The organism is Rhizobium moroccans, assembly GCF_057559155.1.
The window spans coordinates 32,133-86,091 of the sequence record NZ_JBHFJG010000048.1 but is presented as its reverse complement, the minus strand read 5'-3'; the positions used below and the strand labels follow the sequence as shown (position 1 = coordinate 86,091).

The window sequence follows — 53,959 nt, the reverse complement described above, 5'->3', positions numbered from 1 at the left end:
TCCTGTCATCGCCGATGGTGAACTCGGCTTCGCCTTTCCTGACGACCCAGGTCTCCGAATAGGGATGCACATGTAGCGCCGCCCCCCGGCCGGGTTCCGCATCCACCAGGAAAAACGACACCTGAGCGCCGAAATCATGTCCTTCGAAACGAACCGTGCGGCTCTGGCCGGGCTGCGGTTCCTTGTGTCGTAGCACCTTGAACATCGGCTTGCCTCCCTCTCTCGAACGGTGATTTATCTTCACGAGAAGATATATGCCATCGAACTATCTTCACGTCAAGATATTTATCTTCCTATCAAGATATATTGGCCCCGAATGAATCAGCGTGTATGTTTCACCCCAATGAATATCTGTGAGGCAGGCATGATGGAGCGAAAAGAGGATCGGGCGGGGCTGGACCATGTCGACCGTCGGCGCCGGCAATGGGCGCGGGAACTGCCCGATCTCGACACCGAGCCGATGGCAATCCTGGGACGCGCGTTCCGGCTGGGAAACATGGTGCGGCCAAGCATCGAGGCGACATTCGCCGGTTTCGACCTCGACCGGGGAGAATTCGATGTGATCGCGACGCTCCGCCGCTCCGGCCCGCCCTATCGGCTGACCCCGACGGAGATATATTCCTCGCTGATGATCTCGTCCGGCGGCCTCACCCACAGGCTCGACCGGCTGGAAAAGGCCGGCCTGATCCGACGCGAGAAATCGCCGCGCGACGGCCGTAGCCTGCTGGTGGCGCTGACGGAAGCCGGCGCGGCCCGCGCCGAGGAGGCTTTCCGCGCGGACATGGCGAGCGAGGCCGGGTTCCTTCGGTCCCTGGACGCCAGGGAGCGAGAGCAGCTCGCGAGCCTGCTGCGAAAGCTCATCCTGGGCATAGAGAGCGATATGGCCGAAAAAGAAAAAGCAGAAGAAGACGGGCGGCCTACCCGGTCCGGAACGTAACCGGAAATCCCCTCATCACGGAATTCGCTACAGTGCAGACGCTCCGGGCCTGTTCGATCAGCGCTGCCGTATCGATGCCATCCGCAGCCTTGCAGTTCACCGCGAGATCGGCGCCCACCGCCACCAGCGGGAAGCCGTCGAGCTGCAGCGTCACCTCCACCGCGATCTCCTCGATCGCGATCCCCATTTCATGTCCGGCATATCTCAGATCGTTGCAGAAGCAGCCGCCGATAGCGAGCGCCAGCAATTGCGCTCCGTTGAAGCCGAGGCCCTGGCCGCCGGCCTTCCCCTCCGGCCTGTCGACGACCAGCGTGTGGCTTCCCGCCCAGCCCAGGGCCGCCTCGGTGCCGGCGACATTGCGAAGCTCGACCGTGGACGAGATCATCGCCACCTCCTCTCCTCATGGCGCTCGATGATCCCACCATTCGGCAAGGCGCGCAATCCGAGGGCATCGAGCGCTGACATCACGTTGTAACAATCTTCTCCGATAGAGGCGCCAGAACCGCCGGAACCGAGTGAGTCGTGGCCGGCAAATCACGGGCTGGCCGTTCCATGACGAAGATCACCATCGTGACGGATGCTTGGTATCCCCAGGTGAACGGCGTGGTGCGCTCGATCGAGAGCACCAATCGCGAGCTCGCCCGCATGGGCGTCGATGTCGCCATGGTGACGCCGCAGAAATTCGCGAGCATCCCCTGCCCGACCTATCCCGAAATCCGGCTTTCACTCGCGACCTTCCGTCAGGTGGCGAACGCGATCGAGGAATCCCGGCCCACCGCCGTGCATATCGCGACGGAAGGCCCGCTCGGCCTGCTCGCCCGCCGCTGGTGCCTGAAGAACCAGGTGCCCTTCTCCACCAGCTACCACACCCGCTTCCCCGAATACGTGGCAGCGCGCTTCCCGATCCCGCTCCGCTTCCTGCACGCCTTCGTCCGCTGGTTCCACAATGCCGGCAACGGCTGCATGGTGGCGACCGCGAGCCTTGAGCGCGAGCTTTCGAAATTGGGATTGAAGAACCTGCTGCGCTGGAGCCGCGGCATAGATCAGGCGCAGTTCCGCCCGATGGAGCGCGAGGAGCGGCCCTTCGGCCTGCCGCGTCCCGTCTTCATGACGGTCGGCCGCGTCGCGGTCGAGAAGAACCTGCCGGCATTTCTCGGTCTCGACCTCCCCGGCTCGAAAGTGGTGGTCGGCGACGGTCCTGCCCGCGCCGAGCTTCAAAACCGCTATCCGAACGTGCTCTTCACCGGCATGAAGACCGGCGAGGATCTCGCCCGCGCCTACGCCCAGGCCGACGTCTTCGTCTTCCCGTCGAAGACCGATACATTCGGCAACACCATCCTGGAAGCATTGGCGAGCGGCGTGCCCGTGGCAGCCTACCCCGTCACCGGGCCGATCGATATCATCGAGGACGATTCCGGCGCCGGCGCGCTCCACGACGACTTGGGCAAGGCCTGCCTCGCCGCGCTCGACTGTTCGCCGGAGGATGCCCGCAGGCTCGCCCACAAGTTCTCCTGGGAAGCAGCGTCACGGCAATTCCTCGCCAATATCATGATTGCGCGTGATCGCCGTCCCGCCCTGACGCCGCCGGCTCCGGGCGCGCGTCCCTCCGCGGCGTGAAGCCCCGGCCTGATCAAGGCTGAACGGGAAGAACCACCGAATAGATCAGTCGCTGCGGCTCAACCGCTCCGGCTGTCGCGCCAGGCGAAAAATGCAATGCCGCCAGCGGCAAGACAGACGGATGCCAGAAGACCGACAGTGATCATGAATATTCCTCCCAAGGATCAAGTCGTGGGACGCCCTCCTGCGACCCGCGAACTATTGTCGCACTCGATCATGAACGAGGGAGGAATGCAAGCCTTGGTGGCGAACAACTCACCTTCCGCAACAAGCAATCATCGATTGCAAAATATTTGTTGAACATCCTAGAGCTTTGGACGAGGATACGGGCGCGGAGGCTCCAAACCCGCTGCCTGCGCTTCACGGCGAGGGCGCTGCGAACCGAATGGGCAACTTTACCTCCGGCAACAATCAGGCGTCGATGCATCCAAGTTTAATCGAGCGATCTGGAGATGAATATCGTGGCTCAGGATTTGATTGGAAACGGTAATTTCGAAGATGGCAATTTTGGCTGGAATTTCACCAGCGGAGGATCGAGCGTCGTCGGTGAAGAGGAAGTTATAATCAGGAACAAGTACTGCAAGATATACCAGACTGAAGCCATATATCAGCCCGTCCCGCTCTCATCCGGTAAAACCTATACCCTCAGCTTCAACACGCGCAGCTCGCTTGGCGGAACGCTATCGGTGATGAAGCAGAACACCAATGATACCTATTGGAGCATCAAAATCTATCCGGCGCCGGGCACGGAATGGCAGAGCGAAACGCATCCGTTCAGGGTAGAGACCAACTGGGAAGGGCCGCTCGTCATTCATTTCAGGGCCGCGCCGGGCAGCCCTGACCGCTTCCTTGAAATCGACAACGTCTCTCTTTTGGAAGGCACCAATCCTCGTAGTATCGCGGCTGCTCCTCCCGCCACCACTACAACGACGACAATCACAACAACTGTTACGATCACGACGACTTAAATCGTCCGTCCCCTATCCCACTCGCCTTTGAGGGAGGAGGCAGCTACCGCCGCTTCTTCCGTCCCTCGAAGGGGTTCTCGCTTGCCTTGAAATGGATGCGGATCGGCACGCCCGGCATCTGGAAATCGGCGCGAAGGCCGTTCGTCAGGTAGCGCACATAGGATTCCGGCAGCGCCTCGGGGCGCGTGCAGGAGATCATGAAGGCCGGCGGCCGCGCCTTTACCTGGGTCATGTATTTCAGCCTCAGGCGGCGGCCGGAAACCGCCGGCGGCGGATGCTGCACCTGCACGCCCTCCAGCCAGCGGTTGAGCTTGGCGGTGGAGATGCGCTTGTTCCACACCCGGTCGGTCTCGATGATGTTCTGCATCAGCTTGTCGAGCCCGTAGCCGGTCTGGCCGGAGATCGGCACGGCGCGGATGCCGCGCGCCTGCGGCAACAGCCGCTCGGTCTTTTCGCGCAGGTCGGCGAGCACCGCCTGCGGGTCTTCCACCAGGTCCCACTTGTTGAAGGCGAGCACGGCGGCGCGGCCCTCGCGCAAGACCAGGTCGACGATCTGCAGATCCTGCTTCTCGAAGGGAATGGTCGCGTCGAAAATGATCACCACGGTTTCCGCAAAGCGGATGGCGCGCAGCGCATCGGCGACCGAAAGCTTTTCGAGCTTCTCGACCACGCGCGCCTTGCGGCGCATGCCGGCCGTGTCGAACATCTTGATCGTGCGGCCGCGCCAGTCCCATTCCACCGAAATGCTGTCGCGCGTGATCCCCGCCTCCGGCCCGGTCAGCAGCCGGTCCTCGCCGAGGAAGCGGTTGATGAGGGTCGATTTGCCGGCATTCGGACGCCCGACGATGGCGACGCGCAACGGCTTCGTCTCATCATAGGCGGGTTCGGCTTCTTCCTCTTCCTCGCCGCTGATGTCGGAGGCCGGAACGTCCACGTTCGTCTCGGCCTCTTCCTCGGGCTCGGGAAACGCCTTCTCCTCGCCGATCGCTGCGACGATCGCGTCGCGCAGGTCGATCATGCCTTCGCCATGCTCCGCCGAAATCGGCACCGGCTCGCCGAGGCCCAGCGTGAAAGCGTCGTAGAAGCCGGCGTCCGAGCCCCGCGCCTCGGACTTGTTGGCGACCAGCACCACCGGCTTGCCGCTGCGGCGCAAGAGTTCGCCGAATGTCTTGTCGAGCGGCGTCAGCCCCATCTTGGCGTCGACCACGAAAAGGGTGAGGTCGGCCTCGTCGATCGCGGCTTCCGTTTGAGCGCGCATGCGCCCTTCGAGCGTATCCGGCCCCGCCTCTTCGAGACCGGCCGTATCGACGATGCGGAAGCGCAGGTCGATGAGCTTGGCGTCGCCCGGCCGGCGGTCGCGGGTCACGCCCGGCGTGTCGTCCACCAGCGCCAGCTTCTTTCCGACCAGCCGGTTGAAGAGCGTGGACTTGCCGACATTCGGGCGTCCGACGATGGCGACGGTGAAGCTCATCCTGTTTTCCTTAAAGCCCTATCTGAAAGAGTTAGGGCGCCTTGCCGGAAGCGGCGATATTGTCGAGCATGATCTGCGCACGGCTCGCCACGTTGCGCGGTGCGGTAGCGTCGCTGCCGATCGCCTCGAACCACTGCTTGGCGCGGGCGAAATCGCCGGCCTTGAAGGCGGCAAGCCCGAGCGCCTCGCGGGCGGAGTTGCGCAGCGCGTTGGTCTCCCCGGTCAGCACCTCCACTTCGGCAGAAACCTGGTCATAGGTGCCGGTGTCGATCAGCAGCCAGCCGGCGCGCAGGCGAGCCAGATCGCGGATCGCGGCCGGCGCGCCGTTGTCCTTGCCGATTTCGGAGAAACTGGTGACGGCCGCCGCCGCATCGCCCTTGTCGGCCTGCACGGAAGCCGCGCGCAGCTTCGCTAGCACCGGATAGGAGCCCGTGCCGTCCTTGGCGATAGCATCGAGGGCGGAAAGCGCCTCGTCGTTCTTGCCTTCCGAGGCAAGCCTGAGAGCGGCGATGAATCGGTCGCCGGATTGCGAGGAATTGTGCGTTTCCCAGTATTCGTAGCCGCGCATGCCCGCGGTTCCGAGGACGATGAGCGCCGCGACGCCGATCACGATCGTCCCGTAGCGCTTCCAGGCGTTCCTCACCTGGTCGGAACGAAGTTCCTCGTTCACCTCGCGGATAAAGCTGTCGTTGTCGTGCGCCATTCCTGTCTCCGGCCCGTCGGCCTATAGAACCCACCCGTCACTGGGAAAAGCGCCTTCTAGCCTATTTTCCCGCACATGTAAGTCCCCCCTCTCCATCCGCTTCTGACATTTTGTTCAACGGCGGGTAGCAGAAAATACTGCTCCTGCGCAGCTTCTTCAAAGCTTCGCCGCATTCCAGCCCCATGAAACGCACCTTTGGAACAATCGATTCTGGTGATTATGCGTTCTTTCCTCGCCGTTCTTCCGCTCGCCCTTTCCCTTGCCGCAACGTCAGCGGCGGAAGCCTCCGAAAAGCCGAAGCAGCTCGTGATGATCTCCTTCGACGGCGCGGGCGACAATGCGCTGTGGCAGCGCAGCCGCGATTTCGCCAGGCGCGCGAACGCGCATTTCACCTATTTCCTCTCCTGCTCGCTGGTGATCGAGCGGGCGCGGGCGAAGAACTATCAGGGGCCGCACCAGAAGCCCGGCCGTTCCAATATCGGCTTCGCCAGGGATGCCGAGGAGGCACGCTTGCGGCTCGGCCATGTCTGGCAGGCGCATCTGGAAGGCCATGACATCGCCAGCCACACCTGCGGCCATTTCGATGGCAAGGACTGGAGCGCCGCCGACTGGGCGCAGGAATTTTCCAGTTTCTCGAACACGCTTGCCAGCGCCTGGACGGATGTCGGCGCCGCCGGCGAGGAGCCGGAAGGCTGGCGGGATTTCATCCGAAACGGCGTTACCGGCTTTCGCGCGCCTTATCTTTCCGTAAGCCCGGCGCTCGCCGAGGCGGAGACGAAGGCGGGCTTCCGCTACGATGCGAGCCTCGTCACCAAGGGTCCGCTCATGCCGAGCGAGAAGAACGGCGTCATGCGCTTCGGCCTGCCCCTGATCCCGGAAGGCCCCTCCCAGCGGCCGATCATCGCGATGGATTACAACCTCTTCATCCGTCACTCCGGCGGCATCAACGACCCGAGCCGCTCGGCCGAATTCGAGGAGCGCGCCTATTCCGCCTTCCGCGCCGCCTTCGACAAGCAATACAAGGGCGAGCGCATTCCACTTCAGATCGGCCTCCATTTCGTGGAAATGAACGGCGGCGCCTATTGGCGCGCCATGGAACGGCTGGCGACGGAAGTCTGCGGCATGGAGGATGTTTCCTGCGTCACCTATTCGCAGGCGATTGACGCCATCCGCGAGCGGAAGAGTACGGGAGAGACGTCGGGGCTATAGATCACCGTTGTCACCCCTCCCGGCCTGCCGGCCACCCTCCCCACAAGGGGGAGGGAAACACGCGGAACCGGTTTCCTACCTTCCGCCCATTTCACGACTGGCCTTTGCAGAACTGCGGTGCTGTGGGGTGATGTCAGCGCGGCATATCTCCCTTCCCCTTGTGGGGAGGGAGGCCGGGAGGCCGGGAGGCCGGGAGGCCGGGAGGCCGGGAGGCCGGGAGGGGACTTAACGGGGAAGAACTTCACCGCTCCAAAAAATATTCTCTCCCGAATTCAAACACTTGAGCCTCCTCACCTTCCCCGTTCGTCCCCGCACTCTCCGTTTCGCCTAACCTGATCGGGTCATCGGATGGGAACCGGGTTCGCGAACCGGCATCCTTCTGGGTTCAAGGGCTCGGTTTCCGGTGATGGTCGTGAAAGGCAGCGCCTTGGGGGCTCGGAAATCCTCAACCAGCGCCGCTGACCGCGATCGGGGCAGGCAAACCATTGACCTCCTCCCTACTCCCTGACTGCCTGCCCTTCCCACAAGCCTCGGCCCGAAAATCGGAATCGATTTTCGGAACGCACGATGCGTATTCAAAAGAAAAACCGCGCCGGACTGACAACCCGGCGCGGCCAAAAGTGCTGTCTTGAATATCCGCTCAGTAGGGCCGGTCGGCCGCAAGCTCTCCGTCCGTCTCCTCGCGCTCCAGGTAGCGCTGGTCGATCTCCGGCAGCGGCTTGTCGTCGATAGCCGCCTCGAAGGCCACGAGACGCTTGTGGATGGAGAGCAGCTCGATGATCGTGGTCCAGGAATTGACGAGATACTGGAACGAGTTGCTGACCTGGCCGAAGGCGGTCGCGATCTGCTGATAGATACCATAGGTGATCTTGCCCGCGACGATCGTCGGAACCAGCATGAACAACAGGAAGAGCGCATCGGCCTGGATGTAGAAATAGCGGGCGACGTTGAAATAGAGATAGTGGAAATACATCCGGAAATAATTCTTCCGCACGTTGGAGAACAGCTCGGTGACGAGCGGCGGCTGGGCCCGGTCTTCATGGTCCTCGCCGAAAACCAGTTCCTTTCGATAGGCCGCCTCGACGCGCTGGTTGCGGAAGTTGAGGCCCGGAAGCTTGATGCCGGCAAAGGCGAGCAGCAGCGTGCCGAAGGTGGACCAGCCGAGAGCAAGCCAGAAGAGCGCATGCGCGACTTCGCCGATCACCGGCAGCTCGGAAACATAGCTAGATAGAGAGAAAAGGATCGGCAGGAACACCACCAGCGTCATCACCGAGTTGATGAGCATGATGCCCAGGCCTTCAAGAATGGTGGCGAAGCGCATCGTATCTTCCTGGATACGCTGCGAGGCGCCTTCGATATGGCGGACCTTCTCCCACATCGACATGTAGTAATTGTTCATCGCCGTGCGCCAGCGGAACACGTAGTGGCTGACGAAGAAATCCGTGATGATCGAGACGAACATGCTGAGGAACGCGATCTGCGCAAAGATCAGCATGAGATCGTAGAAATTCCAGACCGTTATGCCGGGTTGCTTGGTAAGCGCATTCTGCAGCAGGTCACCGAAAGGACGCCGCCAATTGTTGATCGCGACCGAAATCTGCACGCCGAAATAGGTGGAAAAGATGATCAGCGCCGAGCCCCAGATGGACCAGATCTTCCAGGGATGGTTGCCCGCGCGGATATGCCAGAAGCCACAGAAAAGCAGCACGCAGATGAGGAAGTAGATGTAGAAGCCGAGATTGTCGGGAACCAGGAAGAAGCTCAGGTCGATCGGCGGTTCCTGCCCCTCCGCCAGCGGCGCGAAGCCGAGCGAGGTAACGATGTCCCATCCTGCCCAATACCAGAACAGAATGCAGGCGACCGTCCAAACGCAAAGAGAAGTGAAGTAGGCCTTGGGCTGCGGGAAGAAGGAGTGGAACACGGAGCTTTTGCTTTCCTGAGTTCGAGGCGGAAATTGTGTCGAAACACTTTATGCGCCCGAAACTACGGCAGTTCCAAGATAGCGGCAATGGCCGCAAGCCTTTGTTACATGATTGTAATTGGAAGCCTGGGGCTCAGGCGCGCCGCGCGACCGGCATGGCCAGAACCGCCGAAACGGCGAGTGCCGCGGCGGCCAGCACCGTCGGCAGGGTGAAGCTGCCGCTCGCCTCGGCCGCCCAGCCCGCCACCAGGGGCCCGAGGATCTGCCCCGTGCCGAAACCGGCGGTGACGAGCGCGATCGCCCGGCGCGGGCTCTCCGGCGCGAGCTTCCGCGCGATCTGCAATCCATAGGCGGTGATCACCATGAAAGTGACGCCCAGCAGCAGCCCGCCGGTTAGCGCGCCCGCGACTGGCGGAAGGATCACCGAGCAGAAGACGCCGACCGCCTGAACGCAGATCGCCGCGACATAGGCGCTTGCAAGCCCGAAGCGTTCGGCCGCCGGGCGCCACAGCACGAGCGATACGGCGGCCGCGATGCCCGTCACGAACCAGGCGAGGAATTCCACGATCGGCCCGGCCGATCCCATGCGCACGATGGTGACGAGAAAGGTCGCGGTGATGACGTAGCCGAAGCCGACCAGGCTGTAGGATGCGGTGAGCAGCACGAAGGGCGTTCGCCATTGGAGCGGCGGCTCGACACCGGAGGCCGCGCCGTCCACCGGCCTCGGCAGAAAGCGATAGACGAACGGAAAGGCGATGAGCACGATCACCGCTCCGGCGATCCAGCTCGCCTGCCAGCCATGCGCACCGTCACCGGCGATCGTGTTGACGACGAGAACGAGCGCCGAGGAAAGCGCCATGCCAAGCCCTACCCCGCCGAAATGCAGCGCCCCCACGGCGTCGCGGCCGGCTGCATGGGGCATCACGATCGACGAGGTGAAAAGCATGGCAAACGCGCTCGCCACGCCCGCAAGAAAACGGATGACGATGAAGGCGAGGACGGAGCCCGTCGCCGCCATCGCCGCAAGCAGGATAGCCGTCGCCATGACGCTTAAGAGCGCCACCGCCCTCTCCCGCCCGGCCGCCCAGCCGTGCGCTGCCAGGATCGCGCCGGCGAGATAGCCCGCGAAATTACCGGCCGCGATCAGCCCCGCATCGGCGGCCGAAAGCGGCAGACCGGCCATCATCCCCGGCAGGATCGGCGTGTAGAAGAAGCGCCCGAAACCCATGGCCGCCGCCATGGCGATGGAGCCTGCAAGGCCGATCAGCAGCGGGCGGGCTGATTGGGCGATATTCGTCTGGAGCATGCACGCGTTATCGCAGTCCCGCGCCTTGTCTACAATTCAGGAATTGTCATTGCTGCGATGAAAAGCACTGATGAGTGAGCGGTTCGTGAACATCCGGGCGAATACCCGCGGCAAACGCCGCGCATCGCCTTGGCGGTAAGGATTCGCAACGATTTGATGCACTGCAACCAGGAAATTGTCTTGCTGCCGTCACGAATGGGGCTCACGATATCCTCATCGCTATGAGGGCGAGGAGGCGAAAGCCATGAACCGTGACCTGACCCTTTCTGAAGTGCTGGTCGATCCGCTGATCGGGCAATTGCGGAAAGCCGATCACGTGGGCAATGCGGCCTTCGCGCAGTTGATGGAAAGCGCCGCGCGGGTGCAGACACGCAACCGCATCCAGCACCTCCATGCCGAACGCGCGGAAGCCTTCTACCGCCAGCTCGCAGCCGTCTCCGAAGAGCAGGCGGCAAGCCGCGTCAGTTCGCAAGCGTCAGGATGAGCGGGCCGTTGCGCGTCGCGACGATCGTATGCTCGTATTGCACGGTCGGCGCCCGCGGATCGCTGTAGAGCGTCCAGGGATCGCCATTGCCGCCGTCCTCGGCCCATTCCGCTCCAAGCGACAGGAACGGCTCCACGGTGAACACCAGCCCCTCCTCCATCACGCGCGTCTCATCGGGATCGTGCCAGGTCGCGACCTCTTTCGGCTCCTCGTGAAGCGAGCGGCCGATGCCGTGGCTCGAAAGATTGGTAATCAGCGTGTAGCGGTTTTTCTTGGCAAAGGCGCCGATCGAATTGCCGATGCCGGCAAGTGGCTTGCCGGCCTTCACCTGCTGCAGGCCGGTCCAGAGCGCGCGGCGCCCGTCGCGGCAAAGCTTCTCGATTTCCTTCTTGACCGGCGGCACCGCATAGGAAGCGCCCGTATCTGAGAAGAAGCCGTCCTTCACCGCCGAGACGTCGATATTGACGAGGTCGCCGGGCTTGATGACGCGATCCCCCGCAATGCCGTGCGCCACTTCCTCGTTGACGCTGATACAGGTGGCGGCGGGAAACTTATAGCAGGTCTCCGGCGCGGATTGGGCTCCGGCATCCTCCAGCGCCTTGCGGCCGATAGCGTCCAGCTCGCGCGTGGTGATGCCGGGCTCCAGCGCCTTCGCCATCAGTTCCATCGTCCGCGCGCAGATGCGACCGATCTCCTTGAGTTTCGCGAGTTCGTCTTCGCTGGAAATAACCATGTATGCGACCTGTCTTTCTTTCCTCGTTCAGGCAGCCGGTTTCGCGCCATCGCTCGATCCCGTCAATTCCTTTCTGACGAGAGGCGCCACCCTGGTGCCGTAAAGCTCGATGCCGCGCATGATCTCTCCATGCGGCATCGGCCCGATCGCCATCTGCAAAAGGAAGCGGTCGTTGCCGAATACCTTGTGGGCCGCAACGATCTTTTCCGCGACCCGTTCCGGATCGCCGACGAAGAGATTGCCGGTCGGCCCGCGCGCCTGGTCGTAATGCGCGCGGCTCGTCGGTCCCCAGCCACGCTCGCGGCCGATGCGGTTCATCACCTCCGCCTGCGGCCCGTAGAACCGGTCGGCTGCCTCCTGCGTGGTATCGGCGATGAAGCCGTGCACATTGATGCTCGTCGCAAGCTTCGAAATATCCTGCCCGGCGCGGCGCGCCGCCTCGCGGTAGAGCTGGAAGAGGGATGCGAAGCGCGGATATTCTCCGCCGATGATGGCCAGCGCCACCGGCAGGCCGAGCGCGCCCGCCCTTGCCACCGATTGCGGCGTGCCGCCCACCGCCACCCAGACCGGGAGCCGCTCCTGCAACGGACGGGGATAAACGCCTCGGCCATGGATCGGCGGGCGCATCTCACCCTCCCAAGTCACATGCTCGCCGTCGCGGATCGCCAGAAGCAGGTCGAGCTTTTCGGCGAAGAGCTGGTCGTAATCGCCGAGATCGTAGCCGAAGAGCGGGAAGGATTCGATGAAGGAACCCCGGCCCGCCATGATCTCCGCCCGCCCGCCGGAAAGCAGGTCCACGGTCGAAAACTGCTGGAAGACACGCACCGGATCTTCGGAGCTCAGCACCGAGACCGCGCTGGTGAGCCGGATGTTCTTCGTCCTGACGGCAGCGGCCGCCAGCACTGTCGAGGGTGAGGAGACCGCATAGTCCGGCCGGTGGTGTTCTCCGAGCCCGAAGACGTCGAGGCCGACTTGATCGGCAAGCTCGATTTCCTCCAGGAGGTTCTTCAGCCGCCGCGCCGCCTCCGGCCCCTTGCCGTCCTGCGGGTTGGGATCGACATCAGCAAAAGTGTAAAGGCCGAGTTCCATGAAAGCGCATCCTTTGGTTTCTACTTCTTGAGATAGAGGCGGAACCCCTGTTCATCAAATGCGAAACTTTCGAACGAATTGTTCGACGGGATGGATCGCTCGCAGACCCCACGCTCCGGAAAAGCAAGGCCCCGTCGCCGCTGGTGACGGGGCCTTGAATCGGATTGGCAGGCTTTCCTCACAAACCCTTGCGATGACTCGATGTTTCAGAATGTCTTTGCAACTTCCTCCAGCTGGTCGGCGACGATGCCCCAGCCCTCGTGGAAACCCATTTCCTCGTGCGCCTTCTTGTCTTCTTCGGTCCAGTGCACGGCCGTCGCGGTATATTTCGTGCGGCCGTTGCCGAGATCCTCGAATTCGATGATGCCGGTCATGAACGGCTTTTCAGAAGGCACCCAGGCGCTGGTGAACGCATCGGTGAAGACGAGCTTCCTGTTCGGCACGATTTCCAGATAGATGCCGTGATTGGGAGCCTTCTCGCCATTCGGCCCTTCCATCAGGATATAGTTCGATCCGCCGGGGCGCAGGTCGAGCCTGGCTTCCGTCACTTTCCAGGGCTTGGGGCAGAACCATTCGCCCATGCGCTCCGGCGTCGTCCAGGCCTTGTAGAGCTTATCGGCGGGCGCGTTCAGTTCGCGAACGAGCTGCAGCGAATGGGTGGCGGTCTTGGCGTTCATTGTCCTCTCCTCGTTTTCTCAAAAACATCTCTCAGATGCTGAACCTAGGACGTGTGGCAATATCCCGATCCGACAGTGGCTCGAATTTTTTCCGATTCACTCCGATCCTCCGGGAAGCTCACGCACCCATCGACCTTGACTTGGACTCCTGATGCTTTAAGGCCTTTTCCCGCGGGGACGACCCGCGTCTTCGATGACCATTTCCGGGACGGCCCGGCCCATGACAGGAGGGCCGGAATGGCGGGTCCCGTTGAGCAATTCGAAATCAAGCCGATCGTCACCTTCGGAGAGATCGGCGGCCAGGCAATCGCCTTCACCAATTCCGCGGCTTATATGGCGCTGACCGTATGCCTTGCGAGCGCCTTCCTGCTGATCGGAACCGCACGCCGTCAGCTCGTGCCGGGACGCTTCCAGTCGGCGGTCGAGACGCTCTTCGAATTCACCGCGAAGACCTTGCGCGACAATGCCGGCGAGCAGGGAATGCGGTTCTTCCCGCTGGTGTTCTCGCTCTTCATGTTCGTGCTGGTCGCGAACCTGGTCGGGCTTTTCCCCTACGCCTTCACCGTCACGAGCCATCTCATCGTCACCTTCGCGCTCGCCATGCTCGTCTTCCTGACGGTGACGATCTACGGCGTCGTGCGGCACGGTTTCGGCTTCTTCCGCCTCTTCATGCCCTCGGGCGTCCCGTGGGTGCTCGCGCCCATCATCGTTCCGATCGAGATTCTCTCCTACATCTCGCGGCCGTTCAGCCACTCGATCCGACTTTTCGCGGTCATGCTGGCGGGCCACATCACGCTGAAGGTCTTCGCCGGCTTCGTCGCCAGCCTGTCCGGTCTCGGTGCGCTCGGCCTCTTCGGAGCGGCACTCCCGCTTCTCATGACGGTGGCGATAACCGCGCTGGAGGCGTTGATGGCGGTCGTCCAGGCCTATATCTTCACCATGCTGACCTGCATGTACCTCAACGACGCCATCCATCCCGGACACTGACGCGAGCTTGATCCCGGAACATGACGTGCTTATATTTAGGCGGAAAGAGGACGGCCTCTTTTCCGAAATCCCTGATGACCAGGACGGCCTGGCGCTCCAAACAAAGGAGGCCTGGCTATGGCTTGGCTTTATCTCTTCATTGCGGGTCTGCTTGAAATAGGCTGGGCCTATTCCATGAAACGTTCGGAAGGTTTCACCCTTCTGACCCCCACCGTCATCACCATCATTGCGATGATCGCGAGCTTTGCCCTTCTGTCGGTCTCGATGAAGACCCTGCCGCTCGGCACCGCCTATACCGTCTGGACCGGCATCGGCGCGGTCGGCGCCTTCGTGGTCGGCATCACCGTGCTTGGCGAAGCCGCCACGCCCATGCGCCTTCTGGCCGGCGGGCTCATCGTCTCCGGCATCCTGTTGATGAAACTCTCGAGCACGAGCTGACGAGCGAAGGGGCTTCGGCCCCTTCCATTCACGCTGGCGCGACGGCGGCGCCGAGCTTGTCGATCTGCTGGCGGATATGGGCGCATTCGGCGGGCGAATTGGCGAGCGCGATCGCCCGGTCGAAGGCCTCGCGAGCCTGCCGGTTGCGGCCGAGCTGCATCAGCAGCCCTCCCTTGACGCCGTGGAAATAGAAGTAGCCGTCGAGCTTTTCGGCGAGCGGCTCTATGAGCTCCAGTGCCGTTTCCGGTCCCTTGAGCTTGGAAACGGCAACGGCCCGATTGAGCGCGACGACCGGCGAAGGCTGGATGCGTTCCAGCACTCCGTAAAGCAGGGTGATCTCCTCCCAGTCCGTATCCTCCGCCCTTGCGGCGCGGGCATGAAGAGCGGAGATGGCCGCCTGCAACTGGTATGGTCCCGGCTGGCGGTGGCGGATCGCCTTGTCCAGCAGCGCCAGCGCCTCGTCGATGAGTTTCCGGCTCCACAGGTTCCGATCCTGATCTTCGAGAAGCACGATCTGGCCCTGTTTGTCGAAGCGCGCCGGAGCCCGCGAATGCTGCAGCAGCATGAGCGCCAGAAGCCCCATGATCTCCGGCTCGCCCGGAAAGATGCGCAAGAGCAGCCGCGCCAGCCTGATCGCCTCCTCGCAGAAGGCGGCGCTGTCCGGATTGGTGATGCCCGTGGAATACCCCTCGTTGAAGACGAGATAGATCATCGCGCCGACAGTCGAGAGCCTTGTCGCCCGCTCCGCCGCATCCGGCGTTTCGAAGGGCACGCCTGCCTTGGCGACGCGGCCCTTGGCGCGGGTGATGCGCTGTTCCATCGCCGCCTCGCTGACGAGGAAGGCGCGGGCGATCTGCGGCACCGTGAGACCCGAGACAATCCTGAGCGCCAGCGCGATCTGCTGGGTGTTCGGCAGGTCCGGATGGCAGCAGATGAACATCAGCCGCAAGATGTCGTCCCGGTAGTTGGAATTGTCGAGCCTGTCGGCCATGTCGACTTCCGCGTCCGAGAGATCGGAAAGCACCTCCTCCTCCGGCAGCGGATCGTTCCTGGACCGCTTTCTCACCGCATCGATGCCGCTATTGCGCCCGACGAAGATCAGCCAGGCGGCGGGATCGCGCGGCGGTCCCTTTTCCGGCCAGGTCCGGATTGCCCGCAGACAAGCCTCCTGAAAGGCCTCCTCTGCGGTGTCGAGGTCACGGAAGTAGCGCAAGAGCGCGCCGAGCGCCTGCGGCCGTGCGGCGGTGAGTGCGAGGTCGATCCAGGCGATGTCCGTCATGTCTTAACTGCTCCGGGATGGAAGACGTAGAAGGGCCGGATCTCGTAGGAAGTCGAGCCCGGATTGACCTTTGAGAGTTCCTTGGAAAAGGCGACGGCTTCGTCGAGGTTTTCGACATCGACCGTATAGAAGCCAAGCAGCACTTCCTTGGTTTCGGCGAAGGGGCCGTCGAGCACCAGCGGCTCGTCCTTGCCCTTGCGCACGGTGGTCGCGGCCGTCGTCGGCATCAGCCGGCCGGTCGGGCCGAGTTTTCCGGCCTTCGCGAGCGGCTCCTGCACGGCATAGAGTTTTCCCATGACCGCCTCTTCCTCCTCCTTGGACCATGCAAAGACGGTTTCCTCGTTGGCGTAGCAAAGGATGGCGTAAAGCATGCTTTCTCTCCTTCTCCTGTGGAAGACGAAGGAGTATCGCGCCCGCCGACAATGCGCATCAAAAAATCTTGGCGTGGCAATGATTGTCACTATGTGCCACGCTTTCGCGATGAAGGAGCGAACACCCATGGTTTCGGAACGTATCCATGCAAATGGCGACGATAGGCATGTGAAGGATTCGGAATGGCTGAAACACCAGCTTGAACCGGCTCTGCGTGCCGACGAAAGCGAATTTATTGAAGTCTCGGCCGAGGACGTCATCCGTCGCAATAAAAGTCAGCGACCACCGGCCTGAATGCCCCTCACCCCGCCTCCACTTCGATCGGCGATCCTCTCCCCGCAAAACGGGGAAAGGGGGGAGCAGAAACGGCGCGGCATATCCCTTCTCCCCGTCAGAACGGGGAGAAGGTGGCGGCAGCCGGATGAGGGGGCAATCTTCATCCACGAACGCATGGATTTGCCCGTGCGTCTGGCGGAGGATTTGCTACATATCGCACGCCGGAATGCGGATGATTCCTGATCCGCCGCATCGGCGCAAGCTTTCGACAAGGAGCCTCCCCTATGGCCGATCTCTCCGCCTTCCTGATCACCGCCCGCTGGCCCGCGAAGAACCCGGATATCCTGCAGCTCTATTCGCTGCCGACGCCGAACGGCGTGAAGGTCTCCATCATGCTGGAGGAAATCGAGATCCCTTACGAGCCGCACGCCGTTAATATCGGCGCCGACGAGACCTGGACGCCGGAATTCCTCTCCCTCAATCCGAACGGCAAGATCCCAGCGATCATCGATCCCGATGGCCCCGGCGGCAAGCCGCTCGGCCTCTTCGAATCCGGCGCGATCCTGATCTATCTTGCGGAAAAGACCGGCAAGCTGCTGCCCGCCGATCCGGCGAAGCGCTACGAGGCGATCCAGTGGGTGATGTTCCAGATGGGCGGCATCGGCCCGATGTTCGGTCAGCTCGGCTTCTTCCACAAGTTCGCCGGCAGGGACATCGAGGACAAGCGGCCGCGCGACCGCTATGCGAAGGAATCGGCACGTTTGATCCGCGTGCTCGAAACCCGGCTGGAAGGCCGCGACTGGATCATGGGCGACGAATACACCATTGCCGATATCTCCATGCTCGGCTGGGTGCGCAATCTGATCGGCTTCTACGGCGCCGGCGAGCTCATTCAATACGATGAGCTGAAGCGCGTGCCGGAATGGCTGGAGCGCGGCCTTGCCCGCCCGGCGGTCCAGCGCGGCCTGGAAATACCCGTCCGCCCCTGATTGCCCGCAGCGACTCGGCCCCGAATGGAGGATTTCAAATGCCGAAACCCACTCTCCCGATGGAAGGCGGATGCCGCTGCGGACAGATCCGGCTGAGGATCAGCGCTCCGCCGATCCTCACGATGGCCTGCCACTGTACCGGCTGTCAGAAGATGAGCGCCAGCGCCTTCTCATGCTCCGCGGCCATTCCCTCCGATGGTTTCGAAGTCATCCAGGGCGAACCCGTCATCGGCGGGCTGCATGGCGACGATATCCATCACTACCATGCCCCCATTGCAAGAGCTGGCTCTTTACCAGACCGCAAGGCATGGACTGGTTCGTGAACCTCAGGCCCACCACGCTGGACGACGCGGGCTGGTTCTCACCCTTCATCGAGACCTATACCTCGGAGAAGCTCTCCTGGGCGACGACGCCCGCGGTCCATGCCTACGAGAAATTCCCGCCCTTCGAGGACTATGAGGCTCTGGTCAAGGAATTCGCCGGCCGCTCTTAAAAAAATCTCTCGTCATTGTCGGCATTCCCTTCCCTCCTACGTCCTTGGAAAAGTCCGGCCCCTTTCGGGCAAGACTTAGCCAATCAAGGAGGGAATTCCATGGAAACGACCGCCCCCAAAAACGAAACCGTTGAGCCCAAGCCCGTCAAGGGCGGGCTCGTAGCCTATCTGCAGGTGGACGGCGCCCTGAAGGCCGCCGAGTTCTACAAGCAAGCCTTCGGAGCCGAGATGGCGGGCTACCATCCGCCGGATGAGCAGGGCCGGACTATGCATGTCCACGTTTATATCAATGGCAGTTCGCTGATGCTGAGCGACGCCTATCCCGATCACGGCTATCCGCACGAGAAGCCGCAGGCCTTCACGGTGCTCCTGCCGTTGACGAGCGGCGATATCGACGCCTGGTGGAAGCGCGCCGTCGATGCCGGAATGGAAGTCACTCTCGACCTGCAGGTGATGTTCTGGGGCGATCGCTACGGCCAGCTTCGCGATCCGTTCGGCGTGGCCTGGGCCATGAATGCGCCGGTGAACGGCTGAACCTGACGGAACATCACACGCTCGTGACGGAAGCTTGTCGGGGTTGCCGGAGGAAATTAACCCTTCGGTAACCCCGCCGGACTTTGGATGGCGTCCTCATCCTTTCGACGACATCGGTTCCGAATGAAATTCAAGACGACCTTCACGACGGCGCTTGCGGCGCTCGCCTTTCTCTTTCCTGTTGCCAACGGCCTGCCGCTGCAGGCCAAGCCGGCTTTCGATGAAGGCTGGAGAAAAGGCCGGGAAACCGGTTTTCCCGTTCCACGCTTCGTTTCCCTCAAGGCTCAGACGGCCCGGATGCGCATCGGCCCCTCGACGGATTATGCCACCTCCTGGGTCTATTCGGTGCGTGGCCTGCCGCTGGAGATCACCGAGGAATACGGAAACTGGCGGCGCGTGCGCGATCAGGACGGGGTCACCGGCTGGATGTATGCGCCGCTTCTCTCCGGCCGGCGGACGGCCGTGGTCGGCCCCTGGTTCGACGAACCGGTGGCGCTTCGAAGGGCGCCCTCAGCCAAGGCTAGGATCGTGGCGCGGCTGAGTGCAAGGGTCCTTCTCGACATCGACCATTGCGACGGCAACTGGTGCCGCGTCTCGCTGGAAACACGGCACATCAGCGGCTTCCTGGAACAGGACAATCTCTGGGGTGTCTACCCGCGGGAAGTGATCGAATAGATTTCGGGAGCCTTCACGCGTCGCTCAGCGTGCGCCGTACCGCATCCTTCCAGCCGCGGATTTTCGTCGAACGGGTCTTCTCGTCCATCTGCGGCTCGAAACGGCGCTCGCGCGCCCAGCTTTTGGCGAAGGCCTTCCGGTCCGGCCAGACGCCGGCGCGCGAACCGGCAAGCCAGGCGGCGCCGAGCGCCGTGGTCTCCAATATCGTCGGCCGGTCGACAGGCGCATCGAGCAGATCGGAAAGCCGCTGCATCGTCCAGTCGGAGGCGACCATGCCGCCATCGACACGGAGAACCGTGCTGCTCTCCCCGTTCTTCCAGTCCTTGTGCATGGCATCAAGCAAGTCGCGCGTCTGGTAGCAGACCGCCTCCAATGCGGCGCGCGCGAGTTCCGCCGGTCCCGTGGCGCGGGTAAGCCCATAGATCGCGCCCCGCGCCTCCGCGTCCCAATGGGGAGCGCCGAGCCCGGTGAAGGCGGGCACCAGATAGACTTCCTGCTGAGGATCGGCTTTCTGCGCCAACTCCCCGGTATGACTCGCCTTTTCGATGATCTTCAACCCGTCACGCAGCCATTGCACGGCAGCCCCGGCAATGAAGATCGAACCTTCCAGCGCATAGGTCGTCTCGCCATTGAGGCGGTAGGCAATGGTCGTCAAAAGCCGGTTTTTCGAGCGGCACATGTCCTTGCCGGTGTTGAGGACCGCAAAGCAGCCCGTGCCATAGGTGGATTTCAGCATGCCCGGCTCGAAGCAAGCCTGGCCGATGGTGGCCGCCTGCTGGTCGCCCGCCACACCGAGGATCGGCACCGCCGCGCCGAACAGCTTCTCGTCCGTCACCCCGAAGTCGTCGGCGCAATCCTTCACCTCCGGCAGCATGGCGGCGGGGATGCGCAATACTTCCAGAAGGTCCTCGTCCCAGCGGTTCTCGGCGATGTTGTAGATCAGCGTGCGCGAGGCATTCGTCGCATCGGTGACGAAGCTTTTGCCGCCGGTGAGCCGCCAGATAAGGAAGCTATCAACCGTGCCGAAGCAGAGCTCGCCCTTGGCCGCCCTCGCCCGCGCGCCCTTGACGTTCGCCAGCATCCAGGAAAGCTTGGTGCCGGAAAAATAGGGGTCGAGCAAAAGGCCGGTCTTGCGGGTGAAGAGCTTTTCTAGACCCTGCCGCTTCAATTTCTCGCAATAGCTTGCCGTGCGCCGGTCCTGCCAGACGATGGCGTTGTGAATGGGTTTTCCCGTATCCCGCTCCCAGACGACCACGGTCTCGCGCTGGTTGGTGATGCCGATCGCGGCGAGATCGGAGGCCTTGATGCCGGCCTTCTTGAGCGCCTGGCTGACGGTGGTGACGACGCTTTCCCAGATCTCTTCCGGATTGTGCTCCACCCAGCCGGATTTCGGAAATATCTGGGTGAATTCCTTCTGGCCGGAACCGGCGACCTTCATGTCCTTGTCGAAGACAATCGCCCGCGTCGAGGTCGTCCCCTGATCGATCGCCAGAACATAACCCGCCATGCATATCCCTCCCCTACGCCGTTCGTCTTCCTCGGGTCACGGTTTGAGCAGGAGGCATGGGAGGCTGTCAACGGGAAAGCTCAGCCACCCATCTGGGCAATCCTTCGCGTCATCCAGGCAACGTAGGACGTGCGCGTCATGGAACGGCGCCGGGCCTCCTGATCGATGAAGGCAAGCACATCCTCGTCCAGCATCATGTTGGCCCTTACCGCGCGGCCCCGCAGCCTGATGAGCGGTACGCTGATCAGCGTGCAGCCTTCCGGAACCTCGACATTTTCAGGAGCCGAAGGTTCGGTGATCTGCAACCCGTCTTTTTCGGCTTCGATGGCATAATCCCGAAGCGCCTCTTCGGCATTCAGCATTACTTCGTCGAGATTTTCCCCCATGGCCACGATACCGTCGATATCGGGAAAGGTGACGCCGTACGCGCCGGCTTCCCCGTCAACCAAAGCAGGATATCGGTCCATTTCAATTCCTTCCTCGTTCAATCGGTCCAGCCCGCTTTTCGGGCGATCGAGCGTGCGACCAACGGCGATACTTGCGTGTGTCGCGGCAATGTCACGATGCCTTCGATCTCGGGATGCCTGTAGATGTCGTGACCCGCACCGTGCCTGTCCAAATACCAGCCATCTTTCTCAAGGCGTCGCCTGATCTTGGCTGTGCTTGTTTCCATGCCCCGCCCCATTGCGTGCAAATATATGCACAATCCTTAACTGATGCAACAAGGAGCCGATTGCCAGCCTCGGCGATTTGCGCATAACCTGCGCTGGATTGCGGCGCACAAGAACGCAACGGCCGGGGAGATTCGCCAATGTCCAGAACTGTCGTCGTCACGGGCTCCACCAGCGGGATAGGGCTCGGCATCGCGCGCGCCTTCGCGGCCGAAGGTGCGAATGTCGTCATCAACGGCTTCGGTCCCACAGATGCGATCGAGGCGACCCGCAGGGAGCTCGAGGCGTTGGCCGGCGGCAAGGTGCTCTACCATGCAGCCGACATGGCAAAGCCGGACGAGATCACTGACCTCATCGCAACGGCCGCACGCACCTTCGGCACCGTGGACGTGCTGATCAACAATGCCGGCATCCAGCACATCGCCAAGATCGAGGAATTCCCGGTCGAGAAATGGGACCTGCTGATCGCCGTCCTGCTGTCCTCCGCCTTCCACACGATGCGCAACGCCATCCCGTTGATGAAAGAGGCTGGAAAGGGCCGCATCATCAACGTCGCATCCGCCCATGCGCTCATCGCCTCGCCCTATAAATCCGCCTATGTGGCGGCCAAGCATGGTATACTCGGGCTTACCAAAACGGCGGCCTTGGAACTTGCCGAATTCGGGATTACCGTGAATGCGATTTGTCCGGGCTACGTGCTGACGCCGCTGGTCGAGAAGCAGATTCCCGACACCGCCCGCGAGCGCGGCATTTCGGAAGAACAGGTGAAATCCGAGGTCATGCTGCGGCTGCAGGCGACGAAGGAATTCGTCTCGATCGACGAGGTGGCGCAGACGGCGATCTTCCTCGCCAGCGATGCGGCCCGCAGCATTACAGGCACCCATATCTCGATCGACGGCGGCTGGACCGCCCAATAAGAAGCCGGCAACGGCGGACGAAGGAGAGAAATGACGACTGCCATCCGCTTCATCCTGAACGGAACCGCCATACGCTTCATTCTCAACGGAGAAGAGATCACGCTCGGAGATTTCGGCCCGACGGAAACGCTTCTCGATTACCTGCGATTGAGGCGGCGGCTGACGGGAACGAAAGAGGGATGCGCCGAGGGCGATTGCGGTGCCTGCACCGTGCTCGTCGGCCGGCTGATCGATGGCCGGCTCGTTTATGAAAGCGTCAACGCCTGCATCCGCTTCCTCGGCTCGCTGCACGGCACCCATGTGGTGACTGTCGAGCATCTGGCCGCAAAGGACGGCACGCTTCACCCCGTCCAGCAGGCGATGGTGGACTGTCACGGCTCGCAATGCGGCTTCTGCACGCCGGGTTTCGTGATGTCGCTCTACGGGCTCTGGCTTTCCAACGAAGCGCCGTCGCGCGCCGAAATCGAAACCGCACTCCAGGGAAATCTCTGTCGCTGCACCGGCTACGAGCCGATCGTCAAGGCGGCGGAGCAGGTCTCCCAAAGCCGCCCGAGCAGCCTCTTCGACCCGCTGGAGCGCGACCGCATCGAGATCGCCGCAAAGCTCTGGTCGATCCAGTCGGAGAATGGCACGATCGTGGTGGAAAAGGCCAATGAGAGCGGGACTGCGCGTTCCATCGTGCCGAGTTCGATCGCCGAGTTCGCGGATATCCTTGCCGCCGAACCGAAAGCGACGATCGTGGCGGGTGCCACCGATGTCGGGCTCTGGGTGACGAAGCAGATGCGCCTGCTCAATCCGGTGATATTCATCAATCACCTGCCCGAGCTGCAATCGATCGCCTCGGACGAGAAAGGCATTACGATCGGCGCGGGCGTCACCTACACCCAGGCCTTCGACATTCTCTTGGCCGAAATCCCGGCCTTCGGGCGGCTGATCGACCGGATCGGCGGGAGCCAGGTGCGCAACATGGGTACGATCGGCGGCAATATCGCCAATGGCTCGCCGATCGGCGACACGCCGCCGCCGCTGATCGCGCTGGGAGCTCACCTGACGCTGCGCTCCCATTCCGGCCGCCGCACCATGCCGCTGGAGGATTATTTCCTCGCCTATGGTCGGCAGGACCGCCTGCCCGGCGAGTTCGTGGAAAAGATCTTCGTGCCGCGCCCTGCGGAGGGGGCTCAATTCGCCGTCTACAAGATCTCCAAGCGGCGCGACGAGGATATTTCCGCCCTCTGCGGCGCGTTCAACCTGACGCTCGACAGCGGCGGCAAGGTGGAGGCGATCCGCATCGCCTTCGGCGGCATGGCCGCGACCCCCAAGCGCGCCGCGCATGTGGAAGAGGCGCTCACCGGCCAGCCCTGGAGCTGGAGCACGATCTCCGCCGTGCGCGACGCCTTCGACCAGGATTACACGCCGCTCACCGACTGGCGGGCGAGCGCCGAATATCGCAGCCTTGCGGCCAAGAACCTGCTTACCCGTTTCTTCCTGGAGACGGCCGGGGCACCGACCGAGCTGCGGCGGTTCGAGCCGGAGGAGGCGTGATGATGGGTATATCAAAAAAGTCCCCCTCTGGCCTGCCGGCCATCTCCCCCACAAGGGGGGAGAAAACCCGTTGCACGACCTTCCTGCAAAAGCTGCGGGTGGGCATGGCGGTTAAACCCCTCCCCCTTGTGGGGAGGGGTTGGGGAGGGGTTTTGACCCGCAACGTCGGAGATTCCCTCTGATGGACAAGACCACCTTCGAAACGAAAAACACCATCAACGGCCCCATGCATGCGGCGCTGAAACATGATTCAGCGCATAAGCATGTGACCGGAAGTGCCGAATATATCGACGATATTCCAGAACCCGCAGGCACGCTGCATGGCGGGCTCGGCCTTTCCGACCGGGCGCATGCGGAAATCCTGTCGATTGATCTCGACGCGGTGAGAACCGCGCCCGGCGTCGTCGCCGTCATCACCGCCGACGACATTCCAGGCTTCAACGATGTCGCCTCGACCGGCCAGCATGACGAGCCTCTGCTTGCCACCCGCGAGGTGCAGTTCCATGGTCAGCCGGTATTCGCGGTAATCGCCGAGACCCGCGATCAGGCGCGCCGTGCCGCCCGGCTGGCGAAGATCGAGTATCGCGACCTACCGCACTGGGCCGATATCGACGGCGCGCTCGAAAACGATGGACCGCTGGTGGTGCAGCCGATGACGCTGAGGCGCGGCGAGCCGCAGACCGAGATCGAAAAGGCGCCTCTGCGGCTCCAGGGCCATATGTATATCGGCGGCCAGGAGCACTTCTATCTCGAAGGCCATGTGGCGCTCGCCATCCCCGGCGAGGACGAGGATATTGCCGTCTGGTCCTCCACCCAGCATCCGAGCGAGGTGCAGCACATGGTGGCGCATGTGCTTGGCATCGCCAACCATGCCGTCACGGTCAGGACCCGCCGCATGGGTGGCGGCTTCGGCGGCAAGGAGACCCAGGGCAACCAGTTCGCCTGCCTTGCGGCGATCGCCGCCAAGAAGCTCGGCCGCGCGGTGAAATTCCGCCCCGACCGCGACGAGGACATGGGCGTGACCGGCAAACGGCACGATTTTCGGGTCGATTACGACGTGGGCTTCGACGAGGACGGCCGCATCCATGCGGTCGACGCAACTTACGCGGCGCGCTGCGGCTTTTCCGCCGATCTTTCAGGGCCGGTGACCGACCGCGCCCTCTTCCACGCAGATTCCAGCTATTTCTATCCGCATGTGCATCTGACCTCGAAGCCGTTGAAGACGCATACGGTTTCCAACACCGCCTTCCGCGGCTTCGGTGGACCGCAGGGCATGGTCGGGGCCGAGCGGATCATCGAGGAGATCGCCTATGCCACGGGCAAGGACCCGCTCGAAATCCGCAGGCTGAACTTCTACGGCGAGCCCGGCTCGGGCCGCACCACGACGCCCTATCACCAGGAGGTGGAGGACAATATCGTCGCGCGGATCGTCGATGAGCTGGAGGCTTCCAGCGATTATCAGGCGCGGCGTCAGGCGATCCTCGAGTTCAACGAGCAGAGCCCGGTGATCCGCAAGGGCATCGCGCTGACCCCGGTGAAGTTCGGCATCTCCTTCACCATGACCGCCTACAACCAGGCGGGCGCGCTGGTGCATGTCTATCAGGACGGCTCGATCCACCTGAACCACGGCGGCACCGAAATGGGCCAAGGGCTTTACGTGAAGGTGGCGCAGGTGGTGGCCGATACCTTCAATGTCGATATCGAGCGGGTGAAGATCACCGCCACGACCACCGGCAAGGTGCCGAACACGTCTGCCACCGCAGCCTCCTCCGGCTCGGATTTGAACGGCATGGCGGGCTATGACGCGGCCCGGCAGATCAAGGAACGGCTGATCGATTTCACCATGCGCCAGTGGAACGTGGAGCGGCAAGAGGTCGAGTTCCTGCCCAACCGCGTGCGCATTGGCGCCGAGGTCGTACCCTTCGATACGCTGGTGCGCGCCGCCTATTACGACCGCGTGCAGCTTTCGGCCGCCGGCTTCTACAAGACCCCCAAAATCCACTGGGACCGCAAGGAAGGACGCGGTCATCCCTTCTATTATTTCGCCTATGGCGCGGCGGTTTCGGAGGTTTCGATCGACACGCTGACCGGCGAATACCAGGTGGAGCGAACCGATATCCTCCACGATGTCGGCAAGTCGCTGAACCCGGCGATCGATATCGGCCAGGTGGAAGGCGGCTTCGTGCAGGGCATGGGCTGGCTGACCACCGAGGAGCTCTGGTGGGACGACAAGGGCAGGCTTCGCACGCACGCGCCCTCCACCTACAAGATACCGCTCGCCTCCGACCGGCCGAAGATCTTCAACGTGAAGCTGGCGGAATGGGCGGAAAACGCCGAGCCGACGATCGGCCGCTCGAAGGCCGTCGGCGAACCGCCCTTCATGCTGGCGATCTCGGTGCTGGAAGCGCTTTCGATGGCGGTGGCGAGCGTGGCGGACTATCGCGAATGCCCACGCCTCGACACCCCGGCCACGCCCGAGCGGGTGCTGATGGCGGTCGAGCGGCTGAAGGGAATGGGGTGACGTTTACTGCGCACATGTTGGCATTTGGAGAAAATGCCCCCTCTGGCCTGCCGGCCATCTCCCCCACAAGGGGGGAGAGACCCAGGAGCTATGCCCTGCCCTCAAAGAAATGACAGGATATTGCCGCCATCGCGTTGGGAAGCGGAAAACGGTGCGGCATGTTTTCTCCCCCCTTGTGGGGGAGATGGCCGGCAGGCCAGAGGGGGAAGCCTTCGACCGACAAGACCCGCTGTCAAAGCGGCACGTCCCGAGCAATCGAGCCGCGCTTCTTCTCCCAGAATGCCGCCTCTCGGCTCTCGGGCATGGCTTCTGACAGTCCGAGATCCTCGCGCAGATCGTCCGGCAGCGTCGGCACCCTCAGCCTTTCGGGACTGAGGAGACGGTGGAAGAACCGGCGAAAATGTCGCCAGACCAGCCCCAAGCGTGGGGATTTCAAGGGCATAGAGTGAGCGTTTGCGGACAGCATGGTTGCTCCACATCGACGGAAGAGATTGAGTTGGACGTGGCTATGGATGCGCCCGATTGCCGCGAAATTCCAATTCAAATACAATCGGCCGCGATCAAGAGAGCTTATCGATGAAATTATCGCGCCGGTTTCCGCTGAATGCGCTTCGGGTTTTCGAAACGGTCGCCCGGCTGGAGAACTTTACGCGTGCCGCCGAAGAGCTCGGCATGACCCAGACGGCGGTGAGCTATCAGATCAAGCTTCTGGAAGATTTTCTCGGCGACACGGTCTTCCTCCGCAAGCCGCGAGCGCTGCAACTGACCGAAACGGGCAAGCACCTGTTGCCGAAAGTGAGTGAGGCGTTCGACCTGCTCGGAGAGGCCGTGCAAACCACCCGCCACAGCGTGGAGGAAACGCTGGAAATCCACTCGCCGCCCACATTCGCGGCCCAATGGCTCTCGCCGCATCTCCACATTTTCAAGGCCCTGCACCCGCAAATCGAGGTCCGCCTGCTGCGCCAGCTGGATAATAACGACCACCATAGCTCGGCCGATATCACGATCTGTATCAGCGCCGGGCCATCCGACGGGTTGATCAGCCATCCTCTCTTTCGGCTCAACTATGCGCCCATGCTGTCTCCGCAACTGGCGGAAAGCGTGGGTGGCATACGGCAGCCTTCCGATTTTTTGAAACTGCCCTGGATTACCGACACCCGTGACTGGTGGCACGAATGGTTTGAGACTACTCAAATCGACTCCAAGCAGATCAGGCACACGAGCCTGAACGCTCTTGGCGCGCTCGACCTGGAGGCAAGGGCCGCCATGTCCGGTCATGGCGTGGCAATGCTGAGCCCGTTCCTATTCCGGGAAGATCTGGCATCCGGCCGTCTCCTTCAGCCTTTCGACCTCTGCGTCGGCGATGGCAAGACCTATTGGCTCGTCTATCAGCCGGCGCGCCGCAACGCGCCGAAGATCAAGGCCTTTCACGCCTGGATTCAGCAGGCCCTTGCGCGGGATCTGGAAATGCAAGGCAAGACTGTCGAGACCCCGCCCGCGGCTTAGAGATTCCGCCTCGTATGGATAAAGTCCGCGGCGCGGAAGTGATCACTCTTGGCCGGTCCGCGCGGATCGCGCCCGTCCATGAACCCGAGATCGCGCTTCCAGGAATCGGGCATTTCCTCGAGATCAAGGCGATTGGCGGCGGCGGGACGCCTATTGCCGAAGAGCGCCATCAGGTCGAGCCTCGGCCAAAGCCGTTGCAGGGGCAGAAAACCAATCGAAAACATCGTAGCCTCCAGGCGGGGCATAACCCCGTTTCAATTTGATCCTTGTAGGCTTAAGGTGCTCCCGAAAACGACGGATATCCAATCGAATAACCGTCTGCATGCATAAAGAGGATTCATGCATGAAGATGTCGAAACAGTTCCCGCTGAATGCGCTTCGCGTGTTCGAATCCGCGGCCCGCTACAGGAGCTTCACCAAGGCGGGCGACGAGCTCGGCCTCACCCAGACGGCCGTGAGCTATCAGATCAAGCTTCTGGAGGAGAATGTCGGCGAGCCGCTCTTCCTGCGTCGGCCAAGGCAGGTGAGCCTCACGGAAGCGGGCGAGCGGCTGGCGCCGAGGGTGACGGAAGCCTTCGAGATGCTGCGCGACGCGCTCGGCAATCTGCGGGAGGCATCCGAAGGGACGCTCCTCATCCATTCGACCGCGACCTTCGCCTCCCGCTGGCTGGCCCGCCATATCGGCTCGTTCCAGCTTGAAAACCCGACGATCGCGGTAAGGCTGGAGACATCCGAAACGCTCATCGATTTTTCAAAGACGGAAGCGGATGTGGCGATCCGCACCGGCAAGGGAGAATGGCCGGGCCTCAAGGCGCATTTCCTGATGAAGAGCCATTTCACCCCGATGCTGAGTCCGGAGCTTGCGGCGAGCATAGGCGGCATCAACACCCCCGCCGACCTCTTGAAACTGCGGATCATCGATCCCGGCGATCCCTGGTGGCCGATGTGGTTTTCCGCAGCCGGCATGCCCGATGTCGATCTCGGCGGGCGTCCGAGCAGCCGCATGGGCGCGCAGGCGATCGAAGCGGCAGCGGCAATCGCGGGCCACGGCGTGGCGATTCTCAAACCGGAATTCTACGCCGATGACGTGGCGCTCGGGCGGCTGATCCAGCCGTTCGATATCCTCAGCGACGAGGGAAGCCATTATTGGCTCGTCTATCCCGAAAGCCGCCGAAACTCCCCGAAGATCCGCGCCTTTCGCGAATTCATCCGGAAAACCTTGCCGACCTTCGGAGATTGAAACTCAAAATCCCATGTCCGGCGCATAGAAACAGCGCAGCGTATCCTCCGTGGGGTAGAGGCAGAGGTGGTAGTCCTCGTCCTTGGAACGGCGGGCTTCGCTCTGCGGAAGGCTGAAGTTGTGATGTCGCGTCACGAGCCGGTGGTCGCCCGGTCCGAGCGATATTTCATAGCCGCCTTTGGTAACCTTGACGTTCTTCGTCGGTATCATCTGGCAATCGCCAGTATGATTGTTGCCATTACAGCAGAAACCATCGTATTTCCAACCGGACTTAGCGTCGTGGGCTTGGGAGGAACCCACACATGACGCATACGCAATCATCGTAATCATCGTAATATTGCGCATTAACTCATTCTCCGTTGATGAATACACCACCGGTGAACCTGCAATACTCGCCGGGCACCGGCTGCTTGCATTGCCATCATAGCCTGAGTCGGCTTAGCCGACTAATTCCGAATGCCGCGATGCACAAGGAAGCATATTCAGCCAAGATAACTTGATCGAAGCTCTCCGGGTTCCATGGCCGCGGGAACAAACTTGCCGCGCACGGTTGTCCCTTCCCTCACAACGGATTTTTTCGCAAAGTGGCCGGGGGAAGAAAAAGGGGACCTGAATGTATGAATATGCCGTGGCCTGGGAATGGCTGTCCTTTGCGGCGCGCTGGATGCACGTCATCACCGCGATCGCCTGGATCGGCTCGTCCTTCTATTTCATCGCTCTGGACCTCGGGCTGGTGAAGCGGCCGCATCTGCCGCCGGGCGCCTATGGCGAGGAATGGCAGGTCCACGGCGGCGGTTTCTACCACATCCAGAAATACCTGGTGGCGCCGGCCCAGATGCCCGAGCATCTCACCTGGTTCAAATGGGAAAGCTACATGACCTGGCTTTCCGGCTTCCTGATGCTGGCCATCGTCTATTACGGCGGCGCCGACCTCTTCCTGATCGACAGGACGGTGATGGACCTGACCCAATGGCAGGCGATCGCCATCTCCATCGGCTCCCTGGCGATCGGCTGGGTCTTCTACGACCAGCTTTGCAAATCCCCGATCGGGAGAAATACCTGGGGCCTGATGGCCGTTCTCTATGTGGCGCTAGTCGCCATGGCCTGGGGCTATACGCAGGTGTTTTCCGGCCGCGCCGCCTTCCTGCACCTCGGCGCCTTCACCGCCACGATCATGTCGGCCAACGTCTTCTTCATCATCATCCCGAACCAGAAGGTGGTGGTTGCGGACCTGATCGCCGGCCGCACGCCGGACCCGAAATATGGCGTCATCGCCAAGCAGCGCTCGCTCCACAACAACTACCTGACGCTGCCCGTCATCTTCTTCATGCTGTCGAACCATTATCCGCTGGCCTTCGCGACCCATTTCAACTGGGTGATCGCCGCCCTCGTCTTCCTGATGGGCGTGACGATCCGGCACTGGTTCAACACCACCCATGCGCGGAAAGGCAGGCCCACCTGGACCTGGCTCGCGACGCTGCTGATCTTCATCGTCATCATGTGGCTTTCGACCGTTCCGAAGGTGCTGACCGGCGAAGCCGAAACCTCCTCCCTGACCCCGCTCCAGCAGCAATTCGCCTCCAATGCGCATTTCGGCGCGGCGAAGGACGTGGTGCTTTCCCGTTGTTCCATGTGCCATTCGGCCGAGCCGGTCTATGAAGGCATCACCTTCACCCCGAAATCCGTGAAGCTGGAAACCGACCAGGAGATTGCCGCGCACGCCCGGGAAATCTATATCCAGGCGGGTCTGAGCCATGCGATGCCTCCCGGCAACGTCACCGGCATTTCGCCGGAGGAACGCAGGCTCCTCACTGCCTGGTATGAAAGCGCGATATCCGAATGACCCAACTTCTCCTCCGCGGCCGCCTGCTCTCCTTCAAGCGCGCTCCCCTCTCCCTCACCGATAGCGAGAGCTATCTCTACGAGAGCGACGGCGCGCTGCTGATCGAGGACGGCAGAATCATCGCCGCGGGAGATTACGCGAGCGTCAAGGAGAAGGCCCCGGAGGAGATCGAGGAGATCGACCACCGGCCGCACCTGATACTGCCTGGCCTCATCGACATGCACCTGCATTTTCCACAGATGCAGGTGATCGCCTCCTATGCCGGCAGCCTGCTCGAATGGCTGAACACCTACACCTTCCATGAAGAGTGCCGCTTCGTGGAAAGCGCGCATGCCGCCCGCATTGCCAGCCATTTCTATGACGAGCTCATCCGGCACGGCACGACCACTGCGGCCGCCTATTGCACCGTCCACAAGAGCTCGGCCGACGCCTTCTTCGCAGAGGCGCTGAGGCGCGGCATGTGCATGGTGGGCGGCAAGGTGATGATGGACCGCAATGCGCCGCAGGGCCTGCTCGATACGCCGGAAATGGGCTATGACGAAACCCGCGCGGTGATCGCCGAATGGCACGGCAAGGGCCGCAACCACGTCGCCATCACGCCGCGTTTCGCCATCACCTCCACGCCGGCGCAGATGAAGGCCGCCCAGGCGCTGGCGGAGGAATTTCCGGACCTCTTCATCCAGACCCATCTGTCCGAGAACCACGAGGAGATCCGCTATACCTGCGAGCTTTATCCGCAGGCGCGGGACTATACGGACATCTACGCCCATTACGGCCTGTTGGGGCCGAAGACGCTGCTCGGCCACGCGATCCATCTCTCCGACCGTGAGGCGGATGCGCTTTCGGAGGCAGGCAGCGTTGCCGTCCACTGCCCCACCTCCAACCTCTTCCTCGGCTCCGGCCTCTTCCCGATGAAGGCGCTGATGCGGCGCGAGAAACCGGTCAGAGTGGCGGTCGCAACCGATATCGGCGGCGGATCGAGCTATTCGATGCTGAAGACAATGGACGAAGCCTACAAGATACAGCAGCTCCTGGGCGAACGGCTGAACCCGCTCGAAAGCTTCTATCTGATGACCCGCGGCAATGCCGAGGCGCTCGGCATGGCGGACGATATCGGCACGCTGGATGCGGGCAGCGCCGCCGACCTCGTCGTGTTGAACGCCGCCTCCACGCCGGCCATGCGGCTTCGCATGGAAACCATCACCACGCTGCCGGAAGAGCTCTTCCTGCTGCAGACCATGGGCGACGACCGCGCGGTGGTGGAAACCTATGTGGCGGGCAAGGCGATGAAACGTAACGCCCATGATTGAGCTGAAACCCATCCGCACCGAAGCAGATCCCGCCTGATGGAACCCGCGCCCCTTCGGTGAGTTGCAGTCTCATCGGTTCAAGGGAGGAACCATCATGGTTGTCTTTCTGGAAGTGCTGGCAGCGCTTTTGGCTGCGATCGCGATGAGCTTTGCCCTCGCGCACGCGGCGGAACTGCCGGGCAAGCTGCGGCTCGACAAGGAGCATTATCTCGCCGTTCAGACGATCTATTATCCGGGCTTCACGATCGGCGGCGCCCTTGAGGCGGCGAGTATCGTCGCCACCCTGCTCCTGCTTTTCACGATCCCGACCGGAACCACGAAATTCTGGCTCGTCGGCGGAGCCTTTCTGGCGCTCGCTGCGATGCAGGCGATCTTTTGGCTGATGACCCAGCCGGTCAACAAGTTCTGGCTGAAGGATACGAAGCTTTCCACTGCCGCGGGGCGTTTCTTCGACACCGGCGCCTCGCTAGCCGATGCCGGGGCGGACTGGACGATCCAGCGCGACCGCTGGGAGAAATCCCATGTTCTGCGCGCCGTGGCGGCCACGCTCGGTCTGATACTGCTCCTCATCGCTATTGCGCTTTGACGAGCCTTCAAGGAGGTTCGCCTATCCCTTGATGACGTCTATCACCGCGCGGATGATCGGCACGTCGCGGATGTCCGAGTGGACGACCAGCCAGATATCGCGCGTCACCGGCTCCTCCTCATCGGTCGCCCGGACGAGGCCGGCCTCGTCACCGACGATGAAATCCGGCAGGATCGCAATGCCGCCGCCCGCCCTTGCGGCGGCGAGCTGGAATTCCAAGGTGGAGGCCTTGATGCCAATGCGGCGGCCGGCGGCCACCTCTATCAGCCTTTGATATTGCGGGGAGTTCTCCATGTCGCCGCCATAGGAGATGAAGCTCCACGCCTCCTTCGTCGTCTCGGCGAGATAGGACGGCGCGGCATAGAAATTGAAGGTGACGCCGCCGAGGCGGGTGATCGTCAACTCCCCCTGCTCCGGCCGGGCGAGCCTGACCGCGATATCCGCCTCGCGGCGGTTGAGCGAGGCATATTGTTTTTCACCTGCCAGGACGATGTCGATATCGGGATGAAGGCGGCGTAGCCTTACGATCGGCTCCGCGAGCAGGAAGGTCGATAGCGCCGGCGGCGCGCTGATGCGCACCGTGCCCGCGAGCCGTTCCCCGCTCAGCCTTGCCTGCTCGATCGCCAGCGCCTCGTCACCCATGCGCCGGGCCATGGCGGCGATCCGCTCGCCTTCCGCGGTCAACTGGATTCTGCGGCCTCTTCGGTCGATCAGCTTCATCCGCAACTGATCTTCGAGAAGCGATACACGCCTCCCGACTGTCGCGTGCTCAACCCCGAGGCTGCGAGCGGCCCCGAGAAGGGTGCCGCTCGTCGCGAGCGCGAGGAAATAGCGTAAGTTATCCCAATCGAGCTTTGTTAGATTTTTCACATCCATTGGCGAACTATAGGGAATTTCCAAACAACATGCCATCGCGCATCATCCGCCATCGATCAGTTATGGAGACGACGATGACGGATATCGCGGTATCACTTCTTTCACCGGGCGGCGTGGACAAGTTCCAGGTTTCCGAACAGCCCGAATTGCAGCCGGGCGAAAACGAAATCCTCGTGCGGCACGAGGCGATCGGCATGAATTTTCTCGATATCTACCACCGCAACGGCACCTATGCGCTGCCCTCCTATCCCGCCATTCTGGGTGCAGAGGCAGCCGGCGTGGTTGAGGCGGTCGGCGCCGCCGTCGAGACCGTGAAGCCCGGCGACCGCATCGTCTATGGCGGCACTCCGGGAGGCGCCTATGCCTCGAAGCGGCTGCTGCCGGCGGCAAGGGCAATTCCCCTTCCCGCAGATCTCTCCTCGAAGATTGCGGCCGCTTCGCTCCTGAAAACCATGACCGCCTACATGCTGCTCCACAAAACCTATCCGGTGGAGGCCGGAACGGTGATCCTGATCCATGCGGCCGCCGGCGGCCTGGGCACCATTCTCACCCGTTGGGCAAAGCATCTCGGCGCGACCGTCATCGGCACCGTCAGCTCGCCCGAAAAGGCCGAGTTCGCCCGCTCGCACGGCGCCGATCACCTCATCGTCGGGCGCAATGCCGACATCGTTTCCGAGGTCAGGGCGCTGACAAATGGCAAGGGGGTGCATGTCGCCTATGACGGGATCGGCGGAGACATGCTCGTGAAGACGATCCACTGTGTGCGGCCCTTCGGCATGGCGGCTTCGATCGGCCAGGCGGCCGGGCCTATCCCGCCTCTTTCCGTGGACGAGCTTCGGCCCGGAAAATCGCTCTCGCGGCCAAGCGTTATGGCCTATGTGGCAGAGACTTCCAATTACCGGGAAGCGGCGGAAGCCGCCATCGCGGCCATGAAGCAAGGCATCGTCGCGACGATTGCCGGCGAATATCCGTTGCGGGAGGCCGCTAAAGCTCAGGCGGCCCTGGAAAGCGGTAAAGTGGCGGGAAGTCTGCTGCTGATTCCCTGACAATGGCTTGACCGACGGGCGTCAGCAAGCACCTGCCGCCCGCCTTCCTTGGACCGGGGGCCTTCGCAAATACCCGCGTAATTTTCGGTGACCGTAACGAAAATTTCGTGTTAGTTGAAGGTATACACTGCCCATCCTGGAAATCCCGCCTCATGTCCAAGCCGCTTACCATCGCCGACCTCAAGACCCTTGCCCAGCGCCGCGTACCCAAGATGTTCTTCGACTATGCCGATAGCGGCGCCTGGACCGAAGGCACCTATCGCGCCAACGAGGAGGATTTTTCGAAGATCAAGCTGCGCCAGCGCGTGCTCGTCGACATGACGGACCGCTCGCTCGCCAGCACGATGATCGGCGAACCGGTCTCCATGCCGGTGGCGCTGGCGCCGACCGGCATGTGCGGCATGCAGCATGCCGACGGCGAGATGCTGGCCGCCAAGGCGGCCGAAGAGTTCGGCGTGCCCTTCACGCTCTCGACCATGAGCATCTGCTCGATCGAGGATGTCGCCTCCGTCACCTCCAGGCCTTTCTGGTTCCAGCTCTACGTGATGAAGGATCGCGCCTTCGTGGAGGGGTTGATCGAGCGCGCCAAGGCGGCGAAATGCTCGGCGCTCGTCGTCACCGCCGACCTGCAGATCCTCGGCCAGCGCCACAAGGACCTGCGCAACGGCCTCTCGGCCCCGCCGAAATGGACGCTCAATCACGCCATCCAGCTCGCCACCCGGCCGAAATGGTGCCTCACCATGCTGCAGACGAAGCGGCGCGGCTTCGGCAATATCGTGGGCCACGCCAAGAATGTCTCCGACCTTTCCTCGCTCGGCGCCTGGACGGCCGAGCAATTCGATCCCCGGCTTTCCTGGAAGGATATCGAGTGGATCAAGAAGCTCTGGGGCGGCAAGCTCATCATCAAGGGAATTCTCGATGAGGAAGACGCCCGCGCGGCAGCCGATACCGGGGCTGACGCGATTATCGTCTCGAACCATGGCGGGCGGCAGCTCGACGGCGCCCTCTCCTCCATCAGCATGCTGCCGAGGATCGTCGACGCCGTTGGCGACCGGACGGAGGTACATTTCGACGGCGGCATCCGCTCCGGGCAGGACGTGCTGAAGGCCGTGGCGCTCGGCGCGCGCGGCACCTATATCGGCCGCCCCTTCCTCTATGGCCTCGGCGCGATGGGCAAGCTCGGCGTCACCACGACGCTCGAAATTCTCCGCAAGGAGATGGACATCACCATGGCGCTTTGCGGCAAGCGGGATATCCAGGCCGTGGATCGGGGAATCATTGCGGATATGCGGTTTTGAGCGCTCGTTCACGCACCTTGACAGTGTGTATAAGTACGCACAATATCTGACATGAAAAGCACGGAGGTTATCGCGGCCTTGCGGAAGGATGGCTGGTTCGAGGTGAACCGGAAAGGTAGCCACGCCCAGTTCAAGCACCCGACGAAACCGGGCCGTGTAACCGTGCCGCATCCGAAACGCGATATGCCGATCGGCACGCTGCGCAGCATAGAGAAACAATCCGGGCTGAAGCTGTCATGACAAATTTTATCGGCTTGATTCACAAGGATGCGGACAGCGATTTCGGCGTCTCGTTCCCTGACTTTCCGGGTGTCGTGACGGCTGGTTCGAGTCTTGACGAAGCCCGGCGCATGGCCGAGGAAGCGCTCGCCTTCCACGTCGAAGGCATGATCGAGGACGGCGAAGCGATCCCCGAAGCTTCGAGCCTCGAAGGCGTGATGGCCGACGCCCTCAATCGAGAAGCGGTGGCAATCCTGGTTACGCTCAAGACGCCCACGTCGAAGGCCGTGCGCATCAACGTTACGCTGCCCGAAGACATCCTGGAGCGGATCGATGCCTACGCATCGGAGCGCGGCCTATCCCGCTCCGGCTTTCTCGCGCGCGCGGCTCGCCACGAAATCGAGCGCGATTCGGCGGCATGAATTGAGCTATACGCTCAGCACCAGCCGGCCTTGCTGCCGGGCCTGCGGGCTAGTCCCTCGCGCACGAGGATATCCGCCAGCGACATGCCGTTGCGGGTGACCTGCCTCAGCTTGTGGCCGTCGACCTCCTCGTTATTGCCCTGCCAGGTGACGAGTTCGAAGGGGCCGGCATCGAGGAAGGCGCGGACCCTGAGTTCCGCATCGCTTGCCTTGATGCGCTCGGCCTCGCAGCGCGGCTTCTTGATGTCGGGCACTTCGATGCCGACAAGGCGGATCTTCTGGCCATGGAAGACGAAACGGTCGGCGGAGACGACGCAGTCGTCCTGCTTGGCCGTGCCGCAGAGGTAGAATTTCGCCTGATAGGCGCCCGAAAGACCGTCGCCCGGCCTCATCACCGCCTCCTTGGGCGTCGTGTCCCTCGGTTCGACGGCATCCGGCTTGGCGATCGGCTGCGGCGGCACGAGCGCTGCGACCTGCCTGACGGGCGCGGAAGGGATGGGCGCCGGCGGAACGGGCGCAGCCTCGGCCGTGGAACGGCTGGCGGAGACCGGACGAGCGGGAACGGGCTTCGGCGGCACGGGATGGTTCGGCGTTTTCCGCACGGCCGTTTCCTGGGGCTTGCCGCTGCCGAAGCCGTTGAAGAACCGTCGGACTTCCCGAGAATTGTCATAGGCCGCGATGCCGCCCGCCACGACGACGAGCGCCGCCAACCAGGGCAGCAGCGACGAGCGCGACTTTCCCGATGCGGAACGCCTGCTACCGCTTTTCCTGCGTGTGCCCTTCGAGCCGGACCTGGCCATTGTCGATCTCCTGTCGAATCGGCCAGAGTATCGCCGCCGAAAACTTTCCGAAAAGTTTCGATCGGACCTCGTTCAGTGGAAACGTGGCCTTATCCGACCCGCCCGATCGCAAGCGCCATCGCCCAGTCCGCACGGCCGTTGGCGGCCGCAAGGCGAGACATCGCCATATGGTCGTAGCTCACGTTGCGGAACTGCGGCACCCAGCCGGATGAGGTCTTCTCCAGAACCGCATAGGAGGCCATGCCGTGCCCCACCTCCACCTTGTGGTAATAAGGCGTATCGTCGTCATAGGCAGGGCAGCCGACGCTGCCGGGATTGACGATCAGCCGGCCATCCGAAAGCTGTACCGCGCGCGGAACATGGCTGTGGCCGCAGAGAATGAGCGGTTGCTCGACACCTTCCGCCAATGCATCGATCTCCTCGAGAGACTTGAGGAAGACATGCCCTTCGGGAGAGACCTCTTCCAGCCAGTAGACATCGTCGCCCTTGGGCGTCGCGTGGCAGAGGAGGACTTCATCCCGAAAGACCGCGCTGAAAGGCAGTTTGCGCAGCCAATCCAGATGACGAGGCGCGAGCTGCGCATGGGCGTGAGCATCCGAAAGCGCAAGTTCCCCGGCAGGCGTCTCGATGAGATAGCGGTCATGATTGCCGCGCACGGTAAGGAGATCGAGCGGCATGAGGAGATCGGCCGTCCGCGCCGCTTCCAGCGGACCGCTCAAGCAATCGCCGAGATTGACGATATCGCCGATGCCGAGGCTTTGGATATCGGCAAGCACCGCCCGAAGGGCCGCGCAGTTTCCGTGAATGTCGGCAATCGCTGCAAAGCGCATCAGCTTCCCCGATAGGTCGAATAGCCGTAGGGCGAAAGAAGCAGCGGCACGTGGTAATGCGCCGTGGTGTCGGCGATGCCGAAGCGGATCGGGATGACGTCGAGGAAGGCAGGCTGCGGAAGCTCGGCGCCGCCGGCCCTCAGATAATCGCCCGCATGGAAGACGAGTTCGTATTCGCCGGCGATGAAAGTCTCGCCAACGAGGATAGGACCGCCGTCGACGCGGCCGTCGGAATTGGTGGTGACCGTCGCTACCTTCTCGCGGATCTCGCCACTCAACCGGTAGAGATCGATCTTCAGGCCCTCGGCGGGCCTGCCCTTCGCGGTGTCCAGGACATGGGTGGTGAGGCCGGTCATGGCTTGGGCTCCGCGATGAGATAGGGTGACGGGAAGAAGTATTCCTCGTAATTGGCGGCCGGATCGTCCCGGTCCACCACGAGGAAATCGCTGACGGCGCCAAGCGCCATCAACGGATGGTGCCAAACGTTCGGGAAGTAATTCACACCCTGATGCGGCCCGAGGAGGAAAACCTGCGGCTTGCCCGGCCTGCCCTCTTCATCGTCCGAAACGGCAACGAGGAATAGTCGGCCCGAAAGCGGCGTGAAGCTCTGGCTGGCATAGGGATGCCGCTCCATCATCCCGATCTCGTAGGGAAACAGCCTCGGCTGGCTGCGGAAGATGTTGAAGATCAGCCGGACGGGCTCGCCGATGACGACGGGTTCGGCCAGCGCATGATAGCGCTCGGTGGTTCCGTTATTGATGAGCCGCATCTTGGCGGGATCGGTTTCGATGACATCGCCGAAAGGCGCAAAGGCCTCCTTGGAGAGAGGCTTGATTTCAAGATATTCAGTCACGTCATTCGCCTTGGGCGCGCCAGTGGCGCAGAGAATCGAGTTGGGAAACCAAATCGGGGATAGCGGTCTTCACCGTATCCCAGACGATCGGGAGTTCCACGTTATAGTAATCATGGGCCACGAAATTGCGCATTCCCCTCATCTTTGCCCAGGGGATTTCGGGATGTTCAACAGGAAACTCCGGATGCAGCGTCATGATTCTGGAAGCTGCCTCGCCAATGAGCACCAGAGTCATCGAAACTGCCATCTGCGTGCGCAAATCGGCAAGAAATGCCTCGCGGTCCATGCCCTCCAGGAATTTCCCCGCTTGGATCGCAGCAGATCGCATCTGATCCAGATATTCGTGCAATCGATCCGCATTCATATCGCGGTCGCTTCCGACAGTATCCGGTCCCGAATGGATGGCTTCAACCCGCCGGATGTCACGACGTCCACCCTCACCTTCAGCAGCGTTTCAAGGCTGTCCTGAAGCCCGCCGAGATCGAACAGCGTCGCTCCCGGCAGCGCATCCACGAGAATGTCGATATCGCTGTCCGGCCCGTCCTCACCGCGGGCGACCGAGCCGAAGACGCGCGGGTTCGCCGCTTTGAAGCGCTTGGTCGCTTCGCGGATCGCCTCCCTGTTCTTCTCCAGCACTTCCGACGGTCTCATGACGGCATCACTCCTGATGCCGTCAATATAAGCCAGCGGCGGGGCAGAGGAAAGAACCCATGCCTTGGCGCTATTGAGCCTGGAAAGTCTCGGTCAGGTCTCCGGAAGCAGCGACTGCAGGCGCAGGAGCGCGATCCTTTCCACCTGGGCGGCGGCGGTCTCGAACTCTTCCTCGGCGCTGCTGTGGATGCGGCGTTCGAAGGCGGCCAGAATATCGTCCTTCGTGAGCCCCTTCACGGCGATGATGAAGGGAAAGCCGAATTTCTCCGTATAGGCTTTGTTGAGTTCAGTGAAGCGGGCATGTTCTTCCGCGCTCAGGCGATCGAGGCCGGCGCCGGCCTGCTCCTTGCGGCTGTCCTCGGTAAGCTCGCCGGCGATCGCGAGCCTGCCCGCAAGATCCGGATGGGCTCTCAATACGCCGAGCCGTTCCTCGCGGCTCGCCATGCGGAAGATCGAGATCAGCGCGGCGTGCACGCTTTTCGCCCGCAGCGGCACGAGCATGAGCCCCGCATCATAGGCCCGCTCGGCGATGAAGGGAGAATGCTCGAAAACGCCCCCGAACTTCTCGATGAAATCGCCGCGCGCGCTCAAATCCGCTCCTCCGGCTTGTGATGCTCGTGCCAGTGGCGGGCGATCTCGATGCGCCGGGGTATCCAGACCTTGTCGTGGGAAAGCACGTATTCCATGAAGCGGCGGAGCGCCGCGGCTCGGCCCGGCCGGCCGACGAGACGGCAGTGGAGGCCGATAGACATCATCTTCGGACTGCCTTCCCTACCCTCCCTGTAGAGCACGTCGAAGGCATCCTTCAGATAGGTGAAGAACTGCTCGCCGGTGTTGAAGCCCTGCGCCGTGGCGAAACGCATGTCGTTGGTTTCCAGCGTATAGGGAATGATGAGGAAAGGTTTCCCATCAACTCCCGGCACCCAATAGGGCAGATCGTCCGCATAGGAGTCCGAGGAGTAGAGGAAGCCCCCTTCCTCCTGGACAAGCCGCAGAGTATTGGCCGAAGGCTTGCCCTGGTAGATGCCGTAGGGCCGTTCGCCCGTAAGCTCGGTGTGCAGCCGCACGGCGTCCAAGATATGCCGGCGTTCCAAATCCTCCGGAAAATCCTTGTATTCCAGCCAGCGATAGCCGTGGCTGGCGATCTCCCAGCCCGCTTCCTTCATGGCGGCGACCGCTTCCGGATTGCGCGCCATGGCAAGCGTCACACCATAGACCGTCGCCTGTACCTTGAGTTCGGTGAACAGGCGCCAGAGCCGCCAGAAGCCGGCGCGGGAACCGTATTCGTAGATCGACTCCATGTTGAGATTGCGCTGGCCCGCCCAGGGTGCCGCCCCGACGATCTCTGAAAGGAGGCATTCCGAGGCGGGGTCGCCATCCAGAATGCAGCTCTCGCCCCCCTCCTCGTAGTTGATGACGAACTGCACGGCGATATGCGCCTCGCCGGGCCATTTCGGATCGGGGATGGAGCGGCCATAGCCGACGAGATCGCGCGGGTAATCTTTTGACAGCATCAAACCACCTCGAAAGTTCCGCATGACGGTAGCGCACCGTCTCGCCGAATGTCGAGAGCAAAGACCATTAGACGCCGACAGCGCGAAGAATGGCGACCGAGGCGACGCCGAGCGCCACCGAAACGAGCATCGGCAGGCGGAATGCCGCAAAAGCAGTCACCGCGCAGGCAAGCGTTTCGGCAATTCCGGTGGCGAAGGCCGTGGGCGCCACCACCGCCATCAATACGGCGGGCGGGATCGATTCGATCGCCTTGCGGCGGCTGCCTTCGAGCGACACATGGCGGATGAGGAAAAGGCCGCTCACGCGGGTGAGCATGGTGGCGACAGCCATGGCGAGGATCGCGAGAAGCGTGGCGAAATCGAGCGTCATGGCGTCACCTCCGCCCGGCGGCTGCCGCTCACGAGCGCCGTCAGCAGGCCGGCCAGCGCACCGGCGGCGATATACCAGACGCCGGGCACGAAATGCTGCGTGACGACGGCGGCGGCACCGCTCGCGAGCAGGACCGCGCCCGTCTCCGGTCCTTTCCAGAAACCGATGACCAGCACGATGAAGACGGCCGGAAAGGCGAAGTCGAGGCCGAGCACCACCGGATCGCCGAGGAAGGCGCCGAGCGTTGCCCCGGCAAGGGCGGAAAGCACCCAGGCAAGATAGAAGGGAGCGACGAGACCCGCAAACCACGCAGGCGTGAGACGAGCCACCCCGGCGCGGAACTCCGCCATGGCCCATATCTCGTCGGCGAGGAACAGCATGGCGAGATAGCGGGAACGCGGGCCGAAGGCTTCCATTTTCGTCGCCAGCGAAGCGCTCATCAGCACGTGGCGGATGTTGACCAGGAGTGCGGCAAAACCCACTCCCGTCCAGGAGGCCGGATGGGTCCAGATATCCATGGCCACGAATTGCGAACCGCCGGCAAACACCAGCGCGCTCATGAGGCCGGTTTCCAGCGGCGAAAGCGCCTTGGTGGCAGCGAGCGCGCCGAAGACGAGCCCGATCGGGATGACGGCGGCGATCAGCGGCGCAATCGCCCGCATGCCACCGAGGAATTCTTGTCTTATATGTCTACTCACGTCAAAGCCTTGATTTCCAGAATGCACCAGCCCCCTCACCCGACGGGAGAGGCAAGTAGAAGGCTCGCAACCTATCCGCTTCCTCCAAGCGGGAGAAGGTGGCGCCGACACCCTCCCCTTGAGGGGGAGGTGAAACGTTCCTCGCAAACTCCCCCAAACCGGTAGGCTGATCTCCAATCGAGCAAGGGTGATAGATCGCATCGGAGGGTGCGTCTTGAACGAAAGTGACGTGGGAGTGACCCCGGCTATCCGGCGCGATACTGGCCGGGCGTCAGCCCCGTGCGCGCCTTGAAGTGGCGGGTGAAATGCGGCTGGTCGGCGAAGCCGCATTCGAGCGCGACTTCGGCCGGAGGCGCTCCGCCGCCCAGCATTCGCCGCGCCTTGCGGATGCGGATATCGGTGAGGAAGGCATGCGGGGTGATGTGGAATTCCTTGCGGAAGGCGCGGATGAGATGCGCGCGGCTGAGTCCCGCGACGGCGGCAAGCTCCTCCAACCCGATGTCGGACGCATAGTTCTCCATCAGGTAATCGCGTGCCCGGCGGATGGCCGAACGCTCCGAAGTATCGACCGGAACGATGATGGAGCTGCCGTGCCGCTGGAACATGGCCGCCAGCACCATATACATGCCCTGGCCGGTCTCGAGCGCTCCCGCCCCCTCTTCCAGCATCCGGTGGGCTTTCAGGAAGGCATCGGCAAGCGGCTGGTCGTGCAGGATCTGCCTGCCGAAGGCGGGCGTGCCATGGAAGGAGCGGCCGGTGACCTCCTCCAGGATTTCCCGGAAGAGCGCCATATCGGGATAGATCATCCGATAGCGGTAACCGCCGCCGGCGGGTGCCCCGTCATGGATCTCGCCCGGATTGATGAGATAGAGATCGCCGGGTCCGGAATTCTCGCGGGCGCCGCGGATGGTGGCAATCTGGCTGCCGCTCTCGATCGCTCCGATGCTGAGCGTATCATGCGCGTGCGGGGCGAATTCATGCGTCAGGAAGGTCGCTGTCAGGCATTCCATGCCGTGGAAACGGCGGTCACGCCAGAAGCGGGTCTTTTCCGCTCGCGCAAGCGGCATGAAATCGGCGGCCTGTTCCTGAGAGACGTTCTGCATGAAGGCAGCATAGCACGACGGCGCTGCCGCCTCTTGAACAAAAGTGACGGACAAGCCGGATCAAGCGATCCGGCGCGCCGCCACCCGCCCCATGGGGTGCAGGGAATGCACGAGGAAGGGCGCGCCCGGCTCCTCCTCCACGAAGAGCGCCAGATTGGCGATCTCCACCGGCCTCGTCAGCAACGGATCGAAATGCCCCCGCAGGGCCCGCTCGAAGCGCGGTATGTCGGCGCCGGAAAGAGGCCCGGTCAAGGCCATGTGGAAACGGAACTCATCCATGACATGCGGATCGCCCCAGCGATGCAGGTTGGTGAACTGCGAAGCGGAGAGGCTGTCCGGATCGCAGCATTCCATCTCTACCTCGGTCAGTGGCGCGCGGAACACGTCGAATTCCTGGACAATGGCCGCCGCCAGGAAATGCATGGCGGTACTTGGCATGACGGGGGCGAGCCCGAAGAAATTGCCGAGCCGCGCAACCTCCAGCTTCGGCAGTTCGAACGGACGATGGCTGCCGGCAAAGCGCATGAGGTGGCGAAGCAACGCCGGCTCCGTGACGCCGGGCGCCAGACGGAACGGCGCCTTCAGCATGGCGTGGAAGCCATAGCGGCGAGGCAGCGCGGTATTGAAGGCCACGTCGTGTAGGCCGATGTCGCGGATCGGCGGCGGCTCGACGGCCTCGCCCGAAAAGGCGTTACGGCCAAGCCACTCGGCCGCGGCGACCGCGAGCGGATCGTGAACCGGAGGCGTGAAATGAATGGCATAGCGCATGCGTCAACTTCCCGTGCTTCCTTCCGCAACTCTGTATTTCACGCATTGCTCATCAATCCTGCGAAGGGAGGTACGTGATTTGCGTGACAGATTGACGACGGAAAGTTGCGATTTGCGCGCCTAGCGGGAAGCGGCAGCGAGATGATTTTCCAGGGAAAATGACAGGGGAAGTCCCGTATCGCGGCCCTTAACGGCGGAAAGCGCGGCATCCGCAAGCCGGTGCGCCAGCCCGAAGCTCACCTTGAAGCCGCCGGTGAGCGCGATCACTTGGCGGTGATCGGGATGCGGCCCGACCATGGGGTCGCGGCCGATCGCCTTCGGGCGCAGTCCCGCCCAGCGCTCGACCACCGGCGCATCCTTAAGTGCCGGCGATAGCGCCCGCGCGCGGTCGAGAAGCTCGTCGAGCCTGGCATCCGTGCCGGTTTCGCTTTCGAACGCATCCTCGCTGGTGCTTCCGACCGCGACGAGGCCCCCTTCATGCGGGACGATATAGAGCCCGCCGAGAAAGACGACCGGCAGGGAGGGATCGATGTCGGCTTTCAGGAGCGCCGCCTGCCCCTTGACCGGATGGCCGATGCGGCGCGGCAGCGATGGCCCGAGCGCTTCGATGAGCGGAAACGACCGATGTCCCGCTGCCACCATGCAGGAGCCGAAGGCGAGGCTTTCGCCACCATGGAAAAGCACCCTGTTCGAAGCGGCATCGATCCGCTCCACCGCGAGCCCCTCCACCACGCGGGCATGGCTTGCCGTCTTGAGGAAGCCAGCAAGCGCCGAAATCAGCGCGCGCGGAGACACGCGGGCAGCAAGCGTGTCGTGAACGAGCCCGGCCTCCGCAAAGGCCGGATCGACCCAAGACGGATCGGAAGGACGGTCGAGCACATGCCAGAAGAAGCGGCGATCATCCCGCTGCCAATGGGCCTCGGCATCCGCCGAATGGCCGAGCGCGATCTCCCGCAAATGCGGCTTCGGCAGCGGGATCAGCCGCCCGGAGCGGCGATAGCCGCAGGCAATGCCGGTCGCGGCCTCGATCTTCGCGATCTCGTCCTCAAGCGAAAGCAGCGCATCGAACTGGAATTGCTTCTTCTCGTTCCACTTGTCCGGCATGTGCGGCATCAGCGCGCCGAGTAGCCCGCCGCTCGCCCCCTGCCCCAGCCGGCCCGCCTCCACGATAAGCGTATCGATGCCGAGCCGTTCGGCCATAACAGCCGCCCAGAGGCCCATGATGCCGCCGCCGATAATGACGAGATCGGCCGATCGCGGCAGGGATCGAGATTGACCGGCAAGACCGGCAGGATTATCCGCATGTCCCATGAGAGACCGTGATCCCGATATTGCGACGAATGAGGCCGAAAACCCTGGCTCGCCAAAGCTCGACTGGCATGAGGGCGATATGCCCTATTCGCCGGAATTTGGCGATCACTTTTATTGCCGCACCGACGGACGGCTGGAATGCGGCCATGTCTTCCTCGCCGGAAACGGCCTGCCGGAACGGTGGGCACAAGACCGGTCACCGGGTGGAGACTTCCTGATCGGCGAACTCGGTTTCGGCACCGGGCTCAACTTCTGCGAGACCTGGCGGCAATGGAAGCAGTTCCGCGATCCCGGCGTCCGCCTGCATTTCATGTCCTTCGAGCTCTACCCGATGGGTCGGCAGGATATCGGCCGCGCGCTCTCGCACTGGCCGGAGATCGATGCGGAAAGGGCGGTGCTGGTTGCCGCCTGGCCGGAAACGCCTTCCGGCATAGTCGAGATCGAGGCGGACGGGCAGACCAGGCTCTCGGTCGTCTGCGGGCCGGCGCTCGAAGGCGTTTCGGCCGCACTCTCCGGTTTCGACGCCTGGTATCTCGACGGCTTCGCGCCCTCACGCAATCCGGACATGTGGTCGCCCGAGCTGATGCGGACCATCCATGACAAGACGAGGCCCGGCGGCACGTTCGGCACCTATGCGGCGGCCGGCTTCGTGCGCCGCAACCTGCAGGCGGCGGGTTTCATCGTGGAGCGCCGTCCGGGCTTTGCCGGCAAGCGCGAAATGCTGTGCGGGAAGAAATCGGGGTAACCGTCGTCAAGACCGCCGACGCGCGGAAGCCTTGACGACGGCTTGAGGTTCAGCTCGACCGAACGATATCCCGGTCAAGCCGGTGGATTTCGCGCTGAATCTGCTGATAGTTCCGATCCGGGATCACTCCGTCATGCCGGTCGGCCACCGCAACCGCCTGGGCGCGGATATTCGCCTCCTCATGCCTGACCGGCCTGGACGCTACGGTACTCAGCCTATCGATCCTGCGGTCATCGGCACGCAGCTCCGACAATATATGCGTGAGCCTCGGTCTTTCGGCCATGCCCTGGTGGATGCCCGAGGTCGCCATGGCAGACGGATGCGGCATCGGCGGATTGAGCGCATCCGCATGCGGGTCTGCGCCCACATAGTAGTCGTTGGAATCATTATCGGTCCCGACACCGGCGGCATAAGCGCCGCCAATGACGGACGATAGCATGAGAACGGAAAGAGTGGCTGTCTTGATGAAACGGCGCATGGCGCGTCTCCTCCAAATACGGAAGCAGGCTTCCGGCAAGCTGTCTCATGCTGTCGCGTCGCGGCGATCGCCGCCGGCAGCATTCAGCTCACGGGAAAATCTACGGCCGGCCGCCGGGCCTGTCATGTTAAAGTAAAATAATGTTCCAGCGGCCGATTTTGCCCCACTAAGGCCGGATTTCGGGAGGTGCGGAACGGGAACTACAAATCAAATCCCAGCGCGCGGAATTTCGGCTCAACAGCCGGCCAATCCGTTTGCGGCATGAATGTCAGCCCGTGCCGGATGGCGTCCCGCCACCCCTCTCCCCTGTCTATCGCCTCTTCGATCGCAGCGGCCAGGCTATTGCCCATGTTGGCGAGCGGAAGCGCTTCGAAGAGGATTGCGGCTTGCGCCAGATCCTTCTGCCGTTTTGCGAGGCCTTGGGCATCGTTCGGCCGCCGACCCGCAACGATGAGCTTGTGAACGGCATATCGCGCGGGATCGGGCACGATCACCGGAACACCGCTCTTGTGCAGCAGAATCGACCGGACGGGCTCATAGATCAGGAAATCGAGAAAACGAAGCGGATCGGCTGCGGCACCTCCCAGAGCAGGCATTTCCGCCGGTTTGTCCGCATATTCATCGCTTCCCCGGTTCGTCGTCAAAAATTCAATTCTGTAGCCGCTCGAATTGCGGAAAGCCGTCGAGCGCGGCGAACCGGACAGATGGGGGACGGCTTTGAACGTGGAATCGATAGATTGAAGGATTTCGCCTATGGGCGGGAGACTATCCCCGACCTCGGAAGAAATGGCGTAATCCTGCGCGATATCCGCATCGCCCGTCAAAACCGAGGCCATCGGCAGGCGAACGCCCAGATAGGCCGCGTATGTCTGGAAAGCGACCGTTCCAACGAGGCAGGCTCGCAGTCGAAAAAGACCGGCATTCCCCAAAGCCTCGACCAGATCACCGGTAAATGAATCCGGAGCGACCAAGCCCGCATCGCGCGTCAGCGTCGAGACGATTTTCCGGCGCGCGCGGGCATCATCTTTTACGGCCTTGAAGTCTTCGACGCGGCGCGAGATTTCGGGGTCGTCCGCAGGTCCGACATAGCGCCGGGATTGCCTGCCATTTTCGCCGGGTGTATCGAAGTACCAGTAGCGGCGGTCTTTGACCGTGACAGGTACGAACCGGCCGTTGGTCGGGAAATCGACCAGGAATGAAGCATCGAGCAGACGTTGACCAAGCTCTGCCGTCATGGTCCTGTAGACGAGGTCGATCTGCTTCATCGGCACCACCTGCCCAGTTATACTAATTTTGCGAAAATAGTATAACGTCGGTCTCACATTGGCAATGGGACCCGCGAAAGCGCCCCACGCCTGTTACAGCAGAGCTGACTTCGCGACGTCGCCGATCCAGTTGCGGATCTTCGTCTCCAGCGCCTCTGGGCTGATGGGCTTGGAAAGATAATCGTCCATGCCGGCCTGGAAGCAGAGCTCCCGATCGCTTTCCAGCGCATGCGCCGTCACGCCGATGATCGGCACATGGGCGCCGGCCTGCCTCTCCAGCTCGCGGATTCTTTGGGTCGCCTGATGACCGTTCATCACCGGCATCGAGACATCCATGATGATGACGGCAGGATCGTGCCTCTGCCATGCGTCCACGGCCTCGGCGCCGTTCTTGACGATCATGAAATTCCAGCCGGTCGCCTGCAGTATTTGCGTGAAGACGATCTGGTTGACGTCGTTGTCCTCTGCGACCAGCACGTCCAGCGCCGACACCGCCTTCACGGGCGGGGTCGAATGCGCGCCGCCTGGCTGTGGCCCGGTCGCCGCAGGCAGCGCGGGCGGAGCCTGCACCGGGGCACGACGTGTCGCGCGCACCGAACGCACCACATCGATGATCGTGCTGCGCAGAAGGTTGGCGCGCGCCGGCTTCATGAGATGGGCCTGGATGTTGAGCGCGGCGAAGGCGCTGTCGTCACCCGCCATGTCCATGGAGGTGAGAAAGACGATGCCGACGCCATCGAACCGGCTGTCGCGACGAACATGGCCCGCTGCCTCCATGCCGTTCATTTCCGGCATGTGATAGTCGAGCACGATGGCATCGATCACGAAGCCGAGCTTCGCCGCCTCGTTGAGGATAGCGAGCCCTTCGGCGCCTCCCTCGGCGGCGAAGGTATCGAAGCCCCACATGCCGAGCTGCTCGGTGAGGATGCGGCGATTGACCGGATTGTCGTCGATGACGAGGATGCGCGCGCCGCTGGTATTGATCGGCAGGAGCGCCGGGCTGCTACGTTCGCTGACCACCTCGAACGGCAGATGCACGGTGAAGACCGAGCCGCGCCCGACCTCGCTTTCCACCTCTATCCTGCCGCCGAAGAGTTCGACCAGGCCGGCGGTGATCGCAAGGCCGAGGCCGGTGCCTTCGTGGCGGCGGGTCGAGGAGGAATCGACCTGGGAGAATTTATCGAAGACCGATTGCAGCTTGTCATCCGGGATGCCGAGGCCGGTATCCTCGATGCGGATCGCCAGCATCACTCCGCCCGGCCCATGCTGCTCGGAGTGGAGATCGATGAAGACATGGCCCTTTTCGGTGAACTTCACCGCATTGCCGACCAGATTGGTGACGATCTGCCGGAAGCGGCCGGCATCGCCCATCACGGTATCGCGGACCGAAGCGTCGCCGCGCACGATGAGCTCGATATCCTTTTCCGCGGCGGAAGAGGAGAGCAGCGTCGCCACGTCCTCGATCGCCTCGACGGGATCGAAGGGCGCCTTCCTGAGCTTCATCTGCCCGGCATCGATCTTGGAGAAATCCAGGATGTCGTTGATGATGGTGAGCAGCGCATTGCCGGACTTGACGATGATGTCGACGAAGGTCTTCTGCCGCGTATCGAGGTTCGATTTGGAGAGAAGCTCCGCCATGCCGAGCACGCCGTTCATCGGCGTACGGATCTCGTGGCTCATATTGGCAAGGAATTCCGATTTCGCGCGGTCGGCCGCCTCGGCCCGGTGAAGCAGGCGCGTAAGGTCGGCCTCGCGGTCCTTCATCTCGGTGACGTCGGTGAAGACCGCCAGCCAATGATCGCTGCCGGTGAGATTAGCCTCCACCTGAAGCCAGCGCTTGCCTTCGACATGCAGGGCGGCCGAGACCGGCTTGCCGAGCGCGACGCTCTCTTCCCAGGCCCTCAGCGTCGTCATGGCCTCGTCGGAGGTGCCGAGATCCCCGCGCCTGGCGGCCAGGCGGAAAATCTCCCGCCATGAAGCGCCGGGCACCGTCATCTCCGCCGGTATCTGCAGCATGCGCGACAGCGCATCGTTGGAGAAGATGATCTCACCGTCATGCAGGATCAGGAGACCCTGCGACATGGCGCTTGTGGCATCGCGCATCAGCGCGCCGTGGCGTTCGAGAGCCGCGCGGGCCTCCTGGACCTCCTCGTCGCGCTTGCGCGCGGCGGTGATGTCCATGTAGCTCAGAAGCATCTTTCCGCCGGTAAGCCGCGTGCCGGAAACGAGGATCACGCGGCCCTTGCGGCTGGTCACCTCGATCGGCGGCTTTTCCTCGCGATCCGTCAGCGCCGCGATGCGCCGCTCGTAGATCTCCTCGAAGGAAAGCGCCGAATCGGCATAGATGCCGTGGTCGAAGTTGACCTTCAGGAAATCGCGGTAGGAGCGCCCCGTCAGCTCGAACTGCTCGCCGGCATCCCAGAAGCCGTAGAAAGCCGGATTGGCGTATTCGAATGTGAAGTCCTCATCGAGGATGGCGACGCCGACCGGCATGGCCTGCAGCATCGTCTGCAGATCCTGGCGCAGCTTGTCGGCCTTTTCCATGGCCTCCTTGATGGGCGTGATATCGGTGATCGAACCGACGATATGCGGTTCGCCGTCCGCCGCGACGATCCTCTTCTGGCGCGTGATGACGGGCACGACGCGGCCGTCCGGAAACGACTTTTCTTCCGTCTTCTCGCTCAGCTCTCCATCGGCCAGAAGCCGGTCGTTTTCCTCCAGTGCACGCTCCGCGCGCCCGGGAAACATTTCCCGCTCGGTCTTGCCGAGGATATCCTCGCGCCTGACCTCGTACATCTTCTCGTAGGCGCCGTTGGCGAAGGCGAGCCGCTGACGGCTGTCGCGCATGAAGACGGCGACCGGCAGGTCCTCCAGCATCGCGCGCAGAAGCTCCGCCTCGCCGAGCGCGCGGCGCAGCGCCATTTCCTGGTCCTTGAATTCCGTCACGTCGTGGCGGATGGCGATCAGCGCGCCGCTATCGTGCCGCTTGTTGATGCTGCGCATCCAGCGGCCGTCGGACAGTTGCTTGACCTTTTCCGCATAAGGCAGGTCGAACCGCTTCAGCCGTTCCGCCACCCAGACGTCGCGATCAGGGTTGTCCCGCACGAAACGGACGGGAGATTCGCGCCGCTTCCTGTCATAGGCAAACCCCAGGATTTCGGCAAGGTTGATCCCCGGCTGCAATTCAACATGGGACGTGAAGTGGTTGATGAGCTCGGCATTGCTGTAGACCAGCGCATTGTCGGCGTCATAGATGCCGATACCCATCTCGAGCATGTCGAGGGCATCGTGAAGCAGGGCGCTGTCCAGCACGCCGATGCCGCCGTTCGCGGCAGCGATCGCGGTCGATGGACCGGCAGCCTCGGCCGCGTTCCTCTCGATTGCGTGGAAGGTCCCGAAGAGGAATGTCCGGTCGTCCTCCGAAAGGAAGCGCTCGATATGGATTTCATGGAGCAGGACGCCCGAATGGTCGAAGCGTCGGGCCACCTCCTCGGTGCCGAAGACGATCGAGCGGCATTCCTTTTCCTTGCGCTCCGGGTCCTCCTCCTTGCCCGCAAGATCACGGCTCTGCGTGCCGGCAAACTCCTCCACGGCGCGGCCGAACAGGCGTGCGTAAGCTTCGTTGACCGCAACGTAATTGAGCGCGCTATCCTTGATGAAGGCGGGTTCCGGCAGGTCGTTGATCCGCTCGCAGGCCGTCTTCAGCAGTTCGCTTTCCGTCTCCAACGGTTCCCCCACTTCATCGCGCCGCCTCCACGCTCACACGATTCGGTTTGTCCTCCAACCGAGGGATAACATCACGATTAGGGTTAACAACGCGTTGCCGCCAGCCGGCGATTTTGAAAGGGGCCGCATCTTCGCAGTTGCGAAACATTCACTTGACTTTTCTGCGAAAAACCACCACATGGGTGCCAAGCTTTCACCTTCCGGCCGCCGCGTGAGCTGCCCCGCGTCACCCCAAGATCGCGAAGAAGGAACAAGGCGCATATTGAAGAAGCCCTCTCGGAGTTGAGGGTCACAGCGCTGGAAAGTTTGTTTCCAACTCACAAGTTCCCACTTCACGCGGGGTTCTTGACGCCAGAAGCAGCCGACATGGCATGGTGCCGTGCCGGCGCATATGCTTTTGGCGCCCCCGAAAGGTATTCGACTTGACGAATTTTGAATCTCTTGGCGTGTCCAAGCAGATCGTCGCCACGCTCACTGGGCTTGGCATCGAAACGCCGACGCCGATCCAGGCGCAGGCAATCCCCCTCCTCCTCGAAGGCCGTGACCTGATCGGTCTGGCCCAGACCGGCACCGGCAAGACCGCCGCGTTCGGCCTGCCGCTGATCGAGCGTCTTCTCGCGGAAAACATCCGCCCGGACAACCGCACCACGCGGTCGCTGATCCTGGCGCCGACGCGCGAGCTGGTGAACCAGATCGCCGCCAACCTGAAGAACTTCATCAAGGGCAAGCCCCTCAAGATCAACCTGGTCGTCGGCGGCGTGTCGATCAACAAGCAGCAGCAGCAGCTCGAAAAGGGCACCGACATTCTCGTCGCGACCCCCGGCCGCCTGCTCGACCTCATCGCCCGTCGCGCCATCTCGCTGACGACGGTGCGCTTCCTCGTGCTCGATGAAGCCGACCAGATGCTCGACCTCGGCTTCGTGCACGATCTGCGCAAGATCGCCAAGATGGTGCCGAAGCGCCGCCAGACCATGCTGTTTTCGGCCACCATGCCGAAGGCTATCGCAGATCTCGCAGCCGACTTCCTCACCGATCCGGTGAAGGTGGAAGTCACTCCTCCGGGCAAGGCTGCCGACAAGGTCGAGCAGTATGTCCACTTCGTCGGCGGCAAGGGCGACAAGACCGAGCTCCTGAAGACCTCGCTGACCGCCAATCCGGACGGCCGCGCCATCGTCTTCATGCGCACCAAGCACACGGCCGAGAAGCTGATGAAGCATCTCGACCACATCGGTTACTCGGTCGCCTCGATCCACGGCAACAAGAGCCAGGGCCAGCGCGAGCGGGCGCTCAAGGGCTTCCGTGACGGCGAGATCAAGACCCTGATCGCCACCGACGTCGCCGCCCGCGGCATCGACATCCCGGCCGTCAGCCACGTCTACAACTACGACCTGCCGGAAGTGCCGGACGCCTATGTTCACCGCATCGGCCGCACGGCCCGCGCCGGCCGCGACGGCATCGCCATCGCATTCTGCGCGCCGGACGAAACGGCCCTCCTGCGCGATATCGAAAAGCTCATGGGCATCGAGATCGCCACGGCCTCGGGTGAACGCCCGGAAGGCATGAGCCGCCCCGTTCGCGGTAACAACAACCGCGGCGCCAACAATCGTGGCGGCAATGGCAACGGCCAGGGTCGCGGACGCGGCAATGGCGGCGAACGTTCAGGCGGCGAAGGTCGCCCCGAGCGTCGCGAACGCCCGGCCCGCAAGCCGTTCTTCGCAACCGATGGCGCCGAGGGTGGCGCCCGTTCGGAAGAGCGGCGCGAGCGTCCCAACGGCGAACGCCGCCATGGCGACCGTCCGAACCGCGACAACCGCCGCAACGAGGACTTCCGCGGCCAGCGCCGCGGCGAGGAAGCCCCGCGCTCCGAAGCCGACAACGATCTGGCTACGACCTCCGATTTCCGTCCGGCCAAGAAGCAGTTCGGCCCCCAGGGTGGACGCGGCAAGGGCAACGGCCAGGGTCAAGGTCAGGGCAAGCGCGAGCACGCTGCCCATGGTGCTCACGAAGCCGGCAACCAGCGCAAGGCGCACGAGGGCGGTCACGGCCGCCCCGCCCAGAAGCAGGGTGAAAATCGCGGTCCGGTGAGGTTCGGCAACGACAACCGCGGTGGCGGCCAGCAGGGCCGCAAGCGCCGTCCGGCTTGATAGACCGGGCTACCCATCCAATTGAAAAGCCGCCCCCCCCC

General features: G+C 62.7%; 59 protein-coding genes and 1 pseudogene (1 of these 60 running past the window's edge). 26 read left to right on the top strand and 34 right to left on the bottom strand.

The window, feature by feature from the left end; all coding sequences use genetic code 11:
- Positions 1–205, bottom strand: partial view of a cupin domain-containing protein gene (locus ACE04I_RS23135; protein ID WP_046794392.1) — the 5' portion only. The gene continues 131 nt to the left of window position 1, outside the view; 205 of the gene's 336 nt are visible here — the first part of the coding sequence; the start codon lies at positions 203–205; the stop codon falls past the left edge of the window.
- Between the two features lie 159 nt (positions 206–364).
- Between ACE04I_RS23135 and ACE04I_RS23130 the strand changes: the two genes are divergently transcribed.
- Complete coding sequence (locus ACE04I_RS23130; protein WP_487207637.1) at positions 365–937, top strand: MarR family winged helix-turn-helix transcriptional regulator; 573 nt, start codon at positions 365–367, stop codon at positions 935–937.
- Here the strand turns inward: ACE04I_RS23130 and ACE04I_RS23125 are convergent.
- Positions 918–1,322, bottom strand: coding sequence for an OsmC family protein (locus ACE04I_RS23125; RefSeq protein ID WP_046794394.1), 405 nt, complete (start codon positions 1,320–1,322; stop codon positions 918–920). The genes ACE04I_RS23130 and ACE04I_RS23125 overlap by 20 nt on opposite strands.
- A gap of 167 nt (positions 1,323–1,489) precedes the next feature.
- Between ACE04I_RS23125 and ACE04I_RS23120 the strand changes: the two genes are divergently transcribed.
- A complete protein-coding gene (locus ACE04I_RS23120; protein WP_046794395.1) occupies positions 1,490–2,554 on the top strand; it encodes a glycosyltransferase family 4 protein in 1,065 nt (354 codons plus the stop codon).
- Positions 2,555–3,006: 452 nt separating this feature from the next.
- The gene (locus tag ACE04I_RS23115; protein ID WP_046794396.1) at positions 3,007–3,522 is read left to right on the top strand and encodes a carbohydrate binding domain-containing protein; all 516 of its coding nucleotides are present in this window, start codon (positions 3,007–3,009) and stop codon (positions 3,520–3,522) included.
- A 43-nt stretch (positions 3,523–3,565) separates the two neighbouring features.
- On the opposite strand, the gene der is transcribed toward ACE04I_RS23115, so the two are convergent.
- Both der and ACE04I_RS23105 read right to left on the bottom strand, forming a co-directional pair.
- Complete coding sequence (gene der, locus ACE04I_RS23110) at positions 3,566–4,993, bottom strand: ribosome biogenesis GTPase Der (RefSeq protein WP_046794397.1); 1,428 nt, start codon at positions 4,991–4,993, stop codon at positions 3,566–3,568.
- 31 nt (positions 4,994–5,024) lie between these two features.
- Positions 5,025–5,696: a tetratricopeptide repeat protein gene (locus ACE04I_RS23105; RefSeq protein ID WP_046794398.1), complete on the bottom strand. Its 672-nt coding sequence runs from the start codon at positions 5,694–5,696 to the stop codon at positions 5,025–5,027.
- A gap of 219 nt (positions 5,697–5,915) precedes the next feature.
- Here ACE04I_RS23105 and ACE04I_RS23100 point away from each other — a divergent pair, with 219 nt between their 5' ends.
- A complete protein-coding gene (locus tag ACE04I_RS23100) occupies positions 5,916–6,905 on the top strand; it encodes a polysaccharide deacetylase family protein (RefSeq protein ID WP_046795050.1) in 990 nt (329 codons plus the stop codon).
- A 640-nt stretch (positions 6,906–7,545) separates the two neighbouring features.
- Here ACE04I_RS23100 and sbmA read toward each other — a convergent pair.
- Together sbmA and ACE04I_RS23090 are read right to left on the bottom strand one after the other, a co-directional pair.
- Positions 7,546–8,826: a peptide antibiotic transporter SbmA gene (gene sbmA, locus ACE04I_RS23095; protein WP_137326823.1), complete on the bottom strand. Its 1,281-nt coding sequence runs from the start codon at positions 8,824–8,826 to the stop codon at positions 7,546–7,548.
- 133 nt (positions 8,827–8,959) lie between these two features.
- A complete protein-coding gene (locus tag ACE04I_RS23090) occupies positions 8,960–10,132 on the bottom strand; it encodes a YbfB/YjiJ family MFS transporter (protein WP_046794400.1) in 1,173 nt (390 codons plus the stop codon).
- A 244-nt stretch (positions 10,133–10,376) separates the two neighbouring features.
- Between ACE04I_RS23090 and ACE04I_RS23085 the strand changes: the two genes are divergently transcribed.
- On the top strand, positions 10,377–10,616 hold the full coding sequence (locus tag ACE04I_RS23085; RefSeq protein WP_046794401.1) for a hypothetical protein: 240 nt from the start codon (positions 10,377–10,379) through the stop codon (positions 10,614–10,616).
- Here the strand turns inward: ACE04I_RS23085 and map are convergent.
- From map to ACE04I_RS23070, 3 genes are all read right to left on the bottom strand, one after another.
- Positions 10,594–11,349 carry a type I methionyl aminopeptidase gene (gene map, locus ACE04I_RS23080; RefSeq protein WP_046794402.1) on the bottom strand — a complete coding sequence of 252 codons (756 nt, stop codon included), beginning with the start codon at positions 11,347–11,349 and terminating at the stop codon, positions 10,594–10,596. The genes ACE04I_RS23085 and map overlap by 23 nt on opposite strands.
- A gap of 27 nt (positions 11,350–11,376) precedes the next feature.
- Positions 11,377–12,438, bottom strand: a complete 1,062-nt coding sequence (locus ACE04I_RS23075; protein ID WP_487207636.1) for an LLM class flavin-dependent oxidoreductase — start codon at positions 12,436–12,438, stop codon at positions 11,377–11,379.
- Positions 12,439–12,644: 206 nt separating this feature from the next.
- The gene (locus tag ACE04I_RS23070; RefSeq protein WP_137326822.1) at positions 12,645–13,115 is read right to left on the bottom strand and encodes an SRPBCC family protein; all 471 of its coding nucleotides are present in this window, start codon (positions 13,113–13,115) and stop codon (positions 12,645–12,647) included.
- 237 nt (positions 13,116–13,352) lie between these two features.
- Here ACE04I_RS23070 and ACE04I_RS23065 point away from each other — a divergent pair, with 237 nt between their 5' ends.
- Together ACE04I_RS23065 and ACE04I_RS23060 are read left to right on the top strand one after the other, a co-directional pair.
- A complete protein-coding gene (locus ACE04I_RS23065; RefSeq protein ID WP_046794405.1) occupies positions 13,353–14,102 on the top strand; it encodes a F0F1 ATP synthase subunit A in 750 nt (249 codons plus the stop codon).
- A gap of 117 nt (positions 14,103–14,219) precedes the next feature.
- Positions 14,220–14,540 (top strand): DMT family transporter, encoded by a 321-nt coding sequence (locus tag ACE04I_RS23060; RefSeq protein ID WP_046794406.1) that lies wholly within the window; start codon positions 14,220–14,222, stop codon positions 14,538–14,540.
- A gap of 28 nt (positions 14,541–14,568) precedes the next feature.
- Here ACE04I_RS23060 and ACE04I_RS23055 read toward each other — a convergent pair whose 3' ends face one another.
- Both ACE04I_RS23055 and ACE04I_RS23050 read right to left on the bottom strand, forming a co-directional pair.
- Positions 14,569–15,819 carry an RNA polymerase sigma factor gene (locus ACE04I_RS23055; protein ID WP_046794407.1) on the bottom strand — a complete coding sequence of 417 codons (1,251 nt, stop codon included), beginning with the start codon at positions 15,817–15,819 and terminating at the stop codon, positions 14,569–14,571.
- Complete coding sequence (locus ACE04I_RS23050; RefSeq protein ID WP_046794408.1) at positions 15,816–16,190, bottom strand: YciI family protein; 375 nt, start codon at positions 16,188–16,190, stop codon at positions 15,816–15,818. Before ACE04I_RS23050 ends, ACE04I_RS23055 begins: the two co-directional genes overlap by 4 nt.
- Here ACE04I_RS23050 and ACE04I_RS23045 point away from each other — a divergent pair.
- The 5 genes and pseudogenes from ACE04I_RS23045 to ACE04I_RS23025 all read left to right on the top strand — a co-directional run bounded on the left by ACE04I_RS23045 (position 16,189) and on the right by ACE04I_RS23025 (position 19,158).
- The gene (locus ACE04I_RS23045) at positions 16,189–16,485 is read left to right on the top strand and encodes a hypothetical protein (RefSeq protein WP_137326821.1); all 297 of its coding nucleotides are present in this window, start codon (positions 16,189–16,191) and stop codon (positions 16,483–16,485) included. The two genes, ACE04I_RS23050 and ACE04I_RS23045, sit on opposite strands and share 2 nt — an antisense overlap.
- Positions 16,486–16,751: 266 nt before the next feature.
- Positions 16,752–17,456, top strand: a complete 705-nt coding sequence (locus tag ACE04I_RS23040; RefSeq protein WP_046794409.1) for a glutathione S-transferase N-terminal domain-containing protein — start codon at positions 16,752–16,754, stop codon at positions 17,454–17,456.
- Between the two features lie 38 nt (positions 17,457–17,494).
- Positions 17,495–17,949, top strand: a pseudogene (locus tag ACE04I_RS23035) (GFA family protein).
- 99 nt (positions 17,950–18,048) lie between these two features.
- On the top strand, positions 18,049–18,483 hold the full coding sequence (locus ACE04I_RS23030; protein WP_046794410.1) for a VOC family protein: 435 nt from the start codon (positions 18,049–18,051) through the stop codon (positions 18,481–18,483).
- A gap of 123 nt (positions 18,484–18,606) precedes the next feature.
- On the top strand, positions 18,607–19,158 hold the full coding sequence (locus ACE04I_RS23025; protein ID WP_082118329.1) for an SH3 domain-containing protein: 552 nt from the start codon (positions 18,607–18,609) through the stop codon (positions 19,156–19,158).
- Positions 19,159–19,171: 13 nt separating this feature from the next.
- Here the strand turns inward: ACE04I_RS23025 and glpK are convergent, their stop codons facing one another.
- The 3 genes from glpK to ACE04I_RS23010 form a co-directional block, all read right to left on the bottom strand.
- On the bottom strand, positions 19,172–20,665 hold the full coding sequence (gene glpK / locus ACE04I_RS23020; RefSeq protein WP_046794411.1) for a glycerol kinase GlpK: 1,494 nt from the start codon (positions 20,663–20,665) through the stop codon (positions 19,172–19,174).
- Positions 20,666–20,745: 80 nt separating this feature from the next.
- Positions 20,746–21,132 (bottom strand): type II toxin-antitoxin system HicB family antitoxin, encoded by a 387-nt coding sequence (locus ACE04I_RS23015; RefSeq protein ID WP_046794412.1) that lies wholly within the window; start codon positions 21,130–21,132, stop codon positions 20,746–20,748.
- Positions 21,133–21,149: 17 nt separating this feature from the next.
- Positions 21,150–21,338, bottom strand: a complete 189-nt coding sequence (locus ACE04I_RS23010) for a type II toxin-antitoxin system HicA family toxin (protein ID WP_137326889.1) — start codon at positions 21,336–21,338, stop codon at positions 21,150–21,152.
- Positions 21,339–21,476: 138 nt separating this feature from the next.
- Here ACE04I_RS23010 and ACE04I_RS23005 point away from each other — a divergent pair, with 138 nt between their 5' ends.
- The 3 genes from ACE04I_RS23005 to xdhB all read left to right on the top strand — a co-directional run bounded on the left by ACE04I_RS23005 (position 21,477) and on the right by xdhB (position 26,316).
- Entirely contained in the window at positions 21,477–22,253 is a 777-nt protein-coding gene (locus ACE04I_RS23005) for a 3-hydroxybutyrate dehydrogenase (RefSeq protein WP_487207635.1), read from the top strand.
- Positions 22,254–22,283: 30 nt separating this feature from the next.
- Positions 22,284–23,795 carry a xanthine dehydrogenase small subunit gene (gene xdhA, locus ACE04I_RS23000; RefSeq protein WP_137326888.1) on the top strand — a complete coding sequence of 504 codons (1,512 nt, stop codon included), beginning with the start codon at positions 22,284–22,286 and terminating at the stop codon, positions 23,793–23,795.
- Between the two features lie 181 nt (positions 23,796–23,976).
- Positions 23,977–26,316 carry a xanthine dehydrogenase molybdopterin binding subunit gene (gene xdhB, locus ACE04I_RS22995; protein WP_046794416.1) on the top strand — a complete coding sequence of 780 codons (2,340 nt, stop codon included), beginning with the start codon at positions 23,977–23,979 and terminating at the stop codon, positions 26,314–26,316.
- 232 nt (positions 26,317–26,548) lie between these two features.
- On the opposite strand, the gene ACE04I_RS22990 is transcribed toward xdhB, so the two are convergent.
- Complete coding sequence (locus tag ACE04I_RS22990) at positions 26,549–26,782, bottom strand: hypothetical protein (protein ID WP_137326887.1); 234 nt, start codon at positions 26,780–26,782, stop codon at positions 26,549–26,551.
- A gap of 110 nt (positions 26,783–26,892) precedes the next feature.
- Between ACE04I_RS22990 and ACE04I_RS22985 the strand changes: the two genes are divergently transcribed.
- Complete coding sequence (locus tag ACE04I_RS22985; RefSeq protein ID WP_046795052.1) at positions 26,893–27,822, top strand: LysR substrate-binding domain-containing protein; 930 nt, start codon at positions 26,893–26,895, stop codon at positions 27,820–27,822.
- Here ACE04I_RS22985 and ACE04I_RS22980 read toward each other — a convergent pair.
- Positions 27,819–28,046, bottom strand: a complete 228-nt coding sequence (locus ACE04I_RS22980) for a hypothetical protein (protein ID WP_046794418.1) — start codon at positions 28,044–28,046, stop codon at positions 27,819–27,821. The genes ACE04I_RS22985 and ACE04I_RS22980 overlap by 4 nt on opposite strands.
- 119 nt (positions 28,047–28,165) lie before the next feature.
- Between ACE04I_RS22980 and ACE04I_RS22975 the strand changes: the two genes are divergently transcribed.
- Positions 28,166–29,062 (top strand): LysR substrate-binding domain-containing protein, encoded by an 897-nt coding sequence (locus tag ACE04I_RS22975; RefSeq protein ID WP_137326886.1) that lies wholly within the window; start codon positions 28,166–28,168, stop codon positions 29,060–29,062.
- 3 nt (positions 29,063–29,065) lie between these two features.
- Here ACE04I_RS22975 and ACE04I_RS22970 read toward each other — a convergent pair whose 3' ends face one another.
- Positions 29,066–29,407 carry a hypothetical protein gene (locus ACE04I_RS22970; protein ID WP_046794420.1) on the bottom strand — a complete coding sequence of 114 codons (342 nt, stop codon included), beginning with the start codon at positions 29,405–29,407 and terminating at the stop codon, positions 29,066–29,068.
- A 268-nt stretch (positions 29,408–29,675) separates the two neighbouring features.
- On the opposite strand from ACE04I_RS22970, the gene puuD reads away from it, so the two are divergent.
- From puuD to ACE04I_RS22955, 3 genes are all read left to right on the top strand, one after another.
- Entirely contained in the window at positions 29,676–30,905 is a 1,230-nt protein-coding gene (puuD, locus tag ACE04I_RS22965) for a urate hydroxylase PuuD (protein ID WP_046794421.1), read from the top strand.
- A complete protein-coding gene (gene guaD / locus ACE04I_RS22960; RefSeq protein WP_046794422.1) occupies positions 30,902–32,215 on the top strand; it encodes a guanine deaminase in 1,314 nt (437 codons plus the stop codon). The genes puuD and guaD overlap by 4 nt, the downstream gene beginning before the upstream one ends.
- 94 nt (positions 32,216–32,309) lie before the next feature.
- A complete protein-coding gene (locus tag ACE04I_RS22955) occupies positions 32,310–32,801 on the top strand; it encodes an anthrone oxygenase family protein (protein ID WP_046794423.1) in 492 nt (163 codons plus the stop codon).
- A gap of 21 nt (positions 32,802–32,822) precedes the next feature.
- On the opposite strand, the gene ACE04I_RS22950 is transcribed toward ACE04I_RS22955, so the two are convergent.
- A complete protein-coding gene (locus ACE04I_RS22950) occupies positions 32,823–33,701 on the bottom strand; it encodes a LysR family transcriptional regulator (RefSeq protein WP_046794424.1) in 879 nt (292 codons plus the stop codon).
- 50 nt (positions 33,702–33,751) lie between these two features.
- Between ACE04I_RS22950 and ACE04I_RS22945 the strand changes: the two genes are divergently transcribed.
- The 4 genes from ACE04I_RS22945 (at position 33,752) to ACE04I_RS22930 (ending at position 36,662) form a co-directional block, all read left to right on the top strand.
- Positions 33,752–34,723, top strand: a complete 972-nt coding sequence (locus ACE04I_RS22945; protein ID WP_487207634.1) for a quinone oxidoreductase family protein — start codon at positions 33,752–33,754, stop codon at positions 34,721–34,723.
- 152 nt (positions 34,724–34,875) lie between these two features.
- Positions 34,876–36,021 (top strand): alpha-hydroxy acid oxidase, encoded by a 1,146-nt coding sequence (locus ACE04I_RS22940; RefSeq protein ID WP_046794426.1) that lies wholly within the window; start codon positions 34,876–34,878, stop codon positions 36,019–36,021.
- A 51-nt stretch (positions 36,022–36,072) separates the two neighbouring features.
- Complete coding sequence (locus ACE04I_RS22935; RefSeq protein ID WP_046794427.1) at positions 36,073–36,261, top strand: type II toxin-antitoxin system HicA family toxin; 189 nt, start codon at positions 36,073–36,075, stop codon at positions 36,259–36,261.
- On the top strand, positions 36,258–36,662 hold the full coding sequence (locus tag ACE04I_RS22930) for a type II toxin-antitoxin system HicB family antitoxin (protein WP_046794428.1): 405 nt from the start codon (positions 36,258–36,260) through the stop codon (positions 36,660–36,662). Before ACE04I_RS22935 ends, ACE04I_RS22930 begins: the two co-directional genes overlap by 4 nt.
- A gap of 14 nt (positions 36,663–36,676) precedes the next feature.
- Here ACE04I_RS22930 and ACE04I_RS22925 read toward each other — a convergent pair whose 3' ends face one another.
- The 13 genes from ACE04I_RS22925 to ACE04I_RS22865 form a co-directional block, all read right to left on the bottom strand.
- The gene (locus ACE04I_RS22925) at positions 36,677–37,462 is read right to left on the bottom strand and encodes a hypothetical protein (protein ID WP_052760393.1); all 786 of its coding nucleotides are present in this window, start codon (positions 37,460–37,462) and stop codon (positions 36,677–36,679) included.
- A gap of 89 nt (positions 37,463–37,551) precedes the next feature.
- Complete coding sequence (locus ACE04I_RS22920; protein WP_046794429.1) at positions 37,552–38,292, bottom strand: metallophosphoesterase family protein; 741 nt, start codon at positions 38,290–38,292, stop codon at positions 37,552–37,554.
- On the bottom strand, positions 38,292–38,648 hold the full coding sequence (gene uraH, locus ACE04I_RS22915) for a hydroxyisourate hydrolase (protein ID WP_046794430.1): 357 nt from the start codon (positions 38,646–38,648) through the stop codon (positions 38,292–38,294). The genes ACE04I_RS22920 and uraH overlap by 1 nt, the downstream gene beginning before the upstream one ends.
- On the bottom strand, positions 38,645–39,145 hold the full coding sequence (locus ACE04I_RS22910) for an ureidoglycolate lyase (protein WP_046794431.1): 501 nt from the start codon (positions 39,143–39,145) through the stop codon (positions 38,645–38,647). Before ACE04I_RS22910 ends, uraH begins: the two co-directional genes overlap by 4 nt.
- Before the next feature lies 1 nt (position 39,146).
- Positions 39,147–39,509, bottom strand: coding sequence for a HepT-like ribonuclease domain-containing protein (locus ACE04I_RS22905; protein ID WP_046794432.1), 363 nt, complete (start codon positions 39,507–39,509; stop codon positions 39,147–39,149).
- Complete coding sequence (locus ACE04I_RS22900; RefSeq protein WP_046794433.1) at positions 39,506–39,796, bottom strand: nucleotidyltransferase family protein; 291 nt, start codon at positions 39,794–39,796, stop codon at positions 39,506–39,508. Before ACE04I_RS22900 ends, ACE04I_RS22905 begins: the two co-directional genes overlap by 4 nt.
- 93 nt (positions 39,797–39,889) lie before the next feature.
- Positions 39,890–40,387, bottom strand: a complete 498-nt coding sequence (uraD, locus tag ACE04I_RS22895; RefSeq protein WP_046794434.1) for a 2-oxo-4-hydroxy-4-carboxy-5-ureidoimidazoline decarboxylase — start codon at positions 40,385–40,387, stop codon at positions 39,890–39,892.
- Entirely contained in the window at positions 40,384–41,310 is a 927-nt protein-coding gene (gene puuE, locus ACE04I_RS22890) for an allantoinase PuuE (RefSeq protein WP_046794435.1), read from the bottom strand. Before puuE ends, uraD begins: the two co-directional genes overlap by 4 nt.
- Before the next feature lie 67 nt (positions 41,311–41,377).
- Complete coding sequence (locus ACE04I_RS22885; RefSeq protein ID WP_046794436.1) at positions 41,378–41,680, bottom strand: AzlD family protein; 303 nt, start codon at positions 41,678–41,680, stop codon at positions 41,378–41,380.
- The gene (locus ACE04I_RS22880; protein WP_046794437.1) at positions 41,677–42,342 is read right to left on the bottom strand and encodes an AzlC family ABC transporter permease; all 666 of its coding nucleotides are present in this window, start codon (positions 42,340–42,342) and stop codon (positions 41,677–41,679) included. The genes ACE04I_RS22885 and ACE04I_RS22880 overlap by 4 nt, the downstream gene beginning before the upstream one ends.
- A gap of 281 nt (positions 42,343–42,623) precedes the next feature.
- Positions 42,624–43,481, bottom strand: coding sequence for an AraC family transcriptional regulator (locus ACE04I_RS22875; RefSeq protein ID WP_046794438.1), 858 nt, complete (start codon positions 43,479–43,481; stop codon positions 42,624–42,626).
- A 60-nt stretch (positions 43,482–43,541) separates the two neighbouring features.
- Positions 43,542–44,249 carry a DUF1045 domain-containing protein gene (locus ACE04I_RS22870; protein WP_046794439.1) on the bottom strand — a complete coding sequence of 236 codons (708 nt, stop codon included), beginning with the start codon at positions 44,247–44,249 and terminating at the stop codon, positions 43,542–43,544.
- A gap of 120 nt (positions 44,250–44,369) precedes the next feature.
- Positions 44,370–45,560, bottom strand: coding sequence for an NAD(P)/FAD-dependent oxidoreductase (locus ACE04I_RS22865; RefSeq protein ID WP_046794440.1), 1,191 nt, complete (start codon positions 45,558–45,560; stop codon positions 44,370–44,372).
- Between ACE04I_RS22865 and mnmC2 the strand changes: the two genes are divergently transcribed.
- On the top strand, positions 45,559–46,305 hold the full coding sequence (gene mnmC2, locus ACE04I_RS22860; RefSeq protein WP_046794441.1) for a tRNA (5-methylaminomethyl-2-thiouridine)(34)-methyltransferase MnmC2: 747 nt from the start codon (positions 45,559–45,561) through the stop codon (positions 46,303–46,305). The genes ACE04I_RS22865 and mnmC2 overlap by 2 nt on opposite strands.
- Before the next feature lie 49 nt (positions 46,306–46,354).
- Here mnmC2 and ACE04I_RS22855 read toward each other — a convergent pair whose 3' ends face one another.
- The 3 genes from ACE04I_RS22855 to ACE04I_RS22845 form a co-directional block, all read right to left on the bottom strand.
- Complete coding sequence (locus ACE04I_RS22855) at positions 46,355–46,783, bottom strand: hypothetical protein (RefSeq protein WP_046794442.1); 429 nt, start codon at positions 46,781–46,783, stop codon at positions 46,355–46,357.
- Between the two features lie 200 nt (positions 46,784–46,983).
- Positions 46,984–48,048: a nucleotidyltransferase family protein gene (locus ACE04I_RS22850; protein WP_046794443.1), complete on the bottom strand. Its 1,065-nt coding sequence runs from the start codon at positions 48,046–48,048 to the stop codon at positions 46,984–46,986.
- A 93-nt stretch (positions 48,049–48,141) separates the two neighbouring features.
- A complete protein-coding gene (locus ACE04I_RS22845; protein WP_046794444.1) occupies positions 48,142–51,774 on the bottom strand; it encodes a PAS domain-containing hybrid sensor histidine kinase/response regulator in 3,633 nt (1,210 codons plus the stop codon).
- Positions 51,775–52,196: 422 nt separating this feature from the next.
- On the opposite strand from ACE04I_RS22845, the gene ACE04I_RS22840 reads away from it, so the two are divergent.
- Positions 52,197–53,918 (top strand): DEAD/DEAH box helicase, encoded by a 1,722-nt coding sequence (locus ACE04I_RS22840; protein ID WP_046794445.1) that lies wholly within the window; start codon positions 52,197–52,199, stop codon positions 53,916–53,918.
- The last annotated feature ends 41 nt before the right edge of the window (positions 53,919–53,959 follow it).

What these genes read in the sequence shown, in the direction of transcription:
- ACE04I_RS23130 (WP_487207637.1), top strand. Translation starts at nt 365, where the DNA reads ATGATGGAGCGAAAAGAGGATCGGGCGGGGCTGGACCATGTCGACCGT.
- ACE04I_RS23125 (WP_046794394.1), bottom strand. Translation starts at nt 1,322, where the DNA reads ATGATCTCGTCCACGGTCGAGCTTCGCAATGTCGCCGGCACCGAGGCG.
- ACE04I_RS23120 (WP_046794395.1), top strand. Translation starts at nt 1,490, where the DNA reads ATGACGAAGATCACCATCGTGACGGATGCTTGGTATCCCCAGGTGAAC.
- ACE04I_RS23115 (WP_046794396.1), top strand. Translation starts at nt 3,007, where the DNA reads ATGAATATCGTGGCTCAGGATTTGATTGGAAACGGTAATTTCGAAGAT.
- der (WP_046794397.1), bottom strand. Translation starts at nt 4,993, where the DNA reads ATGAGCTTCACCGTCGCCATCGTCGGACGCCCGAATGTCGGCAAGTCC.
- ACE04I_RS23105 (WP_046794398.1), bottom strand. Translation starts at nt 5,696, where the DNA reads ATGGCGCACGACAACGACAGCTTTATCCGCGAGGTGAACGAGGAACTT.
- ACE04I_RS23100 (WP_046795050.1), top strand. Translation starts at nt 5,916, where the DNA reads ATGCGTTCTTTCCTCGCCGTTCTTCCGCTCGCCCTTTCCCTTGCCGCA.
- ACE04I_RS23090 (WP_046794400.1), bottom strand. Translation starts at nt 10,132, where the DNA reads ATGCTCCAGACGAATATCGCCCAATCAGCCCGCCCGCTGCTGATCGGC.
- ACE04I_RS23085 (WP_046794401.1), top strand. Translation starts at nt 10,377, where the DNA reads ATGAACCGTGACCTGACCCTTTCTGAAGTGCTGGTCGATCCGCTGATC.
- map (WP_046794402.1), bottom strand. Translation starts at nt 11,349, where the DNA reads ATGGTTATTTCCAGCGAAGACGAACTCGCGAAACTCAAGGAGATCGGT.
- ACE04I_RS23075 (WP_487207636.1), bottom strand. Translation starts at nt 12,438, where the DNA reads ATGGAACTCGGCCTTTACACTTTTGCTGATGTCGATCCCAACCCGCAG.
- ACE04I_RS23070 (WP_137326822.1), bottom strand. Translation starts at nt 13,115, where the DNA reads ATGAACGCCAAGACCGCCACCCATTCGCTGCAGCTCGTTCGCGAACTG.
- ACE04I_RS23065 (WP_046794405.1), top strand. Translation starts at nt 13,353, where the DNA reads ATGGCGGGTCCCGTTGAGCAATTCGAAATCAAGCCGATCGTCACCTTC.
- ACE04I_RS23060 (WP_046794406.1), top strand. Translation starts at nt 14,220, where the DNA reads ATGGCTTGGCTTTATCTCTTCATTGCGGGTCTGCTTGAAATAGGCTGG.
- ACE04I_RS23055 (WP_046794407.1), bottom strand. Translation starts at nt 15,819, where the DNA reads ATGACGGACATCGCCTGGATCGACCTCGCACTCACCGCCGCACGGCCG.
- ACE04I_RS23045 (WP_137326821.1), top strand. Translation starts at nt 16,189, where the DNA reads ATGCTTTCTCTCCTTCTCCTGTGGAAGACGAAGGAGTATCGCGCCCGC.
- ACE04I_RS23050 (WP_046794408.1), bottom strand. Translation starts at nt 16,190, where the DNA reads ATGCTTTACGCCATCCTTTGCTACGCCAACGAGGAAACCGTCTTTGCA.
- ACE04I_RS23040 (WP_046794409.1), top strand. Translation starts at nt 16,752, where the DNA reads ATGGCCGATCTCTCCGCCTTCCTGATCACCGCCCGCTGGCCCGCGAAG.
- ACE04I_RS23030 (WP_046794410.1), top strand. Translation starts at nt 18,049, where the DNA reads ATGGAAACGACCGCCCCCAAAAACGAAACCGTTGAGCCCAAGCCCGTC.
- ACE04I_RS23025 (WP_082118329.1), top strand. Translation starts at nt 18,607, where the DNA reads ATGAAATTCAAGACGACCTTCACGACGGCGCTTGCGGCGCTCGCCTTT.
- glpK (WP_046794411.1), bottom strand. Translation starts at nt 20,665, where the DNA reads ATGGCGGGTTATGTTCTGGCGATCGATCAGGGGACGACCTCGACGCGG.
- ACE04I_RS23015 (WP_046794412.1), bottom strand. Translation starts at nt 21,132, where the DNA reads ATGGACCGATATCCTGCTTTGGTTGACGGGGAAGCCGGCGCGTACGGC.
- ACE04I_RS23010 (WP_137326889.1), bottom strand. Translation starts at nt 21,338, where the DNA reads ATGGAAACAAGCACAGCCAAGATCAGGCGACGCCTTGAGAAAGATGGC.
- ACE04I_RS23005 (WP_487207635.1), top strand. Translation starts at nt 21,477, where the DNA reads ATGTCCAGAACTGTCGTCGTCACGGGCTCCACCAGCGGGATAGGGCTC.
- xdhA (WP_137326888.1), top strand. Translation starts at nt 22,284, where the DNA reads ATGACGACTGCCATCCGCTTCATCCTGAACGGAACCGCCATACGCTTC.
- xdhB (WP_046794416.1), top strand. Translation starts at nt 23,977, where the DNA reads ATGGACAAGACCACCTTCGAAACGAAAAACACCATCAACGGCCCCATG.
- ACE04I_RS22990 (WP_137326887.1), bottom strand. Translation starts at nt 26,782, where the DNA reads ATGCTGTCCGCAAACGCTCACTCTATGCCCTTGAAATCCCCACGCTTG.
- ACE04I_RS22985 (WP_046795052.1), top strand. Translation starts at nt 26,893, where the DNA reads ATGAAATTATCGCGCCGGTTTCCGCTGAATGCGCTTCGGGTTTTCGAA.
- ACE04I_RS22980 (WP_046794418.1), bottom strand. Translation starts at nt 28,046, where the DNA reads ATGTTTTCGATTGGTTTTCTGCCCCTGCAACGGCTTTGGCCGAGGCTC.
- ACE04I_RS22975 (WP_137326886.1), top strand. Translation starts at nt 28,166, where the DNA reads ATGAAGATGTCGAAACAGTTCCCGCTGAATGCGCTTCGCGTGTTCGAA.
- ACE04I_RS22970 (WP_046794420.1), bottom strand. Translation starts at nt 29,407, where the DNA reads ATGCGCAATATTACGATGATTACGATGATTGCGTATGCGTCATGTGTG.
- puuD (WP_046794421.1), top strand. Translation starts at nt 29,676, where the DNA reads ATGTATGAATATGCCGTGGCCTGGGAATGGCTGTCCTTTGCGGCGCGC.
- guaD (WP_046794422.1), top strand. Translation starts at nt 30,902, where the DNA reads ATGACCCAACTTCTCCTCCGCGGCCGCCTGCTCTCCTTCAAGCGCGCT.
- ACE04I_RS22955 (WP_046794423.1), top strand. Translation starts at nt 32,310, where the DNA reads ATGGTTGTCTTTCTGGAAGTGCTGGCAGCGCTTTTGGCTGCGATCGCG.
- ACE04I_RS22945 (WP_487207634.1), top strand. Translation starts at nt 33,752, where the DNA reads ATGACGGATATCGCGGTATCACTTCTTTCACCGGGCGGCGTGGACAAG.
- ACE04I_RS22940 (WP_046794426.1), top strand. Translation starts at nt 34,876, where the DNA reads ATGTCCAAGCCGCTTACCATCGCCGACCTCAAGACCCTTGCCCAGCGC.
- ACE04I_RS22935 (WP_046794427.1), top strand. Translation starts at nt 36,073, where the DNA reads ATGAAAAGCACGGAGGTTATCGCGGCCTTGCGGAAGGATGGCTGGTTC.
- ACE04I_RS22930 (WP_046794428.1), top strand. Translation starts at nt 36,258, where the DNA reads ATGACAAATTTTATCGGCTTGATTCACAAGGATGCGGACAGCGATTTC.
- ACE04I_RS22925 (WP_052760393.1), bottom strand. Translation starts at nt 37,462, where the DNA reads ATGGCCAGGTCCGGCTCGAAGGGCACACGCAGGAAAAGCGGTAGCAGG.
- ACE04I_RS22920 (WP_046794429.1), bottom strand. Translation starts at nt 38,292, where the DNA reads ATGCGCTTTGCAGCGATTGCCGACATTCACGGAAACTGCGCGGCCCTT.
- uraH (WP_046794430.1), bottom strand. Translation starts at nt 38,648, where the DNA reads ATGACCGGCCTCACCACCCATGTCCTGGACACCGCGAAGGGCAGGCCC.
- ACE04I_RS22905 (WP_046794432.1), bottom strand. Translation starts at nt 39,509, where the DNA reads ATGAATGCGGATCGATTGCACGAATATCTGGATCAGATGCGATCTGCT.
- ACE04I_RS22900 (WP_046794433.1), bottom strand. Translation starts at nt 39,796, where the DNA reads ATGAGACCGTCGGAAGTGCTGGAGAAGAACAGGGAGGCGATCCGCGAA.
- puuE (WP_046794435.1), bottom strand. Translation starts at nt 41,310, where the DNA reads ATGCTGTCAAAAGATTACCCGCGCGATCTCGTCGGCTATGGCCGCTCC.
- ACE04I_RS22885 (WP_046794436.1), bottom strand. Translation starts at nt 41,680, where the DNA reads ATGACGCTCGATTTCGCCACGCTTCTCGCGATCCTCGCCATGGCTGTC.
- ACE04I_RS22880 (WP_046794437.1), bottom strand. Translation starts at nt 42,342, where the DNA reads ATGCGGGCGATTGCGCCGCTGATCGCCGCCGTCATCCCGATCGGGCTC.
- ACE04I_RS22875 (WP_046794438.1), bottom strand. Translation starts at nt 43,481, where the DNA reads ATGCAGAACGTCTCTCAGGAACAGGCCGCCGATTTCATGCCGCTTGCG.
- ACE04I_RS22870 (WP_046794439.1), bottom strand. Translation starts at nt 44,249, where the DNA reads ATGCGCTATGCCATTCATTTCACGCCTCCGGTTCACGATCCGCTCGCG.
- mnmC2 (WP_046794441.1), top strand. Translation starts at nt 45,559, where the DNA reads ATGAGAGACCGTGATCCCGATATTGCGACGAATGAGGCCGAAAACCCT.
- ACE04I_RS22865 (WP_046794440.1), bottom strand. Translation starts at nt 45,560, where the DNA reads ATGGGACATGCGGATAATCCTGCCGGTCTTGCCGGTCAATCTCGATCC.
- ACE04I_RS22855 (WP_046794442.1), bottom strand. Translation starts at nt 46,783, where the DNA reads ATGCGCCGTTTCATCAAGACAGCCACTCTTTCCGTTCTCATGCTATCG.
- ACE04I_RS22850 (WP_046794443.1), bottom strand. Translation starts at nt 48,048, where the DNA reads ATGAAGCAGATCGACCTCGTCTACAGGACCATGACGGCAGAGCTTGGT.